The organism is Aquipseudomonas ullengensis (assembly GCF_014174475.1).
Taxonomy (GTDB): Bacteria; Pseudomonadota; Gammaproteobacteria; order Pseudomonadales; family Pseudomonadaceae; genus Aquipseudomonas; species Aquipseudomonas ullengensis.
The window spans coordinates 288,071-344,865 of the sequence record NZ_JACJUD010000006.1; the positions used below are offsets into that span (position 1 = coordinate 288,071).

The following is a 56,795-nucleotide window of genomic DNA, read 5'->3' on the forward strand; positions in this document are numbered from 1 at the left end:
GTAGATGTCGTTGGGCGTGCCGACCTGCAGGATGCGCCCCTTGCTCATCACCGCGATGCGGTCGCTCATGGTCAGCGCTTCTTCCTGGTCGTGGGTGACGAAGATGAAGGTGATGCCGGTCTCGGCCTGCAGGCGCTTGAGTTCGATCTGCATGTCCTTGCGCAGCTTCTGGTCCAGCGCCGACAGCGACTCGTCGAGCAACAGCACCCGTGGTCGACTGGCCAGCGCTCGGGCCAGGGCAATGCGCTGCTGCTGGCCGCCGGAGAGCTGGTCGGCGCGGCGGTTGCCCACGTCAGGTAGCTTCACCAGCTCGAGCATGCGCCGCACCGTTTCGGCGATCTCGGCCTTGGGCTTGCCCTGCATCTCCAGGCCGAAGCCGATGTTCTGCGCCACCGTCATGTGCGGGAACAGCGCATAGCTCTGGAACACCGTGTTGACCGGGCGGCGGAACGGCGGCAGTTCCTGCATCGGCTCGCCATACAGGCGAATCACCCCGGCGCTGGGTTGCTCGAAGCCGGCGATCAGCCGCAGCAGGGTGGTCTTGCCGCAGCCGGAGGGGCCGAGCAGGGTGAAGAACTCGTTGTCGCCGATCTCCAGGGAGATGTCGTCGAGGGCCTTCATCCCTTGGCCCGGTGCGCCGAACTCCATGCTCAGTGCTTCGATCGAAATCGCGCAAGTCATCCGCAAATAACCTCTAACCAATTGTTATTATTGGTTTTTTAGAAGTAGATCGGGGCCTTTAGGCCGCTTTGGACTGATTCTGGCAGTGCCACCGAAGTGGCAGAACGATAGTTCCGGTCAAAAGGGGATAAATGCGGCCAAGTTGCCAGTAGGGCGGGTGAAACCCGCGCAGGCAAACGCGGGTTTCACCCGCCCTACGCACCACCAGGTCAGCAGACGGGCTCGGCCGGGCTTGATTCGGTAAGGGCATTCGCGAGCAGAGCTCGCTCCTACAGAGTATGGAATTCAGCGGCGGAAATTGCTTGGCGCCAAGCCGCTCCAGCGCTGGAAGGCATGACGGAAGCTAGCGGTTTCGCTGTAGCCGAGCTGTTCGGCGATCAGGTAGATCGGCAGGTCGGTGTGTATCAGCAACTGGCGCGCCTTGTCGTAGCGCACCTCGTCCAGCAGCAGCTGAAAGCTGGTGTTGAGTTGCTGCAAATGGCGGCGCAGGGTGCGCGCCGAGCGGTGCAAGCGCGCGGCCACGCGCTCCAGGCTGGTGCAATGGCAGAGGTCGCTGGCCAGTTGCTGGCGGATCAGTTCACACAGGTCCTGGCGGCTGTAGAACTGCGCCTCCAGTTGCAGGCATTGCTGCAGACCCTGCTGGTGGCTGACCGGATCGGCCAGGCGCAGCGGACGGTCGAGCAGCGCCGGGTTGAAGCACAGGGCGTTGCTGCCGGCAGCGAACTCCACCGGGCAGCCGAGTTTTTCCCCGTAACTGGCGGCATGCAACGGGCTGCGATAGCCCAGCAGCAGGCGGCGCGGGCGCACCGCCTCGCCGAGCAGGTCCTGCACCACGGTGAGCAACGAGGCCAGGCACAGCTCGGTGTTGAACACGGTCATTTCCGGGGCGTAGCGGTAGCCGTCGGCGCTCAACCGCACCTCGTCGCCAACGGTCTGCAGGCTGAGCTGGAAGTAGGTGCCCAGCAGTGCCGGATGGGCCACCGCCAGTTGCAGCGCCTCACCCAGGGTGCGACTGGCGAGCATGGTGTAGCCGAGGATGCCGTACGCCGAAACATGCATACCCTTGCCCAGGCTCAGGCCCAACGCGGCATCGCGGCTGTAGCCGTAGGCGTTGGCCAGCACGCGCAGTTCCTGGGCATGGCTGACCAGGCGCGCCGGGCTGGCCAGGTCGGCCTCGTCAATGCCGCTACCCTCCAGCACCTGTGCTGCCGGCACGCCAGTGCGCACCAAGGCTTGCACGGCGAGGGCAACGGTGTGCAGGGTAGTCAGAACACGCTGTTCAGGTAACAGTGACATGCCCACTCGCCCTCCCGGTGGCGATTGGTAACTCGATTAAGCTTCAATTCAGCAGAGCCTGCTGTCATGCCCGCCCCCGACCGAGAAAATTCACGATGCGATTGCTGAGCAAACCCCGGTTCCTGCTGTTGGCGTTCGTGGTTCTGGCGCTTGCCCTGCTGATTACGGCCGGCCAGTACTTTCGCCTGTTCGAACGCGGCCTGTTCATGGTGCAAGAATGGCGCCACACGGCCGAGTGGCGCGACAAGTCGATCTGGCTGCCGGACTACCGCGCCACCCGCCAGGCGATGCCGATCGAGGGGCTGGCAGATGTCTCGGCGCTGACCTTCGACCCGGATCGGCGCAGCCTGTTTACCGTCACCAACAAGAACTCGGAGATTGTCGAGCTAAGCCTCGACGGCAAGATCCTGCGGCGGGTGCCGATGACCGGTTTCGGCGATCCGGAAGCCATCGAGTACATCAGCACCGACGTCTACGTGATCACCGACGAGCGCCAACAGCGCCTGTTCCGCGTGCACCTGAGCGATGACACCGCCTTCGTCGATGCCGCCGACTCCGAGCAGTTGTCCCTGGGCATCGGCCTGAACGGCAACAAGGGTTTCGAGGGCCTGGCTTACGACGCGGCCAACCATCGCCTGTTCGCCGCCAAGGAGCGCGACCCGGTGCGCATCTACGAGATCCATGGTTTCCCGCAGGTAGACGCGGCGCGGCCATTCTCCGTGCATATCGTCGATGACCCGGAGCGCGATGCGCGGCTGTTCGTGCGTGACCTCTCCAGCCTGCAGTACGACGAGCGCACCAATCATCTGCTGGCACTGTCGGACGAGTCGCGCCTGGTGCTGGAGCTGAATGCCGACGGCAAGCCGATCAGCGCGCTGTCGCTGCTCGGTGGCCAGCACGGCCTGAAGAAAGGTGTGCCACAGGCCGAGGGGGTGGCGATGGATGACCAGGGCACGCTCTATCTGGTCAGCGAGCCGAACCTGTTCTACGTGTTCGAGAAACAGGCGCTGGAATAGTCTCGAACTAGGCCGGTGCAACCCGCGTGGCGGGCTACGCGGGTTGCACCCGCCCTACGGCACCTCAGGTGTCGTCTTGCAGAGTCGCCTCAGGCGCACTCTTCTTCACCGACTCGGTGCCGGCCTGGGCACCGGCCTCGCTGGTATACAACTGGCTCTGGCCGATCACCTGGCCGTTGGTGGCCTTGAGCACGAAGTGGAACTTGCCGCTGGCGGCGGCCTTGACCTCGAACGCGCCGTCACGCTGGGAGTTCTTGCGCACCGATTCGACGCCATCCAGGGCCGAAGGCTTGGCCTTGTATTGCTCGCTGCTGAGGATGATCTCGCCGTTGCCGGCATGCAGGTTGAAGTGGAACTGGCCATCGCTGGCGGTTTTCAGGACGAACTTGCTGGCCATGGGCTGACTCCTGTCGTGGGGGAAGTCCGCTAAGCCTAGACGCTGCCTGCCAATCCGTAGCCCGGACTTCAGTCCGGGAAAACCGTCCGGCCCCGCAGGCGCCAGATCCCCGGACTGAAGTCCGGGCTACTGCCTCAGGACGGATTGAGTTGCGCCCGCAGCAGGTCGCGGAAGGTCTGGATCAGCGGCTCGCGCGAGCGGCCACGGCGCTGCACCAGGGAGAACGGCGCCTGGTAGCCGAAGGTGGTTGGCAACAGCACCTTGAGCCGACCCTGCTCGGCCCAGGGCTGCGCGTAATGCTCCGGCAGGTAGCCGATATAAGCGCCGGACAGCACCAGGATCAGCTGCGCCTCCATCGATTCCACCGTCGCCGCGCTGTGCTTGAAACCATGCCGGGCCAGCTCGCTCTGGCTCCAGTAGCCGCGCCCGACCATGCGCTGCTGGGTGATCACCTCGGCGGGGATGCGGCGCTGGTCGAACAACGGATGACGATCACTGCAATACAGCCAGTGCTGCTCACGGTACAGGGCCTGGTAGACCAGGCCGTTCATGCGCGTATAGAAGGCGCCGATGGCCAGGTCCAGGCGGTTTTCCAGCACCGCCAGCTGCAGCTCGGCCGGGCTCATCACCGCCAGGTGCAGGTGCACGGCCGGGTGTTCCTGGCTGTGCGCGCCGATCACCTCCGCCAGCGGCAACGCCGGGTCGCTCACTGTGGAATCCAGCACGCCGACGTTGAGGGTGCCACGCAGCTCGCCCTTGAGCGCCGCCGAATAGCGCTCGAAGCCTTCCAGCTCGGCCAGCAGACGCAGGCACTCCTGGTGGAACAGCTCACCCTTGCTGGTCAGGCTGAAGCCGCCGCGACCGCGATGACACAGGCTCAGGCCCAGCTGGGTTTCCAGATGGCTCATGTAGGTACTGATCGCCGAGGTCGACAGGTTGAGTTCCTGCTGGGCGGCAGCAAACCCCTGGCAGCGCACCACGGTGGCAAAGATGCGCAGCAGCTTGAGATCGGGCAGGGCGAGGGTCATCACGAATTCCTGGCGGTCGGTAAGTCAGCCTGTAGGAGCCAGCTTGCTGGCGATCAGTGGCCGGCACAAAAACATCGCCAGCAAGCTGGCTCCTACAAGAACAGCAGCACAGGCATGGGGTGCGCTGCGTTCAAGCCATCCTACCGAGCCCGGCCATTAGTTTAGAAATTTCTGAACTAATTATTTCGCCTGGACGATTCTTCCCGCTGCGATTCGTCGCAAGAATCCGAGCCAAGCCTGAGCCCGGGGCTCGCTCCCCGTGTGCCCCATTACAACCACAACACCGTGAGGCCACCCGTGGACAAGATCCTCCACCAGCCCCTGGGCGGCAATGAAATGCCCCGTTTCGGCGGCATCGCCACCATGATGCGCCTGCCGCATATCCAATCCGACGAACAACTCAACCAGCTGGACGCCGCGTTCGTTGGCGTGCCGCTGGACATCGGCACCTCGCTGCGCTCCGGCACCCGCTTCGGCCCGCGCGAGATCCGCGCCGAGTCGGTGATGATCCGCCCGTACAACATGGCCACCGGCGCCGCGCCGTTCGATTCGCTGAACGTGGCCGATATCGGCGACGTGGCGATCAACACCTTCAACCTGCTGGACGCCGTGCGCATCATCGAGGAGTCCTACGACAAGATCCTCGACCACGGCATCCTGCCGCTGACCCTGGGCGGCGACCACACCATCACCCTGCCGATCCTGCGGGCGATCAAGAAGAAGCACGGCAAGGTCGGCCTGGTGCATATCGATGCGCATGCCGACGTCAACGACCACATGTTCGGCGAGAAGATTGCCCACGGCACGACCTTCCGCCGCGCTGTCGAGGAAGGCCTGCTCGATTGCGACCGCGTGGTGCAGATCGGCCTGCGCGCCCAGGGCTACACCGCCGAGGACTTCAACTGGAGCCGCAAGCAGGGCTTTCGTGTGGTCCAGGCCGAAGAGTGCTGGCACAAATCCCTCGCCCCGCTGATGGCCGAAGTCCGCGAGAAAGTCGGCGGCGGCCCGGTGTACCTGAGCTTCGACATCGACGGCATCGACCCGGCCTGGGCGCCCGGCACCGGCACCCCGGAAATCGGCGGGCTGACCACCATCCAGGCCATCGAGATCGTCCGTGGCTGCCAGGGCCTGGACATCATCGGCTGCGATTTGGTCGAGGTCTCGCCGCCCTACGACACCACGGGCAACACCTCGCTGCTGGGCGCCAACCTGCTCTACGAAATGCTCTGCATCCTGCCGGGGGTGCAGCGCAAATGACTGCCACCGAACAGGTACTGGCGGCCGCCCGCGAACTGGTGCGGGCCTTCGCCAACAATGACACCGAGGCCTACTTCGCCGCCTTCAGCGAAGATGCCAGTTTCATCTTCCACACCTGCCCGCAGCCGCTGCTGTCACGCGCCGCCTACCAGGCGCTGTGGCAGGAGTGGCAGGCCGACGGCTTCGAGGTGCTGAGCTGCACCTCGAACAACCCGTGGGTCAGCCTGCAGGGCGATACCGCCCTTTTCATCCACGACGTCACCACCCACCTGCAGGTGGGCGGCGAGCGGATCGAAAGCCTGGAGCGCGAGACCATCGTGTTCCGAAAACAACAAGAACAGGGCCGTTGGCTGGCCTGCCATGAGCATTTGTCGGCGATGCCGGAGTAGCTAGCTGCCGCCACACTGATAGTGCCCCCGGGAGAGAATGCATGAACAACAATAAGCAACACGCCATCACACAGATAGAAGCCTTCGGGGTCGAACAGATCCCCGCTGGCGAACGCAGCGCCAAACCGCTCGACCTGTTCCGCCTGATCTTCGGCGGCGCCAACACCTTTTCCACCGCCGTACTGGGCAGCTTCCCGGTGATCTTCGGCCTGTCGTTCGAGGCCGGCGCCTGGGCGATCCTGCTCGGCGTGCTGGTCGGCTCGATCATCCTCGCGCCCATGGGCCTGTTCGGTGCACTCAACGGCACCAACAACGCGGTGTCTTCCGGCGCTCACTTCGGTGTGCACGGGCGGGTGGTCGGCTCGTTCCTCTCGCTACTCACCGCCATCGCGTTCTTCTCGCTGTCGGTGTGGAGTTCGGGCGACGCCCTGGTCGGCGGCGCCAAGCGCCTGGTCGGCCTGCCGGAAACCGATCTCAGCCTGGGCCTGGCCTACGGCCTGTTCGCCGTGCTGGTACTGGTGGTGTGTATCTACGGCTTCCGCTTCATGCTGTGGGTCAACAAGATCGCCGTGTGGGCCGCCAGCCTGCTGTTCCTGCTGGGCGCCGCGGCCTTCTTCGGGCCGTTCGACGCCGCCTTCGCCGGCAGCGTGCAGCTGGGTCAGCCAGGCTTCTGGGCCTCCTTCATCGGCGCCGCCCTGCTGGCGATGAGCAACCCGGTGTCGTTCGGCGCCTTCCTCGGTGACTGGTCGCGCTACATCCCGCGCGAGACCTCGCAGAAGCGCATCATGCTGGCGGTGATCGGCGCCCAGTTGGGCACCCTGATTCCGTTCTTCTTCGGCCTGATCACCGCCACCATCGTCGCCCTGAAGGCACCGGACTACATCGCCAGCTACAACTACGTCGGCGGCCTGCTGGCCGTATCGCCGACCTGGTTCTTCCTGCCGGTGTGCCTGATCGCGGTGATCGGCGGCATGTCCACCGGCACCACCGCGCTGTATGGCACCGGTCTGGACCTGTCCAGCGTGCTGCCGCGCCTGCTCAGCCGGGTGCAGGCCACCCTGCTGATCGGCGTGCTGTCGATCGCCTTCATCTTCATCGGCCGCTTCGCCTTCAACCTGGTGCAGAGCGTGTCGACCTTCGCCGTGCTGATCATCACCTGCACCAGCCCGTGGATGGTGATCATGATCCTCGGCCTGCTGGTGCGCCGCGGCTTCTACCACGCCGATGACCTGCAGGTGTTCACTCGCGGCCAGCGCGGTGGCGCCTACTGGTTCCACAACGGCTGGAACTGGCGCGGCATGGGCGCCTGGATTCCCAGCGCGGTGGTCGGCCTGTGCTTCGTCAACCTGCCGGGGCAGTTCGTCGGCCCGCTCGGCGAGCTGGCGGGCGGCATCGACATCAGCCTGCCGGTCACTCTCGGCCTGGCGGCGGCGCTGTACCTGTTGCTGCTGAGCCTGTTCCCCGAGCCCGCCGAGGTCTATGGCCCCAAGGGTCCACGCTGGATCAAGGCGGGCAAAGCCGGCACGCAGCCGATCGCAGGCGCTGAAACGGCCTGATCGTCGACCGCTAGAAACAGAAAACCCGGCGCATGGCCGGGTTTTCTGTTTCTACGCTGCCCGAACGTCAGTCCGGGCGACGCGCGGGCTCAGACCTTGAGCGTCTTTACACCGTCAGGAGTGCCGAGCAGCAGCAGGTCGGCCGGGCGCGCGGCGAACAGGCCGTTGGTGACCACGCCAACGATGGCGTTGATATCGCGCTCCAGGCCCACCGGGTCAGTGATGCTCATGTTGAACACGTCGAGGATGATGTTGCCGTTGTCGGTCAGCACGCCCTCGCGGTACACCGGGTCGCCGCCCAGCTTGACTAGCTGGCGGGCCACATGGCTGCGGGCCATGGGGATCACTTCCACCGGCAGCGGGAAATTGCCCAGTACCGGCACCAGCTTGCTGGCGTCGGCGATGCAAATGAAGGTCTTGGCCACCGCCGCGACGATCTTCTCGCGGGTCAGCGCAGCACCGCCGCCCTTGATCAGGTTGAGGTGCTCGTCGCTCTCGTCGGCGCCGTCGATGTAGAACTCCAGCTCGCTGACGCTGTTCAGGTCATACACCGGGATGCCGTGGCCCTTGAGCCGCGCCGCCGTGGCTTCGGAGCTGGCCACGGCGCCGTCGAAAGCCATCTTGTGCTGGGCCAAGGCGTCGATGAAGCAATTGGCGGTGGAACCGGTGCCAACGCCGATCACGCTCTTGCTGTCGAGGAACGGGAGGATGTGGTCGACGGCGGCCTGGGCCACTGCCTGCTTGAGCTGATCCTGGGTCATCGCGGGGTTCTGCGCCTGGGGAGTACGGGAAGGGGCGAATTATAGCCTCGTAGCCGGCGCAATCGGCTGCGCTTTATCGCCACGCCCTACTGTAATGGGGTTTTCAGAGCAGACTGTCGGTGGCCGCGGGTTGGAGCGCTGGGGTAGACTCCGAAATCCGTGAAAAGCCCGCCAGTGAAGCCGTGATGCTCGAACAGTACGTAAAGAAGACCCTCACCTCGCGCGTCTACGACGTCGCCGTGGAAACCCCGCTGCAACCCGCCCGCCAGCTCACCGAGCGGCTGGGCAACCAGATTCTGCTCAAGCGCGAAGATCTGCAGCCGGTCTACTCGTTCAAGATTCGCGGCGCCTACAACAAGCTGGCGCAACTCAGCCCGGAAGAACTGGCGCGTGGCGTGGTCACCGCCTCGGCCGGCAACCATGCCCAGGGCCTGGCCCTGGCCGCCAAGCACATGGGCGTGAAAGCCACCATCGTCATGCCGCGCACCACCCCCGAGCTGAAAGTGCAGGGCGTCCGCTCGCGCGGCGGCAAGGTGGTGCTGCACGGTGACGCCTTCCCCGAGGCGCTGGCCTATTCGCTGAAGCTGGTGGAGGAAAAGGGCTACGTCTATATCCACCCCTATGACGACCCGCACGTGATCGCCGGCCAAGGCACCGTGGCCATGGAGATCCTGCGTCAGCAGCCGGGCCAGCTGGACGCCATCTTCGTCCCGGTCGGTGGCGGCGGGCTGATCGCCGGCATCGCTGCCTACGTCAAATACCTGCGCCCGGAGATCAAGATCATCGGTGTCGAGCCGGATGACTCCAACTGCCTGCAGGCCGCCATGGCCGCCGGCGAGCGCGTGGTGCTGCCAACCGTAGGACTGTTCGCCGATGGCGTGGCAGTGGCGCAGATCGGCCAGCACACCTTCGATATCTGCAAGACCTATGTCGATGAAGTGATCACCGTCAGCACCGACGAGATCTGCGCGGCGATCAAGGACATCTACGACGACACCCGCTCGATCACCGAGCCGGCCGGCGCCCTGAGCGTGGCCGGGATCAAGAAATACGTGGCGCGCGAAGGCGTCAGCGGCCAAGTGCTGGTCGGCATCGACTCCGGCGCCAACGTCAACTTCGACCGCCTGCGTCATGTCGCCGAGCGCGCCGAACTGGGCGAGAAGCGCGAGGCGATCATCGCCGTGACCATCCCGGAGAAGCCGGGCAGCTTCAAGGCCTTCTGCGAGGCCATCGGCAAGCGGCAGATCACCGAATTCAACTACCGCTACCACACCGACAAGGAAGCACACATCTTCGTCGGCGTGCAGACGCACCCGGAAAACGACCCGCGCGAAGTCCTGGTCAGCAGCCTGCGCGAGCAGGGCTTCCCGGTGCTCGACCTGACCGACAACGAGCTGGCCAAGCTGCACATCCGCCACACCGTCGGCGGCCACGCGGCAGCGGTGTCCAATGAAGTGGTGCTGCGCTTCGAATTCCCGGAGCGCCCGGGTGCGCTGTTCAACTTCCTCGCCAAGCTCGGCGGGCACTGGAACATCACCATGTTCCACTACCGCAACCACGGCGCTGCCGACGGCCGCGTGCTGGCGGCACTGCAAGTGCCGGAAGATGAACGCCACCTGATTCCGGCAGCCCTGGACGCCATCGGCTATCCGTACTGGGATGAAACCGAGAACCCGGCCTACCAGCTGTTCCTCGGTTAACAATCCGCTTCAAGCGACTCGCACAAGGACTCCGTGATGGAACATTACACCCTGCTCAAGATCGTCCACAGCCTGGCTGCCGTGCTGTTGCTGCTCGGCCTGCTGGCGCATGCCTTCATGCTGTGGAAGGCCCAGCGCAGCGGCAATGCCGCCGTGCTGGCGCGCAAGTTGCGCGTCACCCGCCTGTACAGCCTGCCGGCGCTGGGCCTGGTGGCCCTGAGCCTGCCAATCAGCGGCTGGTGGCTGGTGCACATCGCCGGCTGGCCGCTCGGGCAGCTGTGGCTACTGCTCGGCGCCGGGCTGTTCGCCCTGCTGATGCTGTTCGGCCTACTGCTGCATGGTCGCCTGAGCGCTTGGCAGGCCCTGGGCGACAGCCCGGCACCGGCGAAGCTGCTGCGCTTCACCAGCGCCTATGGCGTGCTGTTGCTGGTCCTGCTGCTGGCGCTGTTCGCCCTGATGGGGGCCAAGCCGGCCTGATTGTGATGGTGCCTTTCTCCAGGGCGCGGCAGCAGGCGGCTCGACCATGAGCCTGTACCTGCTGCTCAAGACCCTGCACATCCTCTCCTCTACCCTGCTGTTCGGCACCGGCCTGGGCTCGGCGTACTACGCCCTGCGCGCCTGGCGCAGTGGTGAAGTGCAGGTGATTGCCACCACCTTCCGCCATCTGGTGACGGCTGACTGGCTGTTTATCGCCACCACCGCGCTGTTCCAGCCACTCAGCGGCCTGGCCTTGGCGAAGATCGCCGGCTGGCCGCTGAATCAGTGGTGGTTGCTGTGGAGCGCGGGGCTGTTCGCCTTCGCCGGGCTGTGCTGGCTGCCGGTGCTGTGGCTGCAGATGCGCGTACGCGACATGGCCACCCAGGCGCTGCGCGATGGCACGCCACTGCCGGAGCGGGCCAACCAGTACATGCGCATCTGGTTCGCCCTCGGCTGGCCGGCCTTTCTGGCTTTTATCGCAATCTTCTGGCTGATGGTGGCCAAGCCGCTGTGATTGCGTAGGGCGGATCACGCTCCATCGATCCACCGAACGGGGCCATTGGTGGATGAACAGAGCGCCATCCACCCTACATTCAGCGCAGCGAAAGCACCGGCCAGCCACGCTCGGTGGCGATGGCGCGCAGGGTATCGTCCGGGTCCACCGCCACCGGGTGGGCGACCTGCTCCAGCAGCGGCAGGTCATTGCGCGAATCACTGTAGAAGTAGCTGTCGTCGAGGCTGTGACCGGTCTGCTGCAGCCACTCGCCGAGGCGCACCACCTTGCCGCCCTGGTAGCACGGCGTGCCGGTGATCTGGCCGGTGTAACGACCGTCCTGCATGCCGCATTCGGTGGCCAACAGGGTTTCGACGCCCAGGCGGGCGGCAATCGGCGCGGTGACGAAGCGGTTGGTGGCCGTGATGATCACCAGCTTATCGCCCGCCTCGCGGTGCTGCTGCAGCAGCGCCTCGCCCTTGGCCAGGATGATCGGCTCGATCACCTCGGCCATGAACTCGCCATGCCACTGCGCCAGTTGCGCCATCGAGGTACGCCCGAGGATCGACTGGCTGAAGTTCTGGTAAGCCACCACGTCCAGCTTGCCGGCGCAGTAGTCGGCATAGAAGGCGTCGTTGCGCGCCTGGTACTCGGCCGCGTCGACCAGGCCACGCTGGCAGAGGAATTCTCCCCAGCTGTGGTCGCTGTCGCCGGCCAGCAGGGTGTTGTCGAGATCGAAAAGAGCAAGGCGCACGGGGTTTTACCTGCATCGAATGGGTCGAAAAGGGCGCCAGAATAGCCGCTTTCCGCGCAACTGCCCATTAGCGGAACCGCGCGTTTGCTGCGCCTGCGGGCTTTGTGGAACAATGCCGAAACATGCGTTTTCGAGGTGTTGTGTTGTGATCGACTCCGATGGCTTCCGCCCCAATGTCGGCATCATCCTGACCAATGATATCGGTCAGGTGCTGTGGGCCCGGCGGATCAACCAGGATGCCTGGCAGTTTCCCCAGGGCGGCATCAATCCCCAGGAATCGCCTGAGCAGGCGCTGTACCGGGAACTGAACGAGGAAGTCGGTCTCGAAGAGCAGGATGTGAAGATTCTCGCCTGCACCCGCGGCTGGTTGCGCTATCGTCTGCCCCAGCGTCTGGTGCGCACGCACAGCCAACCGCTGTGCATCGGGCAGAAACAGAAATGGTTCCTCTTGCGCCTGACCGGTGACGAGAACCGGGTACGCATGGATGTCACCGGCAAGCCCGAGTTCGACGGTTGGCGCTGGGTCAGTTACTGGTACCCACTGGGCCAGGTTGTCACATTCAAGCGCGAGGTCTATCGCCGCGCGCTCAAGGAACTAGCCCCGCGCCTGCTGGCGCGCGACTGACCACGGAGTTCGACCCCGAGCCATGCTCAACACGCTGCGCAAGATCGTCCAGGAAGTAAACGCCGCCAAGGATCTCAAGGCGGCGCTGACGATTATTGTGCAACGGGTCAAGGAATCCATGGGCAGCCAGGTCTGCTCGGTCTACCTGCTCGACCCCGAGAGCAACCGCTTCGTGCTGATGGCCACCGAAGGCCTCAACAAGCGCTCCATCGGCAAGGTCAGCATGGCGCCCAACGAGGGCCTGGTCGGCCTGGTGGGCACCCGCGAAGAACCGCTCAACCTCGAACACGCCTCCGAACACCCCCGCTACCGCTACTTCCCGGAGACCGGCGAAGAGCGCTACGCCTCCTTCCTCGGCGCGCCGATCATCCACCACCGTCGGGTGATGGGCGTGCTGGTCGTCCAGCAGAAGGAACGCCGCCAGTTCGACGAAGGTGAAGAAGCCTTCCTGGTGACCATGAGCGCGCAGCTCGCCGGGGTCATCGCCCACGCCGAAGCCACCGGCTCGATCCGAGGCCTGGGCAAGCAGGGCAAGGGCATTCAGGAAGCCCGCTTCGTCGGCGTACCGGGTGCGCCGGGCGCTGCCGTCGGCCGCGCCGTGGTGGTGCTGCCACCTGCCGATCTGGATGTGGTGCCGGACAAACCGGTGGATGACATCGAGGCCGAGCTGAAGCTGTTCGGCAGGGCCCTGGGCCTGGTGCGCGACGACATGCACGCGCTGTCCGCCAAACTCGCCACCCAGCTGCGCAAGGAAGAACGCGCGCTGTTCGACGTTTACCTGATGATGCTCGACGACGCCGCCCTCGGCCTTGAAGTGCGCACGGTGATCGAGACCGGCCAGTGGGCCCAGGGCGCGCTGCGCCAGGTGGTCAACGAGCACGTCAAACGCTTCGAACTGATGGACGACGCCTACCTGCGCGAACGCGCCGCCGACGTGCGTGACCTCGGCCGCCGCCTGCTCGCCTACCTGCAGGAAGAGCGCAAACAGAATCTGGTGTACCAGGACAACACCATCCTGGTCAGCGAGGAACTGTCACCGGCCATGCTCGGCGAGGTGCCGGAAGGCAAGCTGGTCGGCCTGGTCTCGGTGCAGGGCTCGGGCAACTCACACGTCGCCATCCTTGCCCGCGCCATGGGCATTCCCACGGTCATGGGCGTGGTCGACCTGCCCTACTCCAAGGTCGATGGCATCGAGCTGATCGTCGACGGCTACCACGGCGAAGTCTTCACCAACCCCAGCGAGCTGCTGCGCAAGCAGTACGCCGAAGTGGTCGAGGAAGAACGCCAGCTGTCCCAGGGGCTCGACGCCCTGCGCGAACTGCCCTGCGAAACCCTCGACGGCCAGCGCATGCCGCTGTGGGTCAACACCGGCCTGCTGGCCGACGTGAAGCGCGCCCAGGAGCGCGGTGCCGAGGGCGTAGGCCTGTACCGCACCGAAGTGCCGTTCATGAATGGCGAGCGCTTCCCCAGCGAGAAGGAACAACTGGCCACCTACCGCGAGCAGTTGGCGGCCTTCCACCCGCTGCCGGTGACCATGCGCACCCTGGATATCGGCGGCGACAAGGCACTGAGCTATTTCCCGATCAAGGAAGACAACCCCTTCCTCGGCTGGCGCGGTATCCGCATCACCCTCGACCACCCGGAAATCTTCCTGGTCCAGGTGCGCGCCATGCTCAAGGCCAGCGAAGGCCTGAACAACCTGCGCATCCTCCTGCCGATGATTTCCGGCATGCAGGAGATGGAAGAAGCCCTGCACCTGATCCACCGCGCCTGGGGCGAGGTACGTGACGAAGGCGTGGATATCCCCCTGCCGCCCGTGGGCGTGATGATCGAGATTCCCGCGGCGGTCTATCAGGTGCGCGAACTGGCGCGCCAGGTCGACTTCCTCTCGGTCGGCTCGAACGACCTGACCCAATACCTGCTGGCCGTCGACCGCAACAACCCGCGCGTCGCCGACCTTTACGACTTCCTCCACCCAGCCGTGCTGCACGCGCTGAAACTGGTGGTCGACGGCGCCCATGCCGAAGGCAAACCGGTAAGCATCTGCGGCGAGATGGCTGGCGACCCGGCAGCCGCCGTGCTGCTGTTGGCGATGGGCTTCGACAGCCTGTCGATGAACGCCACCAACCTGCCCAAGGTGAAATGGCTGCTACGCCAGATCAGCCTGACCAAGGCCCGCGACCTGCTCGCCCACCTGATGCAGATCGACAACCCGCAAGTGATCCACAGCACCCTGAACCTGGCCCTGCGCAACCTCGGCCTGGGCCGGGTGATCAATCCGGCGGCGACCATCCAGAGCTGATTGCCGCTCGCCGCACTGCAGCTCCGGCAGCGCGCCAGCGGTGCCTGCGCAACCTTACCCGTCTTCCGTTTTGAGCAATCGGGCGCGATAGGCTTCCGGGGTGATGCCGTACCAGCGGCGAAAGGCCCGGTAAAACGGCGACAGCTCGGCGAAGCCACACGCGCGGGCCACGTCGCGGATCGACTGGCCACCCTGCAGCAGCTCATGGGCGCGGGCCTGCTGCACCACCTCACGCACCTGGCGCAGGTTGCTGCCCTGGGCAGTCAGCCCGCGCTGCAGGGCGCCGGCACTCAAGCCCAATTCATCGGCACAGGCCTGCAACGAGCAATCCGCTTGCCCCAGGCGCAGCCCCAGCAGATAGCGCAGGCGGTTGAGCAGCTCGTTCTCCACCAGCTCGGCCAACTGCTCCTCGGCATGCTGCCAGAGCAGGCGGTGCAAGGTCGGATTGGCGGTGCGCGAAGGGCGCTTGAGCAGCGTGGCGGGGAACAGCAGTGCGTCATGGGCGCAGGCGAATGCCGGCAGTACACCGAGCAGGCGGCGGTGCTCACCCAGGCGCCGCGGTCGGGGATGACGGAATTGCACGGCGGCCAGGTGGAATTCGTCGTCGCTGATAAAACGCAGCAACTTGAGGAACAGCATGGCCAGGCACTCCATCTGCTGGCGCAGCGAGGCGAATCCCTGGTAGTTGAGGTCGATGATCAGGCGCGCCTGCTCGCCGTCGACCTGGAGCTGAGCGTTGAAGCCGCCTGCCAGGATGTGCTGGAAACGCAGGAAACTGCGCAGCGCTTCCTCGAAGTCGCGGCTGGCCAGCATCAGGTAGCCCACCACATCGAGCAGGCGTGGCTTCATCACCTCGCCCAGGTGCAGGCCGATGTCCGGGTCACCGGTCAGGCCGTCCATGGCCGACCAGAACAGCGGCGCCTCGTCATGGCTCAGGCGCCCGTCAATCGGCGGCGCGGGCAGGCGTCGATGCTGGTTGGTGCTGCGGTAGATCTCGGTCGGATCGCGGCCGAGTTCGGTCAGCGCCTCGTACAACAAACGCCGCAGGGTGGCCGAGTGGGTCAGGGGCGCGGCCTGCCAGAATTCGCCGTGGATGCTGGGCATGCAATCTCCTTGGATTGACCGAAGATTTCCAGAGCGCGAGTCAATGGTCAATGCCGATTATTGACCGCCTGCGCAGAATGGCGGCACAAGAACAAGGAGCAACGCCCATGAAACGCAGCCTGACCCTTCTCGCCGTGGCCGTTGCCGCGGTTGCCGCCGGTGCCACCTGGTATGCCCAGAGCAAGAACCCGCTCCGCGATGGCGAGCTGGCCCTGCTCAACCTGCAGGCGCCGGTGAGCGTGCGCTACGACAGCCGCGGCGTGCCGCATATCCAGGCGCAGAACGAGGCCGACATGTACCGTGCCCTGGGCTTCGTGCACGCCCAGGATCGTCTGTTCCAGATGGAGATGCTGCGCCGCCTGGCGCGCGGTGAGCTGGCCGAAGTGCTGGGCGCCAAGCTGGTCGATACCGACCGCCTGTTCCGCACCCTGGGCATCCGCGAGCATGCCGACCGCTACGCCAAGACCTTCGACCGCAACAGCCCGGCGGTGAAAGCCCTGCAGGCCTACCTGGATGGCGTCAACCAGTTCCAGGACAGCCGCCCGGCGCCGGTGGAGTTCGATCTACTGGGCATCCACAAGCGGCCGTTCACCATCGAAGACACCGTCTCGGTGGCCGGCTACATGGCGTACAGCTTCGCCGCCGCCTTCCGCACCGAGCCGGTGCTGACCTATGTGCGTGACGAGCTGGGCAGCAACTACCTCAAGGCCTTCGACCTCGACTGGCACCCCGGCGGCGCCGTCGCCCAAAGCCTCAGCGCCGACGACTGGAAGAACCTCAACAGCCTCGCCCACCTCAGCCAGCAGGCGCTGGTGGAAGCCGGTCTGCCACAGTTCGAGGGCAGCAACGCCTGGGCCGTTTCCGGCAGCCGCACTGCAAGCGGCAAGCCCCTGCTGGCGGGTGACCCGCATATCCGCTTTGCCGCACCGGCGGTGTGGTACGAGGCGCAGTTGAGCTACCCGGGCTTCGAGCTGTACGGCCATCACCAGGCGCTCAATCCCTATGCCTCGCTCGGCCACAACAAGCAGTTCGCCTGGAGCCTGACCATGTTCCAGAACGACGACCTCGACCTGGTCGCCGAGAAGGTCAACCCGGACAACCCCGAGCAAGTCTGGTACCACGGCAAGTGGGTCGACCTGCAAAGCCGCGAAGAGACCATCCAGGTCAAGGGCGCCGAGCCGGTCAAGCTGACCCTGCGCCGCTCGCCCCACGGGCCGATCATCAACAGTGCCCTCGGCGCTACCGCTGGCAAGACACCGATCGCCATGTGGTGGGCCTTCCTGGAAACCGAGAACCCGATCCTCGACGCCTTCTACCAGCTCAACCGCGCCGACAGCCTGGGCAAGGCGCGCGCCGCCGTCGAGAAGATCCACGCCCCCGGCCTCAACGTGATCTGGGCCAATGCCGGCGGCGACATCGGCTGGTGGGCCGCCGCCAAGCTGCCGCAACGCCCACAGGGCAGCAACCCGAATTTCATCCTCGACGGCAGCACCGAGCAGGCCGACAAGCTCGGCTTCCTGCCTTTCAGCGCCAACCCGCAGGAGGAGAACCCCGAGCGCGGCTACATCGTCTCCGCCAACTTCCAGCCGCAGTCGCCCAGCGGCGCGGCGATTCCCGGCTACTACAACCTGGCAGATCGCGGTGCACGGCTGAATGAGCGCCTGGCGCAGCCCGACGTGAAGTGGGATGTGCACAACAGTCAGGCCCTGCAACTGGACGATGGCACCGGCTATGGCCCGCGCCTGCTCAAGCCGATCCTCGATGACCTGCGCGCCGCGGCCGCCGATGAAACCGAGCGCGCCCTGGTCGAGCAATTGGCGAACTGGGACGGTAATCACCCGCTGGAATCCACCGCCGCCACCCTGTTCAACCAACTGACCTACGAGCTGGCCAACCAGGCGATGCACGACGAACTGGGCGATGCCTTCTTCGACAGCCTGCTGCAGACCCGCGTACTCGACAGCGCCCTGCCGCGCCTGACCGCCGATGCGCGCTCGCCGTGGTGGGACAAGCGCGGCAGCGACGCCGTGGAAACCCGCGCCGAAACGGTCAAGGCCGCCTGGCAGGCGAGTCTCGCGCACCTGCGCCAGAGCCTTGGCGCGGACAGCAGCCAATGGGCCTGGGGCAAAGCCCACACGCTCACCCACAGCCACCCGCTGAGCCAGCAGAAGCCGCTCAACCTGCTGTTCGATGTCGGCCCATTCGCCGCACCGGGCGGCCACGAAACGCCGAACAACCTCTCCCATCGCGTCGGCCCGGCGCCCTGGTCGGTAGTCTACGGCCCGTCGACGCGGCGCCTGATCGACCTCGCCGATGGCGCCCACGGCCTGGGTATCAACCCGGTCGGGCAGAGCGGCGTGCCGTTCGACAAGCATTACGCTGACCAGGCCCAGGCCTATATCAGCGGCCAGTACCTGCCGATGCTGTTCGACCAAGCTGAAGTGCAGGCCGACAGCAATGAGACGCTGCTGCTGAACCCAGTGAAATAAGCGGCTCACGTGCTGGCCGCCGGTGGATAAGCTGCGCGTTATCCACCCTACGCCAGCGCAGATAGAGGCTTAGCAAACCCTGAAAAAACAAAGGCCACCCGAAGGTGGCCTTTGTCGTTTCTGCCTGGCGATCAGGCGGCTGCGGTCGGCTTCCAGTTGGAACTGGAGGCTTCCTCGGCCATCGACTCCATCGCTTGCTGAATGGCGCGTTTGCGGCGCTCTTCGGCACGGCGGGTGGTGTACCAGGCAACGAAGGTGAACAGCGACACGGTCAGCAGGATCAGGCTGGCCACGGCGTTGATCTCCGGCTTAACGCCCAGGCGTACAGCGGAGAACACTTCCATCGGCAGGGTGGTCGAACCCGGGCCGGAGACGAAGCTGGCCAGCACCAGGTCGTCCAGCGACAGGGCGAAGGACATCATGCCGCCGGCCGCCAGCGAAGGCGCGATCATCGGAATGGTGATCAGGAAGAACACCTTCCACGGCTTGGCGCCGAGGTCCATGGCCGCCTCTTCGATGGACATGTCCAGCTCACGCAGACGCGCCGATACCACCACCGCCACATAGGCGGAACAGAATGTGGTGTGGGCGATCCAGATGGTCAGGATGCCGCGTTCCTGCGGCCAGCCGATCAGTTGGGCCATGGCCACGAACAGCAGCAGCAGCGACAGACCGGTGATCACTTCCGGCATCACCAGCGGCGCGGTGACCAGGCCACCGAACAGGGTGCGACCCTTGAAGCGCGAGATACGGGTCAGCACGAAGGCCGCCAGGGTACCCAGCGCCACCGCGGCAATCGCCGTGTAGCAGGCGATTTCCAGGGAGCGCACCACCGAGCCCATCAGTTGGTTGTTGTCGAGCAGGCCGACATACCACTTCACCGACCAGCCGCCCCACACCGTTACCAGCTTGGAGGCGTTGAACGAGTAGATGACCAGAATCAGCATCGGCGCGTAAATGAAGGTCAGGCCGAGCCACAGCATCATCGTGGAGAAACTGAAGCGCTTGTTCATACCTTGCCCTCCAGCTCTTTGGCCTGGTTCTTGTTGAACAGGATGATCGGCACCATCAGGATCGCCAGCATCACCACCGCCAGGGCGGACGCCACCGGCCAGTCACGGTTGTTGAAGAACTCTTGCCACAGCACCTTGCCGATCATCAGCGTCTCGGGGCCGCCGAGCAGTTCCGGGATGACGAACTCGCCCACCGCCGGAATGAACACCAGCATGGCGCCGGCAATGATGCCGTTCTTCGACAGCGGTACGGTGATCTTCCAGAAGTTGTTGAAGTTGCTCGAACCGAGGTCCGAAGCCGCTTCCAGCAGGCTCATGTCGTGCTTGACCAGGTTGGCGTAGAGCGGCAGCACCATGAACGGCAGGTACGAGTAAACGATACCGATGTACACCGCCAGGTTGGTGTTGAGGATCTGCAGCGGCTCGTTGAGCACGCCCAGCCACATCAGGAAGGAGTTGAGCAGGCCGTTGTTGCTGAGGATGCCCATCCAGGCATAGACGCGGATCAGGATCGCGGTCCAGGTCGGCATCATGATCAGCAGCAGCAGGGTGGTCTGCGCTTCCTTGCTGGCGCGGGCGATGGCGTAGGCCATTGGATAGCCGATCAGCAGGCACATCAGGGTGCTGATGAAGGCCATCTTCAGCGAGCCCAAGTAGGCCGCCAGGTACAGCTCATCTTCGGTGAGGAAGACGTAGTTGCCCAGGTTGAGCACGATCGACAGCTGGTTTTCCGCCCAGGTGTAGATTTCCGTGTACGGCGGGATGGCCACGTCTGCTTCGGCGAAGCTGATCTTCAGAACGATGAAGAACGGCAGCAGGAAGAACAGGAACAGCCAAACGAAGGGGATGCCAATGACGGCGTGCCGCCCCCTCGGCAAGTATCTTTTCAGTTTGTGGATTTTCATGCTTGCAGTACCACGCCGCTGTCATCTTCCCAGTACACGACAACCGAATCGTCCCAGGTCGGACGCTTGCCGCGGCGCTCGGCGTTGGCGATGAAGCACTGCACGACCTGGCCGGAAGTCAGTTTGACGTAGTACACCGAATGGCCGCCGAGGTAGGCGATGTCGTGTACGTGGCCTTTGCTCCAGTTGTAGTTGGCGTGCTCGTGGTCGGCTGGCAGCTCGGTGGCCATCAGCAGCTTTTCCGGACGCAGGGCATAGCTGACCGACTTGTTCTCGGCGCGGGTGCTGACGCCGTGGCCGATGTAGATCGGCTTGTCCAGCTGCGGGCAGTCGATCACCGCGTGGTCGGTTTCGTCAGTGGTGATCTGCCCATCGAACAGGTTGACGTTGCCGATGAATTCACAGACCAGGCGGCTCGCCGGGGTCTCGTAGATGTCCACCGGGCTACCGGTCTGGGCGATCCAGCCGAGGTGCATGATGGAAATGCGCTGGGCCATGGTCATGGCCTCTTCCTGGTCGTGGGTCACCATGACGCAGGTCACGCCGACGCGCTCGATGATCTCGACAAGCTCAAGCTGCATCTGCGAACGCAGCTTCTTGTCCAAAGCACCCATCGGCTCATCAAGCAGCAGCAGCTTCGGGCTCTTGGCCAGCGAACGGGCCAGGGCCACGCGCTGACGCTGGCCACCGGACAGCTGATGCGGCTTGCGCTTGGCGTACTGGGTCATGTGCACCAGCTTGAGCATCTCGGCCACGCGGGCTTCGATCTCGGCCTTGGGCATCTTGTCCTGTTGCAGGCCGAAGGCGATGTTCTGCGCCACGGTCATGTGCGGGAACAGCGCGTAGGACTGGAACATCATGTTGATCGGCCGCTCGTAGGGCGGCATGTCGGTGATGTCCACGCCATCGAGCAGGATGCGCCCTTCGGTGGGGCGCTCGAAGCCGGCGAGCATGCGCAGCAGGGTCGACTTGCCCGAGCCGGAGCCACCGAGCAGGGCGAAGATTTCACCCTTGTTGATGGTCAGCGAAACGTCGTCGACGGCGATGGTCTCATCGAACTTCTTGGTGACGCGATCGATTTTGACCAGCACTTCTTTCGGCTGCTGGTTGCCCTCTAGGGCTTTCTTGTAGGCGCTGGAGGCGACTGCCATTTCCAAAACTCCCGGAAAATTGGGTCACAAGACCCGAACATTAAAACGGCTGCGCCGGGCGCAGCGATCCCGTGCCAGTGGCCGGCCAGCGACTCGCGTCGCGTAATGGCAGGACCGACCAGGCACAGTGGTAGGTGTGTCGCTTACTTGCCCGACTTGATCTTGCTCCAGGAGCGAGTCATCTGACGCATGATCTTCGGCGGCAACTCGGTCGAGACGTAAAGTTTGTCCAATACCGCCTGCGATGGGTAGACCGACGGATCGTTACGCACTTCCTGGTCCATCAGCTCGCTCGCCTTGGGGTTGGGGTTGGCGTAACCGACGTAGTCGCTGACCTTGGCAATCACGGCCGGCTCGAGCAGGTAGTTGATGAAGGCGTGAGCTTCCTTGACGTTCTTCGCGTCAGCCGGGATGGCCAGCATGTCGAACCACAGGTTGGCGCCTTCCTTGGGAATGCTGTAGGCGATCTCGATGCCCTTGCCGGCTTCTTCGGCACGTGCAGCGGCCTGGAATACGTCGCCCGAGTAGCCGAAGGCCACGCAGACATCGCCGTTGGCCAGGTCGGCTACGTACTTCGAGGAGTGAAAGTAGGTGACGTAAGGACGCATGGCCAGCAGCTTGGCTTCGGCCTTGGTGTAGTCATCCGGGTTGGTGCTGCGCGGGTCGAGGCCCATGTAGTTGAGCACTGCCGGGAACATCTCGTCTGGCGAGTCCATGAAGGCCACGCCGCAGCTGGTGAGTTTCTTCAGGTTTTCCGGCTCGAAGAGCACGGCCCAGGAGTCGATCTTGTCGATACCGAGCACGGCTTTGACCTTCTCGACGTTGTAGCCGATGCCGTTGGTGCCCCACAGGTAGGGGACGGAATACTGGTTGCCCGGGTCGTTGACGTCGAGCTGCTTGAGCAGCGCCGGGTCGAGGTTCTGCCAGTTGGGCAGCAGCGAACGGTCAAGCTTCTGGAAAGCGCCCGCCTTGATCTGCTTGCCGAGGAAATGGTTGGACGGCACCACGATGTCGTAGCCGCTGCGGCCTGCCAGCAGCTTGCCTTCGAGAGTTTCGTTGGAGTCGAAGACGTCGTACCCCGGCTCGATGCCCGTGGCCTTCTTGAAATCGGCCAGGGTGGTTTCACCGATGTAGTCGGTCCAGTTGTAGATATGCACGATCGGCTCGGCCTGGGCCGCGCAGACCACGCCCAGGGTTGCCGCAAGGCTGATCAGGGTTTTGCGGAAGGGAATTCGCACACGTTGATCCTCTTTCTTGTTGATCTTGCAAGCCGCACCGCGGCCAAGGTTTGTGGGAAAAGTAGCTGTCGGTCCTGCGGCCAACCTAACCGTCGTCCAGCCGCCCGCGCACGGAGCTGTGTGGGGCTCGTGTGTAACGGCAGACAGAGTGGCTGTGGCGCATGGAACCTCCTGCGGGGCTCCGGCGGGAGCACCCGCCGGAGGGTGTCGCTGTTGTTATTTACCGGACTTGATAGTCGTCCAGCTGCGGGTCATGGTGCGCTGCACCTTGGCCGGCAGATCCGGGAAGGCATACAGCTTGGCCATGGTCGCTTCGCTCGGGTAGATGCCCGGGTCGTTGCGGATCGCCTCGTCAACCAGCGAGGTAGCCGCCGCGTTGCCGTTGGGGAACTGCACGAAGTTGGTGATCTCGGCCATCACTTCCGGCTTCATCAGGAAGTTCATGAAGGCGTAGGCGGCTTCGGTGTTTTCGGCGTCCTTCGGCATGGCGATCATGTCGAAGAAGGTACCGGCACCCTCTTTCGGAATGTTGTAGGCAACGGTCACGCCACCTTTGGCTTCTTCGGCGCGGGACTTGGCCTGGTACACGTCACCCGAGTAGCCAACTGCTACGCAGATGTTGCCGTTGGCCAGGTCGCCGATGTACTTGGAGCTGTGGAAGTAGGTCACGTACGGACGGATCTTGAGGAACAGCGCCTCGGCTTCCTTGAGCTCTTTCGGGTCCTGGCTGACCGGGCTGTAGCCCAGGTAGTGCAGGGCGATCGGCAGAATCTCGGTCGGCGAGTCGAGGAACGACACACCGCAAGCCTTCAGCTTCTCGATGTTTTCCGGCTTGAACAGCAGGTCCCAGGAGTCGACCGGCGCGTCGGCGCCCAGTACGGCCTTGACCTTCTCCGGGTTGAAACCGATGCCGATCGAGCCCCACATGTAGGGGAACGCGTACTGGTTACCCGGGTCGCTGACTTCCAGGGTCTTCATCAGGTCGGTGTTGAGGTTCTTCCAGTTCGGCAGCTTGGACTTGTCCAGCGGCTGGTAAACACCAGCCTTGATCTGCTTGGCCAGGAAGTTGTTCGACGGCACCACGATGTCGTAACCGGATTTGCCGGCCAGGAGCTTGGCTTCGAGGGTCTCGTTGGAGTCGAAGACGTCATAGACGACCTTGATGCCGGTTTCCTTGGTGAACTTCTCGACCGTTTCCGGCGCGATGTAGTCCGACCAGTTGTATACGTGCAGCACCTTGCTGTCGGCCTGCGCCATGCCGGCTACGGCACCCGCCAGGGTCATGGCAAGCAGTGTTTTACCGAAGGTCTTGATCATGCGGGTAAGCTCCATTTGTCATTTGAAGTATCCGGGGCTGCGCCACCTAAGCGACGCACCCTCCGGTGAGCCTGGCCAACGCACTGCGCAGTCTGGCAAGGTCTGGCTAATCGCTCAAGCCTCAGCCCAGTACCGCGCGTGCGGTCAGATCTAGGCACTTGCGCGCCTTCTCCACCAGTTCATCAATCTCGGCTTTGCTGATCACCAGCGGTGGCGCGATGATCATGGTGTCGCCAACGGCGCGCATGATCAGTCCATTGTCGAAGCAGTGGCTGCGGCAGGTCATGCCGACGCCCAGCTCGCTCGGAAAACGCTCGCGGGTTTGCTTGTCCTTCGCCAGTTCGATGGCGCCGAGCATGCCCACACCGCGGACTTCGCCCACCAGCGGATGATCCGCCAGCTCACGTAGACGCTTCTGCAAATACGGTGCCGTTTCTGCTTTGACCCGCTCGATGATCTTTTCATCGCGCAGGATGCGCAGGTTTTCCAGGCCGACGGCTGCTGCAACCGGGTGCCCGGAGTAGGTGAAGCCGTGGTTGAAATCACCGCCTTCGTTGATGACCTGGAACACCTTGTCGCTGACAATCAGGCCACCCATCGGCACATAACCGGAGGTCAGGCCCTTGGCGATGGTCATCAGGTCCGGCTTGTTACCCAGGTAATCGCTACCAAACCACTCGCCAGTGCGGCCGAAGCCACAGATCACTTCGTCAGCCACGAACAGGATGTCGTACTTGGCGAGGATCTCGCGGATACGCGGCCAGTAGGTGTCCGGCGGGATGATCACACCGCCGGCGCCCTGGATCGGCTCGGCGATAAAGGCCGCGACGTTCTCTTCGCCGACTTCGAGGATCTTCTTCTCCAGCTGGTCTGCGGCCCACACGCCGAAGGCCTCTGGCGTCATGTCGCCACCTTCACCGAACCAGTACGGTTGCGGGATGTGCACGATGCCCGGAATCGGCAGGTCGCCCTGCTCGTGCATGTACTTCATGCCACCCAGGCTGGCACCGGCCACGGTGGAACCGTGGTAGCCGTTGTGCCGGCTGATGATGACTTTCTTGCTTGGTTTGCCCTTCAGCGCCCAGTAATGGCGAACCATGCGCAGCATGGTGTCGTTGCCTTCCGAACCGGAGCCGGTGAAGAACACGTGATTCATGCCTTGCGGCGCGACGTCGGCAATCGCCTTCGCCAGTTCCAGCACCGGCGGATGCGCGGTCTGGAAGAAGGTGTTGTAGAACGGCAGTTCACGCATCTGTTTGCTCGCCGCCTGGACCAGTTCCTCGCGACCGTAGCCAATCGCTACGCACCACAGGCCGGCCATGCCGTCGAGAATCTTGTTGCCTTCACTGTCCCACAGGTAAACACCGTCCGCCTTGGTGACAATGCGCGGCCCCTTCTCGTGCAGCTGCTGGTAGTCGCTGAACGGCGCGAGATGGTGGTCGCGGCTCATGGCCTGCCATTCGCGGGTTTTCGGGTTGTTTACTTGGTTAGTCATACATCACCTCTGTATTACGCATTAGGTCGGGGGCCGGGCGGCAAAGCCCGGCCCCTTTCCCATCAGACGGAGAGCAGCAGGAACTCGCGTTCCCAGGAGCTGATCACCCGCTTAAAGTTTTCATGCTCGGCACGTTTCACCGCGACATAGCCGCGGACGAATTTCGCACCCAGGTACTTCTCGGCGTCCTTGCAGGCTTCCATCCGCTCCAGGGCGCTTTCGATGGTGACCGGCAGGGCCAGGTTGCGGCGCTCGTAGCCACGTCCTTTGACCGGCGCGCTCGGCTTGATGCCTTCGACCATGCCGATGTAGCCACACAGCAAGGAAGCAGCCAGCACCAGGTACGGGTTGGCGTCGGCACCGGCCAGGCGGTTTTCCACGCGGCGGTTCTGCGGCCCGGCTTCCGGTACACGCAGACCCACGGTGCGGTTTTCTTCGCCCCACTCGACGTTCACCGGTGCCGAGGTATCCGGCAGGAAGCGACGGAACGAGTTGACGTTCGGCGCGAACAGCGGCAACACCTCGGGAATGTATTTCTGCAGGCCACCGATGTGGTGCAGGAACAATTCACTCATGGTCCCGTCTTCGTTGGAGAAGATGTTCTTACCCGTCTTCGCGTCCACCACACTCTGGTGGATGTGCATGGCGCTGCCCGGCTGATCGGTGATCGGCTTGGCCATGAAGGTGGCCGCCACGTCATGCTTCAGCGCGGCCTCGCGCATGGTGCGCTTGAACACGGTGATCTGGTCGGCCAGGTGCAGGGCATCGCCGTGACGGAAGTTGATTTCCATCTGCGCCGGGCCGTCTTCGTGGATCAGCGTGTCGAGGTCCAGGGTCTGCAGCTCGCACCAGTCGTAGACGTCTTCGAACAGCGGATCGAATTCGTTGGCCGCGTCGATCGAGAACGACTGGCGACCCACTTCCGGGCGACCGGAGCGGCCCATCGGCGCCACCAGCGGGAAGTCCGGGTCGCTGTTGCGCTTGGTCAGGTAGAACTCCATCTCCGGCGCGACGATCGGCTTCCAGCCCTTGTCGGCGTAGAGCTTGAGGATGTTCTTGAGGATGTTGCGCGGCGACAGCTCGATCGGGTTGCCCTGCTTGTCGAAGGTGTCGTGAATCACCATCGCAGTGGGCTCGATGGCCCAGGGCACCAGGAAGACGGCGTTCTCGTCGGGACGGCAGAACATATCGATGTCCGCCTCGTCGAGGAGCTCGTAATAGATGTCGTCCTCGACGTAGTCGCCGGTCACGGTCTGCAGCAGCACACTCTCGGGGAGGCGCATGCCTTTTTCGTCGAGGAACTTGTTGGTCGGCGAGATCTTACCGCGGGCAATGCCGGTAAGGTCGCTGATCATGCATTCAACTTCGGTGATTTTGCGTTCTTTCAGCCAGCTGGTGAGCTGGTCGAGCTTGCTAGTCATAAAGACCTCAGGGTTGGTAGAGCGGCTTCTGCGGACCGGTAAAGCCTAGCGAAACCTCCCAGTTCCGCCTGCCGGTTGCCTCACCTACTCAGCGTTGCCTCACCCTCTTCCTGCAAGCCTCACCAAAGGCCTGGAAGATGGCGAGATAATTCGGGTTGGAGCGCACCTGCCACTCCGGGTGCCATTGCACCCCGAGCGCGAAGCTAGGCGCACCTTCGACAGAGAAGGCTTCAACCAACCCGTCAGGCGCCAGTGCTTCTACGCGAAGGCCCGGCGCCAGACGCTGAACGCCCTGGCCATGAATGGAATTGACTTTAATCTCGTCCGGCATGCCGAGGCCGTCGAGCACCCCGCCCGCTTGCACACGCACGGTGTGGCGGGGGGCATATTGCACCTCGACCGGCTCATCGCCAGGCTCGCGGTGGTCCATCATGCCCGGGACTTCCTGCACCTTCTGATGCAGGCTGCCACCAAAGGCTACGTTCATTTCCTGGAAGCCGCGGCAGATGCCAAGCACCGGGATACCGGCCTCGACGGCTTTGCGAATCAGCGGCAAAGTGGTCTGGTCGCGCGCAGGGTCGTGCGCCGTGCCGGCGTCGCTGGCAGGGCCACTATAATGATGAGGTTCGACATTGGAGGGAGAGCCGGTGAACAACAGTCCATCGAGACTCGCCAACAGGCTGGGCTGATCGATCAGGTCGGCCAGCGCCGGAATCACCAGTGGCAAGCCACCTGCTCCGACGACGACAGCACGCAGATACTTGTCGCCCGCGATATGCCAGGAATGCAGACCGATCTGCTTGGTGCAGGCGGTAACGCCGATTAACGGCAGGCGCGACATGGAACACCTGTTTTATTGCTGTTATGAGGTTGAGGCCGAGATTAGCCTTGTTCATTTTTTTACACAATAGGGCTGTAAAAAATTGAACACAGACCACTGAGCATCAGGCGGGGCGAGGCTGACCAGCCGGTCCAATTGCCCTGAAATGCCCCAAAACTGGCCATTGAGCCCCACTTTAGGGCAAAATGAGCGGCTATTGACAGCAATGGGTGTTTGAGATTGACTCACAGTCGTGCGATTGCATGATTGAAATTTTTAACAAAAAAGGTGTTGCATCATGTCGGTACCCCCGCGTGCCGTTCAGCTCAACGAAGCGAACGCGTTCCTTAAGGAACATCCTGAGGTCCTGTTCGTCGACCTTCTTATTGCAGACATGAACGGCGTGGTGCGCGGCAAGCGCATCGACCGCAACAGCCTGCATAAAGTGTACGAAAAGGGCATCAACCTGCCCGCTTCTCTATTTGCCCTCGATATCAACGGTTCCACTGTCGAAAGCTCCGGCCTTGGCCTGGACATCGGCGACGCTGACCGCATCTGTTTCCCGATTCCCAATACCCTGTGCAACGAGCCCTGGCAGAAGCGCCCTACCGCGCAACTGCTGATGACCATGCACGAACTCGATGGCCGCCCGTTCTTCGCCGACCCGCGTGAAGTGCTGCGCCAGGTAGTGGCCAAGTTCGACGAAATGAACCTGACCATCTGCGCCGCCTTCGAGCTGGAGTTCTACCTGATCGACCAGGAGAACGTGAACGGCCGCCCGCAGCCGCCGCGCTCGCCACTGTCCGGTAAACGCCCGATTTCTACCCAGGTGTACCTGATCGACGACCTCGACGAATACGTCGACTGCCTGCAGGACATGCTGGAAGCGGCCAAGGAACAAGACATCCCGGCCGATGCCATCGTCAAGGAAAGCGCCCCGGCGCAGTTCGAAGTCAACCTGCACCACACCAACGACGCGATCAAGGCCTGCGACTACGCCCTGCTGCTCAAGCGCCTGATCAAGAACATCGCCTACGACCATGAGATGGACACCACCTTCATGGCCAAGCCCTACCCGGGCCAGGCAGGTAACGGTCTGCACGTGCACATTTCGCTGCTCGACAAGACCACCGGCAAGAACATCTTCACCACCGATGATCCCCTGGAGAACGCCGCTCTGCGTCACGCGATCGGCGGTGTCCTGGAGACCATGCCCGCATCGATGGCTTTCCTCTGCCCCAACGTCAACTCGTACCGCCGCTTCGGCGCACAGTTCTATGTGCCCAACGCGCCGAGCTGGGGTATCGACAACCGTACCGTGGCCGTCCGCGTCCCCAACGGCAGCCCGGACTCGGTGCGCATCGAGCACCGCGTGGCCGGTGCCGATGCCAATCCGTACCTGATGATGTCCGCCATTCTGGCCGGCATTCACCATGGCCTGACCAACAAGGTCGAGCCGGGCGAGCCGATCGAAGGCAACTCGTACGAGCAGCTGGAACAGAGCCTGCCGAACAACCTGCGCGACGCCCTGCGCGAGCTGGACGACAGCGAAGTGCTGAACAAGTACATCAGCCCCGACTACATCGACATCTTCGTCGCCTGTAAGGAAGCTGAGCTGGAAGAGTTCGAGACCACCATCTCCGACCTCGAATACAACTGGTACTTGCATACCGTATAAGCGCCATCCCAACGCCGGCTATTCAGCCGGCGTTGTTTTATCTACTGCCAGCGTTTTATTGCCGACTGCGTTGCTCTAACAGCGCAGTTAGCGAGCCGTGCCTGCACGGCAACATCACACCAAGGAGGTCGTCATGTTTCGCTGTCTTGCTCCACTGTTGCTGGTACTCGCCCCGGGCCTCGCTGCGGCGGCGGATACCATTCGCGTCTACAACTGGAATGACTACATCGCCCCGCAGGTGCTGGCCGACTTCACCAAGGCCACCGGCATCGAGGTCGATTACCACACCTACAGCTCCGCCGAAGAGCTGGACAAGGCACTGAAGAGCGGCGAGAACATCGATATCGCGGTGCCCTCGCACAACGACCTGCCACGGCTGATCAGGGAAGGCGCCCTGCAGCCACTGGACTTCGCCCGCCTGCCCAACCGCTCGCACCTGGACAAGCAGTTGCTGAGCAAGCTGGCCGCCGTCGACCCGCAGAACCGCCACGCCGTGCCCTATCTGTGGGGCGCCGTCGGCCTGGCGATCAACACCCCGAAAGCCGAAGCCGCCATGGGCGCGCCGCTCAGCGACAGCTGGAGCCTGCTGTTCGATCCGGCGCAGAGCGCCAAGCTGGCCGGCTGCGGGATCAGCGTACTGGACGCCCCCGACGAGCTGATTTCGGTGCTGATGAATTACCAGGGCAACAGCTACGCCCACAGTTCACCAGGGCGCATCCGCCGCGCCGGCAAGGTGCTCGATGCGCTGCGCCCGAACCTGCGCTACGTCGACAGCGAGCGCTACATCGAGGATCTCAACAAGGGCGACCTGTGCGTCGCCGTGGCCTGGGTCGGTGATGCCCTGGCTGCCGCGCAAGCCGGCCAGCCGGTGCGTTTCGTGGTGCCGCAGGAAGGCTCGGTGCTGTTCATCGACAACCTGGTGATCCCCAGCAGCGCACGCCGCGCCGACCTCGCCCACCGCTTCATCGACTTCCTGATGCAGCCCAAGGTGGCCGCGCAGATCACCACCGAAACCCTCTACCCCAACGGCAATGCCGACGCCCGCGAATTCCTCGCCCCCGAGCTGCGCGAGCAGCCTGGCCTGTACCCGGATCGCGATACCAAGCGCCGCCTGGCCGCCCTCGACACCCTGCCGGACAAGCTGACCAGCACCCGCGATGCGGTCTGGGAGGAATTCCGCGACGGCAAGCCGGCGGGCCAGCAACTGGTCAAGAACGCGCCCTGAGAGCCTGTTTACGATTTTTTGAGTAGCAGTCTCTGGGAACACCGTCATTCCCGCGCAGGCGGGAATCCAGAAAACCGGCAACACCTGGGCTCCCGCCTTCGCGGGAGCGACGGAAAATGGATACCACGCGATTTTGCCCAGGCTCCGCTCCCCGAGCACACACCGCACGCTACTGCCCAACACACCTTGCCTCCCCTGCCCGTCTGGCGTCCAATAGCGCCAGCCACGGACAGGAGATCGGCATGACGCGCACCGCCCCATCACGAAAACCCCGCGCCAGCAGCCAAGCACGCATCACGGTGATCCTCGATGCCGCGCGCGAGCTGCTCAGCGAACAGGGTTTCAGCGGCCTGTCGATCTACAGCGTGGCCGAGCGCGCCGCCATCCCGCCGTCTTCCGTCTATCACTTCTTCGCCAGCGTGCCGGCCCTGCTCGAAGCGCTGACCGCAGACATCCATGCCGCCTTCCGCGCCTGCCTGCAGCAGCCGGTGGCTCACGACAAACTGCACGACTGGCGCGACCTCTCGCGCATCATCGAAGAGCGCATGCTGGCGATCTACGCCAGTGACAATGCCGCGCGCCAGTTGATCCTGGCCCAGCACGGGCTGTCGGAAGTGGTTCAGGCCGACCGCCAGCACGACCTCGAACTGGGGCGCCTGATGCAGGCCCTGTTCGAACGCCACTTCCCCCTGCCGCAGCTGCCGGACGATGTCGATGTGTTCGCCCTGGCCATGGAGCTGGGTGATCGCGTCTACGCCCGCTCGGTGCAGCTGCACGGCGAAATCACCCCGCGCATGGCCGAAGAAGGCATGCGCGTCTTCGATGCCTACGTGGGCCTCTACCTGCCAGTCGGCCTGCCCAAGCGGCCTCAACCCGCGAACTAACCCAAAGACTTATCCGGATATTTATTCGATATAGATCGAATAAATTCCTTAAATTCAGACTTATTACCTTCCAAAGCCGATTTTTATCGGATATAAATTGGACATCCGCCGCCGAACTACTGTTCGAGCCACGGCATCGTCATGGGTCTCTGCTAGTGTCAGAAGGCCCTCTCACATGCTCCTGCGAGGTGTTCCATGTCGCGTATCGTTACTATCGCCGCCACCCAGATGGCCTGTTCCTGGGACAGTGCCGCGAATATCGCCACTGCCGAGAAACTGGTGCGCGAAGCCGCTGCCAAGGGCGCGCAGATCATCCTGATCCAGGAGCTGTTCGAGACCCCGTACTTCTGCCAGAAGCCCAACCCCGACTACCTGCAGCTGGCCACTCCGACCGAGGAAAATCCGGCCATCCTGCACTTCCAAAAAATCGCCAAGGAACTGCAAGTGGTGCTGCCGATCAGCTTCTTCGAGCAGGCCGGGCGCGCGCGCTTCAACAGCATCGCGATCATCGACGCCGACGGCAAAAACCTCGGCGTGTACCGCAAGAGCCACATCCCGGACGGCCCTGGCTACCATGAGAAGTACTACTTCAACCCGGGCGACACCGGCTTCAAGGTGTGGAACACCCGCTACGCCAAGATCGGCGTGGGCATCTGCTGGGACCAGTGGTTCCCCGAGTGCGCGCGCAGCATGGCCCTGCTCGGTGCGGAAATCCTCTTCTACCCGACCGCCATCGGCACCGAGCCGCATGACCCGACCATCAGCTCGCGCGACCACTGGCAGCGCGTGCAGCAAGGTCACGCTGGCGCCAACCTGATGCCGCTGGTAGCGTCCAACCGTATCGGTCGCGAAGACCAGGACGGCTACCACATCAACTTCTACGGCTCCTCGTTCATCGCCAACCAGTTCGGCGAGAAAGTCGAAGAGCTGGGTGAAACCGAGGAAGGCGTGCTGGTGCACAGCTTCGACCTCGACCAGCTGGAACACATCCGTAGCGCCTGGGGCAGCTTCCGCGACCGCCGCCCGAACCTGTACAGCCCGTTGAAAACCCTCGACGGCACCCTGGAATCCTGACGCACCTGTAGGAGCCAGCTTGCTGGTGATCGCTCCACTCAGGACGCGTGATCGCCAGCAAGCTGGCTCCTACACAAGCCGCACATTAGATAGGTAAACCCGATGACCACACTGACCAGCACTCCACGCGCCGATGGCTTCCGCATGCCGGCCGAGTGGGCACCCCATAGCCAGACCTGGATGGTCTGGCCGGAGCGCCCGGACAACTGGCGCCTCGGTGGCAAGCCGGCACAGGCCGCCTTCAGCGCCGTGGCCCGCGCCATCGCCGAATTCGAGCCGGTGACCATTTGCGTCTCTGCCGGCCAGTATGAAAATGCCCGCGCGCGCCTCGAGCACAGCAACATCCGCCTGGTCGAGATCAGCACCGACGACGCCTGGGTGCGCGACACCGGCCCGACCTTCGTCACCAACAACGCCGGTGACGTACGCGGCGTGGACTGGGCCTTCAATGCCTGGGGCGGCTTCGATGGCGGCCTCTACTCACCGTGGAACCGCGACGACCAGGTGGCCAGCAAGATCCTCGAGATCGAGCGCTGCGACCGCTACCGCACCGAGGACTTCGTGCTCGAAGGCGGTTCGATCCACGTCGACGGCGAAGGCACCCTGATCACCACCGAGGAATGCCTGCTCAACCGCAACCGCAACCCGCACCTGACCCGCGAGCAGATCGAGAGCGTGCTGAACGAACACCTGGCCATCGACACGGTGATCTGGCTGCCGGACGGCCTGTTCAACGACGAGACCGACGGCCACGTCGACAACTTCTGCTGCTACGTGCGCCCCGGCGAAGTGCTGCTGGCCTGGACCGACGATGTCAACGACCCCAACTACCCACGTTGCCAGGCCGCCATGCGCGTACTGGAAAGCGCGCGGGACGCCAAGGGTCGTCAGCTCGTCGTGCACAAGATGCCGATTCCCGGGCCGATCCACGCCACCGCGGCTGAGTGCGCGGACGTCGACCTGGTTGCCGGCAGCCAGGAGCGCAGCCCCGAGGTGCGCCTGGCCGGTTCCTACGTCAACTTCCTGATCGTCAACGGCGGCATCGTCGCGCCGAGCTTCGACGACGCCAAGGACGAGGAAGCCCGCGCCATCCTCCAGCGCGTGTTCCCCGAGCACCGCGTGGTGATGGTCCCCGGCCGCGAGATCCTGCTCGGCGGCGGCAATATTCACTGCATCACCCAGCAGCAGCCGGCTCCGCAACGGGGCTGATCGCTGTAACGAAAAAGCCCGCCAATTGGCGAAAAAACGCCGCGATTCCCCAAAGGAATCGCGGCGTTTTGCTGGGGTAGGAGTGAGCTCTGCTCGCGAATCCTGGCCGGGTGAGAGCTTCGCGAGCAGAGCTCGCCAATCGGCGTAATGCTGTTCACTTGAGCAGCGGTCTGGCCTGCTTCCAACGCACCTCAACCACGGGCGATCTTCCCGATCTGCACATCCTGCTCCCTCTCCCCTCCGGGGAGAGGGTTGGGGTGAGGGGCGACGTCTCGCTCCATGCAGCCCTTCACCAACCTGAAGCACCGCCCCCTCACCCTGCCCTCTCCCCAAGAGGGAGAGGGTTCTGCCCGCGCGTTGCTCAGTCCTGCATGGCTTCGGTGAACTGGCCAATGGCATCCACCACGCGCTGCGCCTCACTGCGGATTTCCTGCATCACTGCACCCGCGCGGTTGACCAGCTCCACGCCCTGCTCGGCTTTGGTCTTGCTGCCATCCATGCCGCTGACCGCCTGCTGGGCCAGTTCGTGGTTGAGGCGCACCACGTCGTTGATCTCCACCGTGGCCTGGCTGGTGCGGGCGGCGAGGTTGCGCACCTCATCGGCAACCACGGCAAAACCGCGACCCTGCTCACCAGCGCGCGCCGCTTCGATGGCGGCGTTGAGCGCCAGCAGGTTGGTCTGCTCGGCAATCCCGCGAATCACCTGGACGATGCTGCTGATGCGTTCGGACTGCTCGCTGAGCGCGCCGACCTTGTCGGCCACCTGGCCCAACTCGCTGGCGATGCCGCGCACCACCTGCACCGCCTCATCGACCGTACCAGCGCCCCTGACCGCGCTGGAGTCGGTTTCCCGCGCACTGGCGAAGGCCAGTTGTGCAGCGGCGGCTTCCGCATCGCGGTGTTCGACCTGGGAGGTGATGTCACTGGCGAACTTGACCACGCCATACAGCACACCGCTGGCGTCATACAGCGGGTTGTACGTGGCGCGCAGCCACACCACCTGGCCGGACTTGGCGATGCGCTTGAAGCGGTCGGAGATGAACTCGCCCTGGTTGAGGCGCTGCCAAAAGCGCCGGTAAGCCTCGCTGCTGGCTTCCTCGCGGTCGCAGAACAGACTGTGGTGCTTGCCGCGAACTTCCTCCAGGCGATAACCCATGGTCTGCAGGAAGTTGTCGTTGGCGGTGACCACCTCGCCCTTGGGATTGAACTCGATCACCGCCATGGAGCGGTTGATCGCGTTGAGCAAACTCTCGTGCTGATGCTCGGCATGCACTTGGGCGGTGATGTCGGTGGCCACCTTGATCACCTTGGCAACCCGCCCGCTGGTATCACGCACCGGCAGGTAGCTGGCCTCCAGCCAGATCTCGCGGCCGCCCTTGGCCACGCGCATGAAGCGGTCGCTGAAGCTCTCGCCACTGGCCAGGCGTTGCCAGAACTGGCCGTAGGCCGGGCTGGCCAGCAGTTCCTTGGAGCAGAACAGGCGATGGTGCTGGCCGCGCAACTCATCCAATCGATAGCCCACGGTCGCCAGGAACGGTTCATTGGCGTCGAGAATCTCGCCCTGCGGGGTGAACTCGATCAGCGCCATGGTTTGTCGGATGGCGCCCAGCGTTTGCTGGTTAGAGGCCAGCTGGGCCTGACACTGCTGCAACTCGCTGCGAAGACCGGAACCGAACATAAGCACCTCTGATCCATGAGAAAACAGGTTGAGCATAGGCGGGAAAATATTGCGCGATATGTCCAAGCCTATCGGCGGCTAAAAAAGTCCCTTTAACCACCTCGGGCGATATTTTTCAGTCGAATACTCCACCCCCTAGAAACGAAAAAGCCCGCCAAATGGCGGGCTTTTTCACAACGCAGGGACTCAGGCGTTGGCGGGGCGCAGCGAATAGCTTTTCAGCTGTTCGGCAAACTCGCGCAGCGACTGGATGCCGCTGGCTTCGGCCTCGTGCACCCACTGCTTGATGGCTTCGAGCATGTCGTGGCCATTGCTGCTGGTCTTGACCCAGATCTGCTGCAGGGCGATGCGCTTCTCGTAGATCACCTTGAGCGCCTGGCTCTGCTCGAGCATGGCGGCGATACGCGCATGGTGCGTTTCGTCGAGCAGGCTGGTTTCGCGCGACAACAGACGCTTGGCGCGGCGGAACTGATGGCGGACCGACTCGTCGGCCTTGGCCAGTTCCTGTTTGACCAGCGGTGCGATGACCAGCTTGCGGTACTGCGCCATGATCTGGAAACGGTTGTTGAGGATGGCCATGGCGGTGTCCATGTCCAGGTGGCCCTTGCCTTCCACGCGGTGGGCAATCGGCGCCACGCGCTGCACCTTGGCCATACGCAGGAAGCTGAACAGTTGGATCCAGGCCCAGCCCATGTCGAATTCCCACTTCTTCACCGACAGCTTGGCGCTGTTGGGGTAGGTGTGGTGGTTGTTGTGCAGCTCTTCACCGCCAATCAGGATGCCCCACGGCACCAGGTTGGTGGCGGCGTCGCGGCATTCGAAGTTGCGGTAACCGACGGCATGGCCGAGGCCGTTGATCACGCCCGCCGCCCATACCGGAATCCACATCATCTGGATCGCCCAGACGGTCATGCCGAGCACGCCGAACAGGGCCAGGTCGATCACTGCCATGGCAATGATGCCGCCCATGGGAAAACGGCTGTAGACGTTGCGTTCAACCCAGTCTTCCGGGCAGTTCTTGCCGTAGATGCGCAGGGTGTCCTGGTTCTTGGCTTCCTGCTGGTAGAGCTCGGCGCCGGTACGCAGCACGGTGCCCAGACCTTTGATCACCGGACTGTGCGGGTCATCGACGGTTTCGCATTTGGCGTGATGCTTGCGGTGGATGGCGGTCCACTCGCGGGTGTTCTGGCCGGTGGTCATCCACAGCCAGAAACGGAAGAAGTGCTTGAGTGCCGGATGCAGCTCCAGCGAGCGGTGCGCCGAGTAACGGTGCAGATAGACGGTGACGCTGACGATGGTGATATGGGTAATCACCAGGGTCACGGCGATGAGTTGCCAGACCGACAGATCGAGTAAGCCGTTGTACCACATGGATGGTGTTGCCTCGCAGGGATGTAGACGCCGGCCCGAACCACGGACCCATGGGCATTATCCTTATGCGCCCGGATAAAACCAGCACAGTGTTGGGTTGAGCTTACACTTGTACTGCCTTACCTATAATGCGGATTCATCCATTCCTCCGCCATAGCCGGCCAGCGGGAAATCGACGCGAACGCCGCAATGGCGTGTTTCTGCGTGTTACCGACAACCTGTCCAATACCTGCAGCACGCCAGCCCGAGCCTGGCCCGACTGGACAACTGCGGCACCGATTTTTACGGTCTTTTCGAGCCTGCAATGGCGCCCGACGCCTCGGAGCGTAGGCTGGGTTAGCCGCCGACAGGGTGTTCAACCCTGGCGACTGGATGGGCTGCGGCGTAACCCAGCAGCGGGGCCACGGGATTTGTGTATACCGCGCTGGGTTACGCCGCGCCGAGTTTGCGCGACCAGCACGGGCAACGGCACACGCGGCTAACCCAGCCTACAGCTCTGAACAGCTGCGGCACTGCCATGGCTCAGAGCTTGGCTATCGACACTTCGGTGGATTTGACGAAGGCAATCACTTCGCTGCCCACGCCCAGTTCCAGCTCGCGCACGGAACGGGTGGTGATTACCGAGGTAACGATGCCGGAGGCGGTTTGCACGTCGATTTCCGACAGCACGTCGCCCAGGACAATTTCCTTGATGGTGCCTTTGAACTGGTTGCGGACGTTGATCGCTTTGATAGTCATGGTGCTGCTCCTTGAGGCTAGGGATGAAGTCTTGGGGTTACAGCGCCCAGCGCAGTTGCGTGGGCAGGGGTGAAACGGGTTCCGGCTGGGGCGGCAGTTCGGGCAGCGCCAGCACACGGTTGAGCACTTCCGCTTCCAGCGCCGCCAGGCGTGCCGAGCCACGGTTGCGCGGGCGGGGCAGCTCGACGGCGAGGTCGAGGCCGATCTGCCCGTCTTCGATGAGAATCACCCGATCGGCGATGGCCACGGCCTCGCTGACGTCGTGGGTGACCAGCAGCACGGTGAAGCCATGCTGCTGCCACAGGCGTTCGATCAGTTGCTGCATCTCGATACGGGTCAGCGCATCCAGCGCACCGAGCGGCTCGTCGAGCAGCAGCAGGCGCGGCTGGTGGATCAGGGCACGGGCCAGGGCCACGCGCTGCTTCTGTCCACCGGACAGCGCCGCCGGCCACTCGTTGGCACGGTCGGCCAGGCCTACCGCTTCCAGTGCGTTGTGGGCACGGGCACGCCAGTCACCGCTGAGGCCCAGGCCGACGTTGTCGATTACCCGCTTCCATGGCAGTAGTCGTGCGTCCTGGAACATCAACCGAGTGTCTTCACGAGCTGCCGCCAGTGGGCCATTACCGGCCAACAGCTGGCCGCCGCTAGGCGCATCGAGGCCTGCCAGCAGACGCAGCAGGGTGCTTTTGCCGCAACCGCTGCGACCGACCACGGCAACGAACTGCCCAGCCGGAATGTGCAGGTCTATATCCGTCAGCACCTGACGCTCGCCGAACGACTTGCTGATGTCCTTGATGGCCAGGGGGATGCCCTGGCGAATGCTATGCAGGGCGGTCATTGCGCACCTGCCTTGGCCTGATAGGCCGGATGCCAGCGCAGCCACACACGCTCCAGGCCACGGGCGGCAACATCCGCCAGCTTGCCGAGTACCGCGTAGAGCAGGATGGCCAGCACCACCACGTCGGTCTGCAGGAACTCACGGGCGTTCATCGCCAGATAACCAATGCCGCTGCTGGCGGAAATGGTTTCCGCGACGATCAGCGTCAGCCACATGAAGCCGAGGGCGAAACGCACGCCGACCAGGATCGAAGGCAACGCGCCGGGCAGGATCACCTGCCAGAACAGGCCGAAGCCGGACAAGCCATAGCTGCGCGCCATCTCCACCAGCGCCGGGTCGACGTTGCGGATGCCGTGGTAGGTGTTCAGGTAGATCGGGAACAGGGTGCCGAGGGCGACCAGGAAGATCTTCGCGCTCTCGTCGATGCCGAACCACAGGATCACCAGCGGGATCAGCGCCAGGTGCGGCACGTTGCGGATCATCTGCACCGAGCTGTCGAGCAGGCGCTCGCCCCATTTCGACAGGCCGGTGATGAAGCCCAGGGCCAGACCGATGCCGCCGCCAATGGCGAAGCCGATACCGGCACGCCAGCCGCTGATGGCCAGATGCGTCCAGATCTCGCCGCTTTTCAGCAGCGCCCAGCCGGCCTCGATTACCGCGCTCGGCGCCGGCAGGATGCGGGTGGACAGCAAGCCGGCGACCACGGCGATCTGCCAGACCGCCAGCAGCGCCACCGGCAGGGCCCACGGCGCCAGGCGGTGGGCAATTTTTTCTAGCGTTTGCGTCGTCATGCTCAACGCTCCCTTGTTCAAATCGTTGCGATGGCGCGGGGCGATGACGCGACCCCTCACCCTAGCCCTCTCCCCAAAGGGGAGAGGGGATGTTTCTGTGCCGCCGGCAACGCCGAGCCCGACCACCGCACCCGCCACTCCCTCTCCCCCTTGGGGAGAGGGCCGGGGTGAGGGGTCAGCCTCTCAGGCCACGCTGACTCAGCTGGCCGACGCCGCCTTGGGCAGGATGTCGTTGGCCACCATCTCGCCGAACGGGCTGACGAAGCCGCGCCCTTCAGCAACCTGCGGACGGTTGACGTCCAGATGCGGGAACAGCAGCTCGGCGACCCGGTACGACTCTTCCAGGTGCGGGTAGCCGGAGAAGATGAAGGTGTCGATGCCGAGGTCGGCGTATTCCTTGACCCGCGCGGCCACGGTCGGGCCATCGCCGACCAGCGCAGTGCCGGCACCGCCACGCACCAGGCCGACGCCGGCCCAGAGGTTGGGCGACACTTCCAGGTTGCCCTTGCTGCCGCCATGCAGGGCGGCCATGCGTTGTTGGCCAACCGAGTCGAAGCGCGCCAGGGAAGCCTGGGCACGGGCGATGGTTTCATCGTCGACGTGGGCGATCAGGCGATCAGCCGCTTGCCAGGCTTCTTCATTGGTTTCGCGCACGATCACGTGCAGGCGGATACCGAAGCGCACTTCGCGGCCCTGGGCAGCGGCTTTCTCGCGCACCTGGGCGATCTTCTCGGCCACAGCGGCGGGCGGCTCGCCCCAGGTCAGGTACAGCTCGACCTGCTCGGCGGCGAGGTCCTGTGCGGCATCGGAGGAACCACCGAAATACAGCGGCGGACGCGGCTGCTGGATCGGCGGGTAGAGCAATTTGGCGCCCTTCACCTGGATGTGCTTGCCGTCGTAGTCGACGGTTTCGCCTTCTAGCACGCGGCGCCAGATGCGGGTGAATTCCACCGACGCTTCGTAGCGCTCTGCGTGGGACAGGTTGAGACCGTCGCCGGCCAGTTCATCTGGATCGCCACCGGTCACCAGGTTGAACAGCGCGCGGCCATTGGACAGGCGGTCCAGCGTCGCGGCCTGACGCGCGGCGACCGTCGGGGAAATGATCCCGGGGCGCAGGGCGACAAGGAATTTCAGACGTTGCGTCACCGGGATCAGCGAGGCGGCCACCAGCCAGGAGTCCTCGCAGGAACGCCCGGTAGGGATCAGTACGCCGCCGAAACCGAGGCGGTCGGCCGCCTGCGCGATCTGCTGCAGGTAGCCGTGGTCAACGGCGCGCGCGCCTTCGCTGGTGCCGAGGTACTTGCCATCGCCGTGGGTAGGCAGGAACCAGAAAATGTTCAGACTCATGGAGTGGTCTCCTTGGTTTTTACTCCCCTCTCCCATTGGGAGAGGGGCTGGGGGTGATGGGTGAGAGCGCAGCGGATATGCCTGCACCCTCATCCGGCGCTACGCGCCACCTTCTCCCGGAGGGAGAAGGGTTCAAGTCACTGCTGGGCCAGCTTGGCCGGCGGCGTCCAGATCACGTCCTTGATGCTGAGCTGCTTGGGGATCAGCTTGAGGCTGGTGAAGGTGTCGGCGATCTTCTGCTGGGCAGCGATCACGTCCGGGGTGATGAACTGCGCGCCGTAGCCCTGGCGCTCGACGGCCTGGCGGGTGATCTCCGGCGACAGGCCGATCAGCGGTGCGACCTGGGCGGTAGCTTCGTTGAGGTTGCCTTTCACCCACTCACCCACACCGCGGATTTCCTCGACCAGCACGCCAATCACCTGCGGGTGCTTCTCGGCATAAGGACGGGTCGCCAGGTAGAACTGGTGGTTGTCGACCAGGCCACTGCCGTCACGCAGGCTGCGTGCTTGCAGCTGGTGTTCGGCGGCGGACTGGAAGGGGTCCCAGATGACCCAGGCGTCGACGCTGCCACGCTCGAAGGCGGCGCGGGCATCAGCCGGCGGCAGGTACACGGGCTGGATGTCGCTGTATTTCAGGCCGGCGTCTTCCAGGGCACGCACCAGCAGGTAGTGCACGTTGGAACCCTTGTTCAGGGCGACTTTCTTGCCCTTGAGCTCGGCGACCGATTTGATCGAGGAATCCTTCGGCACCAGGATCGCCTCACCGGTCGGTGCTGGCGGCTCGTGGGCCACGTAGAGCAGGTCGGCACCGGCGGCCTGGGCGAACACTGGCGGGGTTTCGCCGGTCACGCCGAAGTCCACCGAGCCGACGTTCAGCCCTTCGAGCAGCTGCGGGCCGCCGGGGAATTCGGTCCATTTCACCTCGACGCCCTGCTCGGCCAGGCGCTTTTCCAGCGTGCCCTTGGCCTTGAGCAGCACCAGGGTGCCGTATTTCTGGTAACCGATACGCAGGGTTTCGGCTTGGGCTTGAGTGATGGCGCCAAAGCTGATGGCCGCTGCAAGCAGGGCGACCAGGCTCCGACGCAAAGTAATAGTGCGCATGGCGCTCTCCTTTGCAGTGGGTGTCTTGGTTGGCTACCTGCTTGCCCGTTGGCGGGCGAGTAAGGCGGGGGGTTACGTGTTCCTGTAGAAGCCTGCTTGCTGGCGATCAGCGAATTCCATGGCAGTTGCTCTGCTCCCGGTCGCCCTGGATCGCCAGCAAGCTGGCTCCTACAACAATCAACAATGCGTCTTCAAATACTCCAGCGGGCATTCACCAGCCGGTCGTTCAACAGGTTCGGGTCAATCGGCTGTGGGCGACGGGCCAGGGCGGCGAGCAGTTGCTCCACCGACTCGTCCAAACGCTCGGCCAGCTCGCTGTCCAGCTGCGCCGGACGGTCGCCTTCCGCGTAAGCGATCTGCTTGTCCACGGCGAACACCCCGGCCAGCATTTCCTGGGCCTTCAGCGCCGCCAGTACCGGCTTCAGCGCGTAATCCACGGCCAGCAAATGCGCCGGGCTACCACCGCTAGCCAACGGCAGGATCGCCTTGTGCGCCAGGGCGCGTTCCGGCAGCAGATCAAGCAGCACTTTCAGCGCGCCGGTGATCGAAGCCTTGTACACCGGCGTCGCCACCACCAGGCCGTCGGCACTGGCTACCACCGCTTGCAACTGCTGCACTGCCGCGCTCTCGAAGCGGGCGAACAGCAAGTCTTCAGCGGGGAAGTCGCGCACCCGCAGCAGGGTCACTTCGACCCGGTGCTCGCGCAGGCGCTGGCTGACATGCTCCAGGAGCACTTCAGTGCGCGAACGCGCCGAGGGGCTACCGGAAAGCAGGACTACATGCATGACGATCCCTTACTTGTTCGGCTGCGCAGTCAGGCGCAGGTACGGCTTGACCGCGCGATAACCCTGCGGGAAACGCTGCTTGATCTCGTCTTCGTCCTTCAGCGACGGCACGATTACCACGTCATCACCGTCCTGCCAGTTGGCGGGGGTGGCGACCTTGTGGTTGTCGGTCAACTGCAGGGAATCGATCACCCGCAGGATCTCGTTGAAGTTGCGCCCGGTGCTCGCCGGGTAGGTGATGATCAGGCGCACCTTCTTGTTCGGGTCGATGATGAACAGCGAGCGCACGGTCAGGGTGTCGTTGGCGTTCGGGTGGATCAGGTCGTAGAGGCCGGACACCTTGCGGTCGGCGTCGGCGATGATCGGGAAGTTGACGCGGGTGTTCTGGGTTTCGTTGATGTCGTCGATCCAGCGCAGGTGCGAGTCCACCGGGTCCACGGACAGGGCGATGGCCTTGACGCCGCGCTTGGCGAAGTCATCCTTGAGCTTGGCGGTCAAGCCCAGCTCGGTGGTGCACACCGGGGTGAAGTCGGCCGGGTGGGAGAACAGCACGGCCCAGCTATTGTTCAGCCATTCATGAAAGCGGATACGGCCTTCACTGGAGTCCTGCTCGAAGTCGGGGGCGATGTCGCCAAGGCGGATGCTCATGCTGCTGCTCCTTCAGAAGAGATTCGTTGCGTGGCGCTCACTATGCTCAGGATCGAAAAGGATTAAAAAGAATAAATAATGATTTATTTATAACTTTTAGAACCAAGCAGATACCCTCACGGCCCGCAAGCCACCCCAGCTGTGAGTACATAAACGCATAAGCACTTAACCAATTATTCTTTCAAAGAATAAAAGCTCGCTCTTATAGTCACGCCACACCTCATTCAAAGGACGCGTAATGAAACGACTACTGCCCTTCTCGCTGCTGGCCGCCGGCCTGCTTTTCGGTGCCAGTGCCCAGGCGGCGACCCTGCTCAACGTCTCCTATGACGTGATGCGCGACTTCTACAAGGACTACAACGCCGCCTTCCAGAAACACTGGCAGGCCGAGGGCGGCAAGCCGCTGGTGCTGCAGATGTCCCATGGCGGCTCGAGCAAACAGGCACGCGCGGTGATCGACGGGCTGCCCGCCGACGTGATCACCATGAACATGGCCACCGACATCAACGCCCTCGCCGACAATGGCGGCCTGGTACCGAAGGACTGGGCCACCCGCCTGCCAAATAGCAGCGCCCCGTTTACCTCGGCCACCGTGTTCATCGTGCGCAAGGGCAACCCCAAGGGCCTGAAAGACTGGCCCGACCTGCTCAAGGACGGCGTGCAGGTGGTGGTGCCCAACCCGAAGACCTCGGGTAACGGGCGCTACACCTACCTGTCGGCCTGGGGCTACGTGCTGGAGAAAGGCGGCGACGAAAAAGCCGCCAAGGACTTCGTCGGCAAACTGTTCAAGCAGGCTCCGGTACTCGACACCGGTGGCCGTGCCGCCACCACCACCTTCATCCAGAACCAGATCGGCGACGTGCTGGTGACCTTCGAGAACGAAGCCGAGATGATCGCCCGCGAGTTCGGCCGTGGCAGCTTCGAAGTGGTCTACCCGAGCGTCTCCGCCGAGGCCGAGCCGCCGGTGGCAGTGGTCGACAAGGTGGTCGACAAGAAAGGCACCCGCAAGGAGGCCGAGGCCTACCTGAAGTACCTGTGGTCCGACGAAGCCCAGCGCATCGCCGCCAACAACTACCTGCGCCCACGCAACCCGGCGATCCTCGCCGAGTTCGCCGACCGCTTCCCGAAAGTGACCTTCCTCAACGTGGTGAAGACCTTCGGCGACTGGCCGGTGATCCAGAGCACTCACTTCAAGGACGGCGGCGTGTTCGACCAGATCTACGTCGCGCAGTAAGACGCGCCTGAAATGAAAAAGCCCGGCCATGTGCCGGGCTTTTTTGTGGCTGCGATACGAGGTCATCCAGTTGATCGTACCGCTCTCTACCGAGTGCCTCGATACTTCTGGTTTCGCCCCTCCGGGCGAGTCACTTTCTCTTTGCTCGCGCGAAAGAGAAAGTAACCAAAGAGAAAGCGCGCCCGACATCCGGGTTTCGCTACGCGAAACTTCCCTCCCTCCGGTGCCGCTCCGGGGGCCGGCGTACAAGGGCCATCCCTGGCCCTTTACGCCTCTCGCCGCATCCATGCGGCTCGTCCCCCTGCGCAGCACCTACGCTCGGCCTCCTGACGGGATCTGGGCACCGAGTCGCCTGAAGGTTTTGTTCTGTTTGCGCGATACATCAGGCCACGCAAATTCCCCTTCAGCAGGGTGAGCGCAATCGTCGTGGAAGGGGTTGAGCGGCATGGATGCCGCGAGAGCCGCGATGGGCCAGGGATGGCCCTTCGCGGCGGGCCCCTGGAGCGATGATGGAGTGAACGAACCCGGAGCGAAGCGTAGGGCCGAATGCAGGGGTGGCCTTCTCTTTGGTTACTTTCTCTTGGCCAGACAAGAGAAAGTGACTCGCCCGGCAGGGCGAAACCAGAAGCCTCAAAGCACTCTGTAAGCAGCCAGACACCGGAGCAACAGGCTGCCCGCGCACATAAAAAAACCGGGCCTTACGGCCCGGAAACAGCTTCCACCTTGAGGTTCGTTTACAGCGCCAGCTCGGTCAGGGCCGTGCCGCGCAGGTAGGCCAGCTCCGCTGCGCGGCGGTCGCGCGGGCGGGAAAGAGGGACGGCCAGTTCGCGCTGGATGCGACTGGGGTTGCCGCCGAGGATCAGCACGCGGTCGCTCAGGTAGAACGCCTCATCCAGATCATGGGTGACCAGCAGCAGCGCGATGCCGTAGTGCTGCGCCAGGTTGGCCACCAGGTCCTGCAGTTTCATGCGGGTGAAGGCATCCACCGCGCTGAAGGGTTCGTCGAGCAGCAGCACCTGCGGGCGGTTGTACAGGCCGCGGGCGATGGCCACGCGCTGGGCCATGCCGCCGGAGAGTTGCTTGGGCAGCTTGTCGCCCTGTCCGGCCAGGCCGACATCGCGCAGCAGTTGTTCGATCCAGTCCGCATCGGCGCGGCGCTCGTCGGCAAAGCCGATGTTCTGCGCGACGTTGAGCCAGGGCAGCAGGCGCGGCTCCTGAAACACCACGCCAATACCGCTGCCATTGCCGAAGCCGAGCAGCGGGTTGTGCGCCACGCCGCCGCTGAAATCCTCGTCCAGCCCAGCGGCGATGCGCAGCAATGTGCTCTTGCCGCAACCACTGGGGCCGAGCAGGCTGACGATCTCGCCGGGCGCCAGCTTGAGACTGACATCGTCGAGCACCCGCACGCCGGCGAAGGCCTTGCGGATGGCGTGCAGTTCCAGCAATGCGCTCATCTCAACCCTCCTCGCCGGTGTAGCTGTCGCGCCAGTGCAGCGCGCGATCTTCCAAATACTTGAGCAGGCTGTCACTGAGCTTGCCGAGCACCGCCAGCAGCAGGATGGCGGCGATCACCAGGTCCGGACGCGAGGTTTCCCGGCCGTCGCTGAGCAGGTAACCGAGGCCACGGGTGGCGGCGATCAGTTCGGCGGCGACGAGAAACATCCAGCTCAGGCTGAGCGCGCCACGCAGGCCGGTGAACAAATTGGGCAGCGCTGCCGGCAGGAGAATCCGCCGGGTCAGGGCGAAGGCCGACAGGTGATGCAGACGACCGACTTCCACCAGCTTGCGGTCGACGTTGCGGATCCCGGCGATCAACGCCAGGTACACAGGAAAGAAGGCACCCAGGGCGATCAGCACCACCTTGGGGGTTTCATCGATACCCAGCCAGAGCAGCAGCAGGGGTACCCAGGCCAGGCTGGGGATCGCCCGCAGCGCCTGGAAACTCGGTTCCAGGTAAGCCTCGGCACGCCGGCTGAGGCCGACCCAGGCACCGACCAGCAAGGCCAGGCCGGCACCCAGCACGAAGCCGGCAGCGACCCGCGCCAGGCTCACGCCGATATGCCGCCACAGCTCACCGCTGGCGGCCAGGTAGTACAGGGTTTCGCCAACCTGGCTGGGCGCCGGCAGCTGGTGCGCGGCAATCCAGCCGGCGCGCACTGCCACTTCCAGCAGGGCCAGCAACAGCACTGGCAACAGCAGCCCACGCCAGTGCGCTAGGCGTGGTCGGGGCAGGCGCGGCAGGTGCGCCGCGATGCGCTCGACCAGCAGGTTGGCAACCGTCATTGCTTACTGCCCCGCGACCTTGGCCAGCGGCTGACGGCCGATGACGTTGGCCGCCAGTTGCGGTGCGATCAGTTGATCGACCGTAGCGGTAACGTCGGTACCGGGACGCACCAGCTCTTCCGCCAGCAGGATCGGCGCAGCGGCCTTGAGCGCGGCAATGTGCTCGGCACCCGGCAGCGAGTTGCTGAAGTCGGTGCGCGACAGTTGCAGCTTGGCCACTTCCAGCGGCAGCTTGGCTTCACGGGCCAGCAGCGCGGCGGTTTCCTGCGGGTGGGCGACGGCCCAGTGACGCGCCTTCTCGTAGGCACCGATGACCTGCTCGATCAGCTTGGGCTGCTGCTTGAGGAAGTCGTCGCTGACGTTGAGCACGCCGTAGCTGTTGAACTCGACATTCCGGTAGAGCAGACGCGAGCCGGCTTGCAGCTGGCTGGCGGCGAGGTGCGGATCGAGACCGGACCAGGCGTCGACATCGCCGCGTTCCAGGGCCACGCGGCCATCCGGATGCTGCAGGTGGACGATCTCCACGTCGTTCTTGTCCAGACCGACGCTTTGCAGGCTGCGCAGCAGGAACAGGTAAGGATCGGTGCCTTTGGTGGCGGCGACCTTCTTGCCCTTGAGGTCGGCGAGGGTCTTGATCGGCGAGTCCTTGGCCACGGCCAGGGCGGTCCACTCGGGACGGCTGGCGATGTACACGGTCTTCACCGGGCTGCCGTTGGCACGGCTGAGCACGGCGGCGAGGCCGGCGGTGGAAGCGAAATCGATGCTGCCACCGTTGAGGTATTCGAGGGAGCGGTTGCTGCCTTGGCTGAACACCCACTTGACCGAGATTCCCTGGGCAGCGAGCTGCTTCTCGAGAATCCCCTGGTCTTTCAGCACCAGGCTGGTGGGGGCGTAGTAGGCGTAGTCCAGACGGACTTCTTTCGGGGTTTCGGCATACACACCGGTAGGCAGCGCCGCCACAAACAGGGCGGTCAGCCCCCGGCGCAGATTGAACAGACTCATGGTCGTCTCCTTGCGTTGGGGTTGGCGCCTTCCGGCCCGTTGGCGGGCTAGTCAGGAACGAGGCGAGAGGGCAAAGGCCCCTCGCCTGATCGGGTTACAGAATCGGCAGGGTGTAGCTGACGATCAGGCGGTTCTCGTCCTGGTCGTTCGCGGTGGTGTTGCCACGCAGCGAAGCATTACGCCAGGAAACACCGAGGCCTTTGAGAGCGCCATCTTGCAGGGTGTAGTCGAGGCGGAAGTCACGTTCCCATTCCTTGCGGTCACCACCGACCGCGTCGACGTTGTCGCCCGACAGGTAGGTGACGATGGCTTTCAGGCCCGGTGCGCCAACCTTGGTGAAGTCGTAGCCGTACTCGGCCAGCCAGGTGCGCTCACCTGCCGAGAGGAACTTGCCGATCTGGCGGTCGGTGATCAGGTAGGCGGTGGAGCCGTCACCCTGGTTGAGGAACGGGAAGGCGCTGTCGCCGGAAACCTGCTGGTAACCCGCGCTCAGGGCGTGGGAACCCAGGGTGTAGGTGAACAGGGCGCTCCAGGTGTCGTTGTCGACTTCGACGCCGGTCACCTTGTTCGCGGCGTTGATCTCGCCCTGGCTCAGGAAGCCTTCGTCGCGACCGGCAACGCTGCCGTTCTTGCCGTCGGAGCCGCTGTGGAAGTAACGCAGGTCGGACTTCAATGCGCCTGGGCCGACGGCCAGGTTGTGGGTCAGGCCAAGGAAGTGCTGCTGATAGAAGTTATCCAGCTCACCGTAGTAGTACTGCGCCAGCAGATCCTTGCTGATCTTGTAGTCGGCACCGCCGTAGTAGAACTTGTTGCTGTCGACCGAGCTGGTGCCGGCAATGCGCAGGCCGACGTCGTCGGTGGAGGAGCGGGTCTTGGTGTGTTCCAGCTGGCCTGCAGTCAGGGTCAGGTTGTCGATTTCGCTGGACGTGACCTGACCACCTTCGAACAGTTGCGGCAGCAGACGGCCGTCGTTGAAGGTGACCACCGGCAGCTTCGGCTGCAGGGTGCCGATGCGGCCTTCGGTCTTGGACAGGCGTACTTTGCCGGTCACGCCGGCCTTGCTGTAGTCGTCCACGGCAGTGCCGTCGCTGTCCAGCGGGAACAGCTGGCCTGGCTTGCGGCTGTCCGTGCTATCACCGTCGCCGCCGGCATCCAGCTTGACGCCGAGCAGGCCGACCGCATCGAGGCCAAAGCCCACGGTGCCTGCGGTGTAGCCAGAGGTGTAGTTGAAGATGAAACCCTGACCCCACTCGTTGGCCTCACTACTGTTGTTCGCGGTGTCCTTGGTATTGAGGTCGTAGTAGAAGTTGCGCAGACCGAGGGTGGCCTTGCTGTCTTCGATGAAGCCGGCGGCGCCAGCCTGTTGGGCGAGTACGCCGAAGGCCACGGCAAGGGCCAGGGATGACTTGTTCATTTCGCTGCTCCAGATGTGTTCTAGGTCTCTAGGGTCTGGGGCTCACGCCGACGTTCTATGCGCCGTGCAGGGATGCCTGTTTCGTGATGAAACAGGCTCCGGGAGGGGAGCCCCATTGGATCGGGCTCGATGCGGTGATCCGCTGTCGGCTTGGGGTGCAATCTAGGGGAATTTATTAATCCCTAAAAAGAATTATTTATCACTTTATTAGAATCAAAAAGAATAATAAAAATCCCAGGCCTCTCCATAAGCTAATTCCTGAAAAGTATTGGATAGCTCGTTTTTAGATCGGATAGCTTTGCCACACCGGACCACCGGACTGCCTTCTCCCACGAAGAATTCCCGTGTTCCGCTGCCACCTCCGTGGGTCGGGACGCCCACCCTAAAAGAGGTCTGCCATGTCCCTTCCCTTTTCCCGCCGCGCCCTGATCGGCTTCGGCCTGGCCCTGGGGCTGAGCATCGCCCTGCCGGTCCAGGCACAAACCCAGCTGCGCATCGGCTACCAGAAATCCTCCACCCTGATCAGCCTGCTGAAGACTCAGGGCACCCTGGAGAAAGCCCTGGCCGCGCAGGACATCCACATCAGCTGGCACGAGTTCGCCAGCGGCCAGCCGCTGCTGGAAGCGTTGAACGTCGGCAACGTCGACCTCTCTGCCGATGTCGCCGACACCGTGCCGGTGTTCGCCCAGGCCGCCGGCGCGCAGCTCGCCTACTTCGCCCAGGAAGCGCCCTCGCCCGGCGCCCAGGCGATCATCGTGCGCGACGACTCGCCGCTGCACAGCCTCAGTGAGCTCAAAGGCAAGAAGATTGCGGTGACCAAGGCCGCCGGCAGCCACTACCTGCTGATTGCCGCACTGGCCAAGGCCGGGCTGAAATTCAGCGATATCCAGCCGGCCTACCTGACCCCGGCCGACGGCCGCGCCGCCTTCGAGAACCGCAAGGTGGATGCCTGGGTGACCTGGGAACCCTTCCTCAGCAGCGCCCAGCGCCAGTTGCCGACCCGCACCCTGGCCGATGGCCGCGAGCTGGCCAGCTACCAGCGCTACTACCTGACCAGCACGCGCTTCGCCAAGGAACACCCGCAGGTGCTGCAGGCGGTCTACACCGAGCTGGTCAAGGCCGGTGACTGGCTGCGCGCCAACCCGCGCCAGGCCGCAGAAATCCTCGGCCCGCAGTGGGGCAACCTGGACCCGTCGATCGTCGAGCAGGCCAACGCGCGCCGCAGCTATCAGGTGCGCGCCGTGCAGGCCAGCAGCCTGGTCGAGCAACAGAAGATCGCCGATGCCTTCTTCGCCGCCGGCCTGCTGCCCAAGGCGGTCGACGCCAGCGCCGTGGCCATCTGGAAGCCGGAGGCCGGCGATGTCCGCTGAAGCCCATCACCTGCACCGCAATGCCGAACCGCTGCTGGACGCGCGGCTGTTTCCCGCCGACTTCGGCAACCTCACGGTCAAGGTCGAGCGCCTGGCCAAGCGCCTCGCCGCCACGGCCATCGAACGCGACAAGCGGGGTGGCCATGCGCGCGCCGAACGCGAGCTGATTCGCGACAGCGGCCTGCTCAGCCTGGCCATTCCCCAGCGTTTCGATGGCCAGGAACGCACCTGGCCGGAGATCTACCGGATCATCCGCCACCTGGCCGCCGCCGACAGTTCGCTGGCCCACCTGCTGGCTTTCAACCACCTGCAGGTCGCTACCATCCTTCTCTATGGCAGTGCCGAGCAGCAGCGTCACTGGCTGCAGCGCTCGGTGCAGGAACGCTGGTTCTGGGGTAACGCCACCAACGGCCGCGACCTGGGCCTGAAGCTCAGCGCCCGCGAGGAGCACCACGAGCTCAACGGACGCAAATCCTTCTGCTCCGGCGCCCTCGGTGCCGACGCCCTGGTGGTCAGCGCACCGCGCAGCCACAGCGCGGCCGACCGGGTGTTCCTGGTTCTGCCGGCGCAGCGCGAAGGCCTGGCGGTGAACGATGACTGGGACGCCTTCGGCCAGCGCCAGACCGACAGCGGCACGGTGCAGTTCGAGAACGTCTTCGTCGACCGCGACGAACTGCTCCTGTCCGGCGGCCAGAGCCCGCGCAGCAGCCTGCGCGTGTGCCTGTCGCAACTGATCCTGACCCAGCTCTACCTCGGCAACATCCAGGGCGCGCTGGACGGCGCCCTGCGCTACACCCGCGAACAGGCCCGGCCGTGGATCGGTGCCAACGTCGCCACTTCCGGCGAAGACCCGTTCATACAGAAACGCTACGGCGAGCTGTGGCTGCAATACCGCAGCGCCCTGCTGCTGGCCGAGCATGCTGCCGAGCGCCTGCAGCAGGCCTGGGAAAAACCGGCCCTGGGCGCCGCCGAACGCGGTGACGTGGCGCTATTGATCGCCGAGGCCCGAGTGACCTCGGCGCGCGCCGCGCTGGACATCACCGCCCAGGTGTTCGAGGCCCTCGGCGCCCGTTCCACCGCTTCGCACTACGGCTTCGACCGCTTCTGGCGCAACGTGCGCGTGCACACCCTGCACGACCCGCTGGACTACAAGGTGCGCGACATCGGCAACTGGGTGATCAACGGCGTGCCGCCGACGCCATCGCTGTATTCCTGAACGATGATTGGTACGCACTAAGGCTCTTTCAGGCATGACCGTTGGAAAGAACAGGAGCTGGCATAAGCCCTTTTGATAGCTGACTAACTTGCTGGCGGAAGTTTTCTGTTTCGCCCTCCTGGGCGAGTCACTTGACTCGCTTCGCTCACCCTTCGGGCCAGCCTACGGCTGTTACTCCGCTTCGCTCCGTATCTCTTTGCGCGCAGAGAACGTAACCAAAGAGAAAGCGCGCCCGACATCCGGGTTTCGCTGCGCGAAACTTCCCTCCCTCCGGTGCCGCTCCGGGGGCCGGCGTACAAGGGCCGCCCCTGGCCCTTTAAGCCTCTCGGCTTTGGCATCCTGCTTCGCTCTACCTCCTGCATCCATGCAGTCGTCGCCGCATCCATGCGGCTCACTCCCCTACACGACACCTACGCTCGGCCTCCTGACGGGGACTCGGGCTCCAAGTTGCCTGGTAGTTCCTAGAGCACTTCGCGGGCTTTGTAGGAGCGAGCTCTGCTCGCGAATCAGGCCCGCAAAAAGCTTCGCGAGCAGAGCTCGCTCCTACAAATGATCGTTATCACGCGGAGCGTGGGAACCATCAGTCCATTAGTCGATGCGCTCTCCTCACACGATCTATCAGGCAACACCAAACGCCCCATCAGAAGGCCGAAACGTAGCGAAGCGGAGTAACAGCCGCAGGCTGGCCCGAAGGGCGAGCGCAGCGAGTAACGGAATCATTGCGTAAGGGGTCGAGCGACATGGATGTCGCGACGACTGCATGGATGCAGGAGGTAGAGCGACGCAGGATGCCAAAGCCGAGAGCCGCGATGGGCCAGGGATGGCCCTTCGCGGCGGGCCCCTGGAGCAATGATGGAGTGAGGGAAACGAAGCGTAGCGAAGTAACAGCCGCAGGCTGGCCCGAAGGGTGAGCGGAGCGAATCAGTCTGGCGTAGCCAGACCCGGATGCAGGGGCACAGACCTTTTGGTTCCTTTTGGGGCGTTTGCCAAAAGGAACTCGCCCGGGAGGGCGAAACAGAAGCTATCAACCACCTCGGTAATCAGCCCGGCTCAGGCCAGCGCTCGTAGGGCGGGTGAAACCCGCGATGACACCGACGCGGGTTTCACCCGCCCTACAATTGTGCCTCAGGATGCCAGACGCTGGCGCAACTGCTCGCGCTGCTGCGCGCTGAGCAACAGCAGCTGGCGTTCGATCAGCGCCAGCTGTGCAGCGGCACTGGGCAAGTTGAGGTGTTCCGGCAGGATCTCCTCGCCGCTGCTGACCAGCAGGGCAAAGTGGATGACGTTCTCCAGCTCGCGGGTGTTGCCCGGCCAGGCGTACAGCTCCAGCACCTGCTGCGCGTCGTCGCTGATCTGCGGAATCTCCAGGCCAAGGCGCTGGGTGTAGAGACCGAGGAAATACTCGGCCAGCGGCAGGATATCGCCCGGCCGATCCCGTAACGCCGGCAGGTCGAGCCGGCCCTCGTTGAGGTACAGGTACAGCCGCTCGTTGAACTTGCCGGCAGCCACCGCCTGGGCCAGGTCGATGCTGGTGGCGGCGACCAGGCGCACATCCACCGGTGTTGGCTGGTGCGCGCCGAGGCGCAGCACCTCGCGGTTCTCCAGGGCGGCCAGCAACTTGCCCTGCAGGCTCAGCGGCAGGTCGCCGATCTCGTCCAGATACAGGGTGCCGCCGTTGGCCGAGCCGAACCAGCCGGCGCGGCTGCTGGCAGCACCGGCATAGGCACCGGCGGCATGGCCGAACAATTCGGCTTCGCCCCAGGTGGGACTGATCGCCCCGCAGTTGACCGCGACGAACAGGCCGCCGCGCTCGCTCTCGCGGTGTACATGGCGGGCCAGCAATTCCTTGCCGGTGCCGATCTCACCGAAAATCAGCAGCGCCTGGCCGGCGGGGGCCAGTTCCTGTACCTGCTGGCGCAACTGGCGCGAGCGCGCGTCGACGAATACCAGCGCCTTGGCACGAATGCTCAGCGGGCTCTTGTCGGCTTCGGGGAATGTCAGCAACGGCTGACCAGGCTGTGGGGGATGGCTCACTTCGGTTCTCCTGGCCAGGCCGGCAACGGGCCCGGCACTGACTTCGGGTAATCGGCGCGGCCTGACGGCGGCGCGGCGTGCACTGAGCCACCAGGCTCATGGCGGCTCAGGCGCAGAACAGCTTCACGCGCTGCGGCGTTGCAACTGCTCCATCTGCTGCTGCAGGCGGTAGAGGTAGGCGAAACCCTGCTCCCAGCGCTGGTGACCGGACTTCACATTGATGTGCCCAGCACCCGGCAGAATGGCCGGCTGCGAGCCCCAGTCACGGGCCAGCTCAAGGGCCCGTACGGCGCTGGCGGCTTGGTCGTTGTCGGAGCCCACCAGCACGCTGGGGAATGGCAGCAGCTCGCGGGAAATCGGCGCGAAACCCTGCAGCGCCTCGGGGCAGCCAGGCCGCTCGACGTCCGCCGGAGCCACCAGCAGCGCGCCACGCACCTTGCGCAACGAAGCCAAGGGCGCCTGCGCGGCCCAGCGCGCCACGGTCACGCAACCGAGACTGTGGGCAATCAGCACCACCGGGCTCTGCGCGGCGGCGACCGCGCGCTCCAGGGCGTCGACCCAGCTGTGCGGGTCCGGCTGCTGCCAGTCAGCCTGTTCGACCCGACTGGTGTTCGGCAGGCTGCGCTGCCAGTGGCTTTGCCAGTGCTCATCCGGTGAGCCCTGCCAGCCCGGCAGGATCAGATAACTAAGGGATTGGCTGCGCATCGCTGGCCTCCTTGAACGACGTGTGGCGGTCAGTCTAGGCGGCAGCGATATAGCTGTTAAGGAATAAGAAATTATTTATTTATTCGATACAGTTCTATTTTGCACATCTACCGCCTCGATCCTGCGCGTGACGACTCTCGGCGACGTCTGCTCTGCACCAGCATTTGCCGATCGTCGCAGGCCCTGACTAGAGTCAAAGCCTGAGCGCCGCCGACGCGAGATAGAGCGCCGACAGATGGAACTGCTGCGCGAAGCCCTCCAGCAGGCGCAGTGCCCACAGCGACACGGGCCTGAACGATCACGCCGAAACCTTGCCTCACCTCTTTCCCCAAGGAGTCTCACCATGAAAAAACTGCCCCTCTGCCTTTCCCTGCTGGCCCTCACTGCCGCCCCGGCTTTTGCCGCCGAACCGTCGCCAGCGTGCCAGGCCAAGCAGGCCGATATCCAGGCACAGATCACCGCCGCCACCGCCCGCGGCAATAGCCAGGAAGTGGCCGGGCTGCAGAGGGCGATGCAGGCGAACCAGGCCAACTGCAGTGATGCCTCGCTGGCTGCGGAGCGTGAGGCGAAGATCAAGGAGGCTCGCGAAGAAGTCGCGGAGCGCGAGAGCGACTTGCGTGAAGCCGAACAGGACGGCGATGCACAGAAGATCGCCAAGCGCCGGGCCAAGCTGGAAGAGGCACGCAGCGAGCTGCTCGAAGCGGAGCAGCCGTTGGCGCAGTGAACCGCGCCACACCCGTCGCATGAGGGTGGCAACTGATCGCCAGTGAAGGTGCGAGCGAATCGGCCGCCATTAGCCACGCTTCGCGCGCGCCTACAGGCTCATCGGCCAATGTCCGATCCAGAGGCAAACAAGGCATAATTGCCACCTTCCTGCCCGCCTTGCCCCGCACCGAGGACTCCACGCCCTGGTGCAGCGGCGCCGTTTTCCGGATACCCCATGAACACCAACACCCTCCTCTCCCTGCCGTTGCTGGCCCTGGCTCTCGGCGGCTTCGTTGTCGGCAGCAGCGAATTCATCATCATGGGCCTGCTGCCCGAAGTCGCCGCCGACCTGAATGTCAGCCTGGCCGCCGCCGGGCTGCTGGTCAGCGCCTACGCCATGGGTGTGGTGATCGGCGCACCGCTGTTAGGCCCGCTGCTCGCCCGCCTGCCGCGCAAGCAGGCCCTGCTGTGGCTGATGGGCACCTACGCGCTGGGCAACCTCGGCTGCGCCCTGGCCCCGGATTACTACTGGTTGATCGCCATGCGCATGCTCACCGCGTTCAGCCACGCCGGTTTCTTCGGCTGCGCCACCCTGATGGCCGCCGAGCTGGCACCGCTGCATCGACGCGCCTCGGCCATGGCCCTGGTACTCAGCGGCCTGACCATCGCCAACGTGCTCGGCGTACCGCTGGGTGCCTGGCTCGGCCAGGCCAGCAGCTGGCGGGTGACCTTCGCCGTGGTCGCGGTGATCGGCCTGCTCGCCTTGCTCGCGCAAGCCCTGTGGCTGCCGCGCATGCCGGCACCGCCGGCCAACAGCCAGGGCGCCTGGGACGGCATTCTGCGCAAGCCGGTGCTGCATGCCCTGCTGGTGTGCAGCCTGACCTCGGTGGCGCTGTTCAGCGTGTTCACCTACATCGCCCCGCTGCTGCGCGACTACAGCGGCTTCAGCGCCTCGCAGAGCAACGGCGCGCTGCTGCTGTTCGGCCTCGGCCTGACCCTCGGCAACCTGCTCGGCGGGCGCCTGGCCGACAAGGGCCTGCCGCACGCCATCCCGCTGGCCCTGGGCAGTGGCCTGCTGTGCATGCTGGTCTACTACGCGTTCGGCAGCTCCCAGTTGCTGACCCTGGCGCTGCTGTTCGTCTGGGGCGTGGCCAGCTTCGCCGTGTCCTCGCCGCTGCAACTGCTGCTGGTGGAACAGGCCGGCGACTCCGCCAGCCTGGCCGCCACCCTCAGCCATGCCGCGTTCAACCTCGGCAACGCCAGCGGCGCCCTGCTCGGCGGCCTGTGGCTAAGCGCCAACTACGGCCTGCCGCAGTTGCCACTGTTCGGCGCCGCGCTGCTGGCCGTGGCCGCACTGGTGGCTTGGCCGCTACCGCGGTTGCGTATGGCGCGCAAGCGTTTCGAGGGACAGTGAGGGACAGAGGTAATAACAGGCTCTAAAAGCCTATTTATATAGAGAGCGCTGAGTACTTCCCAGAGCAGCCAATTACAACGAAATTCATCGTTGATTACATTAGCATTACTCGATGTTGGCTTTCAGCCGGGACTAACCATACAGCAGTTGAAATCTCGGGACAGTTCAAATTTTCTTTACAAGGAATAATCAAAAGCTCAATAACTATATCTACCCACCAGCCTACTTAATTAGTGCTGATATAGTTTCATTCAACCTGATTAAGAGACGACCCCACTGGGCACTTTTAGGGAGCCAACACCCGAACACAGCAACTAGTAAAGTCTCTTGCTGTATCAACCACCTGGGCTGCGCTACAAACCAATAG

General features: G+C 64.0%; 51 protein-coding genes (2 of these 51 running past the window's edge). 20 read left to right on the forward strand and 31 right to left on the reverse strand.

Annotation, left to right across the window (positions count from 1 at the left end; translation table 11 throughout):
• Together H3H51_RS18115 and H3H51_RS18120 are read right to left on the reverse strand one after the other, a co-directional pair.
• Positions 1-681: the 5' portion of an ABC transporter ATP-binding protein gene (locus tag H3H51_RS18115; protein WP_183090469.1), read on the reverse strand. 369 nt of this gene lie to the left of the window's left edge; the window shows 681 of its 1,050 coding nt (coding positions 1-681); the start codon lies at positions 679-681; its stop codon lies off the left edge, out of view.
• 285 nt (positions 682-966) lie between these two features.
• Positions 967-1,977 carry an AraC family transcriptional regulator gene (locus tag H3H51_RS18120; RefSeq protein ID WP_220791065.1) on the reverse strand — a complete coding sequence of 337 codons (1,011 nt, stop codon included), beginning with the start codon at positions 1,975-1,977 and terminating at the stop codon, positions 967-969.
• A gap of 95 nt (positions 1,978-2,072) precedes the next feature.
• Between H3H51_RS18120 and H3H51_RS18125 the strand changes: the two genes are divergently transcribed.
• A complete protein-coding gene (locus H3H51_RS18125) occupies positions 2,073-2,993 on the forward strand; it encodes an SdiA-regulated domain-containing protein (protein ID WP_183090471.1) in 921 nt (306 codons plus the stop codon).
• 64 nt (positions 2,994-3,057) lie between these two features.
• On the opposite strand, the gene H3H51_RS18130 is transcribed toward H3H51_RS18125, so the two are convergent.
• Complete coding sequence (locus H3H51_RS18130; RefSeq protein WP_183090472.1) at positions 3,058-3,390, reverse strand: YegP family protein; 333 nt, start codon at positions 3,388-3,390, stop codon at positions 3,058-3,060.
• A 134-nt stretch (positions 3,391-3,524) separates the two neighbouring features.
• Positions 3,525-4,418 (reverse strand): LysR family transcriptional regulator, encoded by an 894-nt coding sequence (locus H3H51_RS18135; RefSeq protein ID WP_183090473.1) that lies wholly within the window; start codon positions 4,416-4,418, stop codon positions 3,525-3,527.
• A 297-nt stretch (positions 4,419-4,715) separates the two neighbouring features.
• Between H3H51_RS18135 and speB the strand changes: the two genes are divergently transcribed.
• From speB to H3H51_RS18150, 3 genes are read left to right on the forward strand one after another with little or no spacing between them, the layout of a single operon-like run.
• Positions 4,716-5,675, forward strand: a complete 960-nt coding sequence (gene speB, locus H3H51_RS18140) for an agmatinase (RefSeq protein ID WP_183090474.1) — start codon at positions 4,716-4,718, stop codon at positions 5,673-5,675.
• Complete coding sequence (locus H3H51_RS18145) at positions 5,672-6,064, forward strand: YybH family protein (protein WP_183090475.1); 393 nt, start codon at positions 5,672-5,674, stop codon at positions 6,062-6,064. Before speB ends, H3H51_RS18145 begins: the two co-directional genes overlap by 4 nt.
• A gap of 41 nt (positions 6,065-6,105) precedes the next feature.
• Positions 6,106-7,620, forward strand: coding sequence for a purine-cytosine permease family protein (locus tag H3H51_RS18150; protein WP_183090476.1), 1,515 nt, complete (start codon positions 6,106-6,108; stop codon positions 7,618-7,620).
• Positions 7,621-7,709: 89 nt separating this feature from the next.
• Here H3H51_RS18150 and rpiA read toward each other — a convergent pair whose 3' ends face one another.
• Positions 7,710-8,381 carry a ribose-5-phosphate isomerase RpiA gene (gene rpiA / locus H3H51_RS18155; RefSeq protein ID WP_183090477.1) on the reverse strand — a complete coding sequence of 224 codons (672 nt, stop codon included), beginning with the start codon at positions 8,379-8,381 and terminating at the stop codon, positions 7,710-7,712.
• A 155-nt stretch (positions 8,382-8,536) separates the two neighbouring features.
• Here rpiA and ilvA point away from each other — a divergent pair, with 155 nt between their 5' ends.
• Genes ilvA through H3H51_RS18170 form a run of 3 tightly spaced genes read left to right on the forward strand, consistent with a single transcriptional unit; the run spans position 8,537 to position 11,072 of the window.
• The gene (gene ilvA / locus H3H51_RS18160) at positions 8,537-10,081 is read left to right on the forward strand and encodes a threonine ammonia-lyase, biosynthetic (protein WP_328803683.1); all 1,545 of its coding nucleotides are present in this window, start codon (positions 8,537-8,539) and stop codon (positions 10,079-10,081) included.
• 36 nt (positions 10,082-10,117) lie between these two features.
• Positions 10,118-10,558 (forward strand): DUF2269 family protein, encoded by a 441-nt coding sequence (locus H3H51_RS18165; RefSeq protein ID WP_183090479.1) that lies wholly within the window; start codon positions 10,118-10,120, stop codon positions 10,556-10,558.
• A 46-nt stretch (positions 10,559-10,604) separates the two neighbouring features.
• Positions 10,605-11,072 (forward strand): DUF2269 family protein, encoded by a 468-nt coding sequence (locus H3H51_RS18170; RefSeq protein ID WP_183090480.1) that lies wholly within the window; start codon positions 10,605-10,607, stop codon positions 11,070-11,072.
• A gap of 79 nt (positions 11,073-11,151) precedes the next feature.
• Here H3H51_RS18170 and H3H51_RS18175 read toward each other — a convergent pair whose 3' ends face one another.
• Positions 11,152-11,805 (reverse strand): histidinol-phosphatase, encoded by a 654-nt coding sequence (locus H3H51_RS18175; RefSeq protein WP_183090481.1) that lies wholly within the window; start codon positions 11,803-11,805, stop codon positions 11,152-11,154.
• Between the two features lie 145 nt (positions 11,806-11,950).
• On the opposite strand from H3H51_RS18175, the gene H3H51_RS18180 reads away from it, so the two are divergent.
• Both H3H51_RS18180 and ptsP read left to right on the forward strand, forming a co-directional pair.
• Complete coding sequence (locus H3H51_RS18180) at positions 11,951-12,430, forward strand: RNA pyrophosphohydrolase (RefSeq protein WP_183090482.1); 480 nt, start codon at positions 11,951-11,953, stop codon at positions 12,428-12,430.
• Positions 12,431-12,452: 22 nt separating this feature from the next.
• Complete coding sequence (gene ptsP, locus H3H51_RS18185) at positions 12,453-14,732, forward strand: phosphoenolpyruvate--protein phosphotransferase (protein ID WP_183090483.1); 2,280 nt, start codon at positions 12,453-12,455, stop codon at positions 14,730-14,732.
• A gap of 54 nt (positions 14,733-14,786) precedes the next feature.
• On the opposite strand, the gene H3H51_RS18190 is transcribed toward ptsP, so the two are convergent.
• A complete protein-coding gene (locus H3H51_RS18190) occupies positions 14,787-15,836 on the reverse strand; it encodes an AraC family transcriptional regulator (protein ID WP_183090484.1) in 1,050 nt (349 codons plus the stop codon).
• Between the two features lie 107 nt (positions 15,837-15,943).
• Here H3H51_RS18190 and H3H51_RS18195 point away from each other — a divergent pair, with 107 nt between their 5' ends.
• Positions 15,944-18,325 (forward strand): penicillin acylase family protein, encoded by a 2,382-nt coding sequence (locus tag H3H51_RS18195; protein ID WP_183090485.1) that lies wholly within the window; start codon positions 15,944-15,946, stop codon positions 18,323-18,325.
• A gap of 131 nt (positions 18,326-18,456) precedes the next feature.
• Here H3H51_RS18195 and H3H51_RS18200 read toward each other — a convergent pair whose 3' ends face one another.
• The 8 genes from H3H51_RS18200 to H3H51_RS18235 all read right to left on the reverse strand — a co-directional run bounded on the left by H3H51_RS18200 (position 18,457) and on the right by H3H51_RS18235 (position 27,706).
• Positions 18,457-19,338, reverse strand: a complete 882-nt coding sequence (locus H3H51_RS18200) for an ABC transporter permease subunit (protein WP_183090486.1) — start codon at positions 19,336-19,338, stop codon at positions 18,457-18,459.
• Positions 19,335-20,243 carry an ABC transporter permease subunit gene (locus H3H51_RS18205; RefSeq protein WP_407926517.1) on the reverse strand — a complete coding sequence of 303 codons (909 nt, stop codon included), beginning with the start codon at positions 20,241-20,243 and terminating at the stop codon, positions 19,335-19,337. Before H3H51_RS18205 ends, H3H51_RS18200 begins: the two co-directional genes overlap by 4 nt.
• Positions 20,240-21,394 carry a polyamine ABC transporter ATP-binding protein gene (gene potA, locus H3H51_RS18210; protein ID WP_183090487.1) on the reverse strand — a complete coding sequence of 385 codons (1,155 nt, stop codon included), beginning with the start codon at positions 21,392-21,394 and terminating at the stop codon, positions 20,240-20,242. Before potA ends, H3H51_RS18205 begins: the two co-directional genes overlap by 4 nt.
• Before the next feature lie 143 nt (positions 21,395-21,537).
• Entirely contained in the window at positions 21,538-22,632 is a 1,095-nt protein-coding gene (locus H3H51_RS18215; RefSeq protein ID WP_183090488.1) for a polyamine ABC transporter substrate-binding protein, read from the reverse strand.
• 216 nt (positions 22,633-22,848) lie between these two features.
• Positions 22,849-23,949 (reverse strand): polyamine ABC transporter substrate-binding protein, encoded by a 1,101-nt coding sequence (locus H3H51_RS18220; RefSeq protein ID WP_183090489.1) that lies wholly within the window; start codon positions 23,947-23,949, stop codon positions 22,849-22,851.
• A 121-nt stretch (positions 23,950-24,070) separates the two neighbouring features.
• Entirely contained in the window at positions 24,071-25,444 is a 1,374-nt protein-coding gene (locus tag H3H51_RS18225; RefSeq protein WP_183090490.1) for an aspartate aminotransferase family protein, read from the reverse strand.
• A 62-nt stretch (positions 25,445-25,506) separates the two neighbouring features.
• Complete coding sequence (locus H3H51_RS18230; RefSeq protein WP_183090491.1) at positions 25,507-26,865, reverse strand: glutamine synthetase family protein; 1,359 nt, start codon at positions 26,863-26,865, stop codon at positions 25,507-25,509.
• Between the two features lie 88 nt (positions 26,866-26,953).
• Entirely contained in the window at positions 26,954-27,706 is a 753-nt protein-coding gene (locus H3H51_RS18235; RefSeq protein WP_183090492.1) for a gamma-glutamyl-gamma-aminobutyrate hydrolase family protein, read from the reverse strand.
• Positions 27,707-27,983: 277 nt separating this feature from the next.
• Here H3H51_RS18235 and H3H51_RS18240 point away from each other — a divergent pair, with 277 nt between their 5' ends.
• The 5 genes from H3H51_RS18240 to aguA all read left to right on the forward strand — a co-directional run bounded on the left by H3H51_RS18240 (position 27,984) and on the right by aguA (position 33,755).
• Positions 27,984-29,363 (forward strand): glutamine synthetase family protein, encoded by a 1,380-nt coding sequence (locus H3H51_RS18240; RefSeq protein WP_183090493.1) that lies wholly within the window; start codon positions 27,984-27,986, stop codon positions 29,361-29,363.
• A 133-nt stretch (positions 29,364-29,496) separates the two neighbouring features.
• Positions 29,497-30,588 (forward strand): polyamine ABC transporter substrate-binding protein, encoded by a 1,092-nt coding sequence (locus tag H3H51_RS18245; protein WP_183090494.1) that lies wholly within the window; start codon positions 29,497-29,499, stop codon positions 30,586-30,588.
• A 242-nt stretch (positions 30,589-30,830) separates the two neighbouring features.
• The gene (locus tag H3H51_RS18250) at positions 30,831-31,472 is read left to right on the forward strand and encodes a TetR/AcrR family transcriptional regulator (RefSeq protein WP_183090495.1); all 642 of its coding nucleotides are present in this window, start codon (positions 30,831-30,833) and stop codon (positions 31,470-31,472) included.
• Between the two features lie 195 nt (positions 31,473-31,667).
• Positions 31,668-32,546 carry an N-carbamoylputrescine amidase gene (gene aguB / locus H3H51_RS18255; protein ID WP_183090496.1) on the forward strand — a complete coding sequence of 293 codons (879 nt, stop codon included), beginning with the start codon at positions 31,668-31,670 and terminating at the stop codon, positions 32,544-32,546.
• 102 nt (positions 32,547-32,648) lie between these two features.
• A complete protein-coding gene (aguA, locus tag H3H51_RS18260) occupies positions 32,649-33,755 on the forward strand; it encodes an agmatine deiminase (RefSeq protein ID WP_183090497.1) in 1,107 nt (368 codons plus the stop codon).
• A gap of 361 nt (positions 33,756-34,116) precedes the next feature.
• Here the strand turns inward: aguA and H3H51_RS21335 are convergent, their stop codons facing one another.
• The 9 genes from H3H51_RS21335 to H3H51_RS18305 all read right to left on the reverse strand — a co-directional run bounded on the left by H3H51_RS21335 (position 34,117) and on the right by H3H51_RS18305 (position 43,051).
• On the reverse strand, positions 34,117-35,433 hold the full coding sequence (locus tag H3H51_RS21335) for a methyl-accepting chemotaxis protein (protein ID WP_183090498.1): 1,317 nt from the start codon (positions 35,431-35,433) through the stop codon (positions 34,117-34,119).
• Positions 35,434-35,619: 186 nt separating this feature from the next.
• Positions 35,620-36,804, reverse strand: a complete 1,185-nt coding sequence (desA, locus tag H3H51_RS18270; protein ID WP_183090499.1) for a delta-9 fatty acid desaturase DesA — start codon at positions 36,802-36,804, stop codon at positions 35,620-35,622.
• Positions 36,805-37,326: 522 nt separating this feature from the next.
• Positions 37,327-37,542: a TOBE domain-containing protein gene (locus H3H51_RS18275; protein ID WP_183090500.1), complete on the reverse strand. Its 216-nt coding sequence runs from the start codon at positions 37,540-37,542 to the stop codon at positions 37,327-37,329.
• 37 nt (positions 37,543-37,579) lie between these two features.
• Positions 37,580-38,380: an aliphatic sulfonates ABC transporter ATP-binding protein gene (gene ssuB / locus H3H51_RS18280; RefSeq protein ID WP_183090501.1), complete on the reverse strand. Its 801-nt coding sequence runs from the start codon at positions 38,378-38,380 to the stop codon at positions 37,580-37,582.
• Entirely contained in the window at positions 38,377-39,171 is a 795-nt protein-coding gene (gene ssuC, locus H3H51_RS18285) for an aliphatic sulfonate ABC transporter permease SsuC (protein ID WP_183090502.1), read from the reverse strand. The genes ssuB and ssuC overlap by 4 nt, the downstream gene beginning before the upstream one ends.
• A 198-nt stretch (positions 39,172-39,369) precedes the next feature.
• Positions 39,370-40,518 (reverse strand): FMNH2-dependent alkanesulfonate monooxygenase, encoded by a 1,149-nt coding sequence (gene ssuD / locus H3H51_RS18290; protein WP_183090503.1) that lies wholly within the window; start codon positions 40,516-40,518, stop codon positions 39,370-39,372.
• 137 nt (positions 40,519-40,655) lie between these two features.
• Positions 40,656-41,618, reverse strand: coding sequence for a sulfonate ABC transporter substrate-binding protein (locus tag H3H51_RS18295; protein ID WP_183090504.1), 963 nt, complete (start codon positions 41,616-41,618; stop codon positions 40,656-40,658).
• 191 nt (positions 41,619-41,809) lie between these two features.
• Complete coding sequence (ssuE, locus tag H3H51_RS18300; RefSeq protein WP_183090505.1) at positions 41,810-42,403, reverse strand: NADPH-dependent FMN reductase; 594 nt, start codon at positions 42,401-42,403, stop codon at positions 41,810-41,812.
• A gap of 9 nt (positions 42,404-42,412) precedes the next feature.
• A complete protein-coding gene (locus tag H3H51_RS18305; protein WP_183090506.1) occupies positions 42,413-43,051 on the reverse strand; it encodes a peroxiredoxin in 639 nt (212 codons plus the stop codon).
• A gap of 238 nt (positions 43,052-43,289) precedes the next feature.
• On the opposite strand from H3H51_RS18305, the gene H3H51_RS18310 reads away from it, so the two are divergent.
• Positions 43,290-44,285, forward strand: coding sequence for a sulfate ABC transporter substrate-binding protein (locus tag H3H51_RS18310; protein ID WP_183090507.1), 996 nt, complete (start codon positions 43,290-43,292; stop codon positions 44,283-44,285).
• A 734-nt stretch (positions 44,286-45,019) separates the two neighbouring features.
• On the opposite strand, the gene H3H51_RS18315 is transcribed toward H3H51_RS18310, so the two are convergent.
• The 4 genes from H3H51_RS18315 to H3H51_RS18330 form a co-directional block, all read right to left on the reverse strand.
• On the reverse strand, positions 45,020-45,739 hold the full coding sequence (locus tag H3H51_RS18315) for an ABC transporter ATP-binding protein (protein WP_183090508.1): 720 nt from the start codon (positions 45,737-45,739) through the stop codon (positions 45,020-45,022).
• Position 45,740: 1 nt separating this feature from the next.
• Positions 45,741-46,568 (reverse strand): ABC transporter permease, encoded by an 828-nt coding sequence (locus H3H51_RS18320; RefSeq protein ID WP_183090509.1) that lies wholly within the window; start codon positions 46,566-46,568, stop codon positions 45,741-45,743.
• Between the two features lie 3 nt (positions 46,569-46,571).
• The gene (locus H3H51_RS18325; protein WP_183090510.1) at positions 46,572-47,570 is read right to left on the reverse strand and encodes an aliphatic sulfonate ABC transporter substrate-binding protein; all 999 of its coding nucleotides are present in this window, start codon (positions 47,568-47,570) and stop codon (positions 46,572-46,574) included.
• A gap of 94 nt (positions 47,571-47,664) precedes the next feature.
• Positions 47,665-48,984, reverse strand: coding sequence for an OprD family porin (locus H3H51_RS18330; protein WP_183090511.1), 1,320 nt, complete (start codon positions 48,982-48,984; stop codon positions 47,665-47,667).
• A 398-nt stretch (positions 48,985-49,382) separates the two neighbouring features.
• On the opposite strand from H3H51_RS18330, the gene H3H51_RS18335 reads away from it, so the two are divergent.
• Together H3H51_RS18335 and H3H51_RS18340 are read left to right on the forward strand one after the other, a co-directional pair.
• On the forward strand, positions 49,383-50,354 hold the full coding sequence (locus H3H51_RS18335; protein WP_183090512.1) for an aliphatic sulfonate ABC transporter substrate-binding protein: 972 nt from the start codon (positions 49,383-49,385) through the stop codon (positions 50,352-50,354).
• Positions 50,344-51,570: an acyl-CoA dehydrogenase family protein gene (locus H3H51_RS18340; protein ID WP_183090513.1), complete on the forward strand. Its 1,227-nt coding sequence runs from the start codon at positions 50,344-50,346 to the stop codon at positions 51,568-51,570. Before H3H51_RS18335 ends, H3H51_RS18340 begins: the two co-directional genes overlap by 11 nt.
• A 1,125-nt stretch (positions 51,571-52,695) precedes the next feature.
• Here the strand turns inward: H3H51_RS18340 and H3H51_RS18345 are convergent.
• Positions 52,696-53,604, reverse strand: a complete 909-nt coding sequence (locus tag H3H51_RS18345; RefSeq protein ID WP_183090514.1) for a sigma 54-interacting transcriptional regulator — start codon at positions 53,602-53,604, stop codon at positions 52,696-52,698.
• A gap of 123 nt (positions 53,605-53,727) precedes the next feature.
• Complete coding sequence (locus tag H3H51_RS18350) at positions 53,728-54,309, reverse strand: RBBP9/YdeN family alpha/beta hydrolase (RefSeq protein WP_183090515.1); 582 nt, start codon at positions 54,307-54,309, stop codon at positions 53,728-53,730.
• Positions 54,310-54,652: 343 nt separating this feature from the next.
• On the opposite strand from H3H51_RS18350, the gene H3H51_RS18355 reads away from it, so the two are divergent.
• Together H3H51_RS18355 and H3H51_RS18360 are read left to right on the forward strand one after the other, a co-directional pair.
• Positions 54,653-55,033: a DUF1090 domain-containing protein gene (locus tag H3H51_RS18355; protein WP_183090516.1), complete on the forward strand. Its 381-nt coding sequence runs from the start codon at positions 54,653-54,655 to the stop codon at positions 55,031-55,033.
• A 216-nt stretch (positions 55,034-55,249) separates the two neighbouring features.
• Entirely contained in the window at positions 55,250-56,428 is a 1,179-nt protein-coding gene (locus H3H51_RS18360; protein WP_183090517.1) for an MFS transporter, read from the forward strand.
• A 353-nt stretch (positions 56,429-56,781) separates the two neighbouring features.
• On the opposite strand, the gene H3H51_RS18365 is transcribed toward H3H51_RS18360, so the two are convergent.
• Positions 56,782-56,795 carry the 3' portion of a hypothetical protein gene (locus H3H51_RS18365; RefSeq protein WP_183090518.1) on the reverse strand. It continues 1,342 nt past the right edge of the window, so only the last 14 of its 1,356 coding nucleotides appear in the window; its start codon lies beyond the right edge, outside the window; its stop codon occupies positions 56,782-56,784.

Coding starts and splice junctions, on each gene's coding strand:
- H3H51_RS18205 (WP_407926517.1), bottom strand. CDS start 20,243: ATGAAAATCCACAAACTGAAAAGATACTTGCCGAGGGGGCGGCACGCC.
- H3H51_RS18310 (WP_183090507.1), top strand. CDS start 43,290: ATGAAACGACTACTGCCCTTCTCGCTGCTGGCCGCCGGCCTGCTTTTC.
- H3H51_RS18130 (WP_183090472.1), bottom strand. CDS start 3,390: ATGGCCAGCAAGTTCGTCCTGAAAACCGCCAGCGATGGCCAGTTCCAC.
- aguA (WP_183090497.1), top strand. CDS start 32,649: ATGACCACACTGACCAGCACTCCACGCGCCGATGGCTTCCGCATGCCG.
- H3H51_RS18150 (WP_183090476.1), top strand. CDS start 6,106: ATGAACAACAATAAGCAACACGCCATCACACAGATAGAAGCCTTCGGG.
- H3H51_RS18235 (WP_183090492.1), bottom strand. CDS start 27,706: ATGTCGCGCCTGCCGTTAATCGGCGTTACCGCCTGCACCAAGCAGATC.
- H3H51_RS18170 (WP_183090480.1), top strand. CDS start 10,605: ATGAGCCTGTACCTGCTGCTCAAGACCCTGCACATCCTCTCCTCTACC.
- H3H51_RS18350 (WP_183090515.1), bottom strand. CDS start 54,309: ATGCGCAGCCAATCCCTTAGTTATCTGATCCTGCCGGGCTGGCAGGGC.
- ptsP (WP_183090483.1), top strand. CDS start 12,453: ATGCTCAACACGCTGCGCAAGATCGTCCAGGAAGTAAACGCCGCCAAG.
- H3H51_RS18200 (WP_183090486.1), bottom strand. CDS start 19,338: ATGAACAAGCGCTTCAGTTTCTCCACGATGATGCTGTGGCTCGGCCTG.
- rpiA (WP_183090477.1), bottom strand. CDS start 8,381: ATGACCCAGGATCAGCTCAAGCAGGCAGTGGCCCAGGCCGCCGTCGAC.
- H3H51_RS18195 (WP_183090485.1), top strand. CDS start 15,944: ATGAAACGCAGCCTGACCCTTCTCGCCGTGGCCGTTGCCGCGGTTGCC.
- ssuC (WP_183090502.1), bottom strand. CDS start 39,171: ATGACGACGCAAACGCTAGAAAAAATTGCCCACCGCCTGGCGCCGTGG.
- H3H51_RS18245 (WP_183090494.1), top strand. CDS start 29,497: ATGTTTCGCTGTCTTGCTCCACTGTTGCTGGTACTCGCCCCGGGCCTC.
- H3H51_RS18315 (WP_183090508.1), bottom strand. CDS start 45,739: ATGAGCGCATTGCTGGAACTGCACGCCATCCGCAAGGCCTTCGCCGGC.
- H3H51_RS18335 (WP_183090512.1), top strand. CDS start 49,383: ATGTCCCTTCCCTTTTCCCGCCGCGCCCTGATCGGCTTCGGCCTGGCC.
- H3H51_RS18225 (WP_183090490.1), bottom strand. CDS start 25,444: ATGACTAACCAAGTAAACAACCCGAAAACCCGCGAATGGCAGGCCATG.
- H3H51_RS18240 (WP_183090493.1), top strand. CDS start 27,984: ATGTCGGTACCCCCGCGTGCCGTTCAGCTCAACGAAGCGAACGCGTTC.
- H3H51_RS18250 (WP_183090495.1), top strand. CDS start 30,831: ATGACGCGCACCGCCCCATCACGAAAACCCCGCGCCAGCAGCCAAGCA.
- H3H51_RS18120 (WP_220791065.1), bottom strand. CDS start 1,977: ATGTCACTGTTACCTGAACAGCGTGTTCTGACTACCCTGCACACCGTT.
- H3H51_RS18190 (WP_183090484.1), bottom strand. CDS start 15,836: ATGCCCAGCATCCACGGCGAATTCTGGCAGGCCGCGCCCCTGACCCAC.
- H3H51_RS18220 (WP_183090489.1), bottom strand. CDS start 23,949: ATGATCAAGACCTTCGGTAAAACACTGCTTGCCATGACCCTGGCGGGT.
- H3H51_RS18325 (WP_183090510.1), bottom strand. CDS start 47,570: ATGAGTCTGTTCAATCTGCGCCGGGGGCTGACCGCCCTGTTTGTGGCG.
- H3H51_RS18165 (WP_183090479.1), top strand. CDS start 10,118: ATGGAACATTACACCCTGCTCAAGATCGTCCACAGCCTGGCTGCCGTG.
- H3H51_RS18295 (WP_183090504.1), bottom strand. CDS start 41,618: ATGCGCACTATTACTTTGCGTCGGAGCCTGGTCGCCCTGCTTGCAGCG.
- H3H51_RS18135 (WP_183090473.1), bottom strand. CDS start 4,418: ATGACCCTCGCCCTGCCCGATCTCAAGCTGCTGCGCATCTTTGCCACC.
- H3H51_RS18320 (WP_183090509.1), bottom strand. CDS start 46,568: ATGACGGTTGCCAACCTGCTGGTCGAGCGCATCGCGGCGCACCTGCCG.
- H3H51_RS18330 (WP_183090511.1), bottom strand. CDS start 48,984: ATGAACAAGTCATCCCTGGCCCTTGCCGTGGCCTTCGGCGTACTCGCC.
- H3H51_RS18360 (WP_183090517.1), top strand. CDS start 55,250: ATGAACACCAACACCCTCCTCTCCCTGCCGTTGCTGGCCCTGGCTCTC.
- ssuD (WP_183090503.1), bottom strand. CDS start 40,518: ATGAGTCTGAACATTTTCTGGTTCCTGCCTACCCACGGCGATGGCAAG.
- desA (WP_183090499.1), bottom strand. CDS start 36,804: ATGTGGTACAACGGCTTACTCGATCTGTCGGTCTGGCAACTCATCGCC.
- H3H51_RS18230 (WP_183090491.1), bottom strand. CDS start 26,865: ATGACTAGCAAGCTCGACCAGCTCACCAGCTGGCTGAAAGAACGCAAA.
- potA (WP_183090487.1), bottom strand. CDS start 21,394: ATGGCAGTCGCCTCCAGCGCCTACAAGAAAGCCCTAGAGGGCAACCAG.
- H3H51_RS18145 (WP_183090475.1), top strand. CDS start 5,672: ATGACTGCCACCGAACAGGTACTGGCGGCCGCCCGCGAACTGGTGCGG.
- H3H51_RS21335 (WP_183090498.1), bottom strand. CDS start 35,433: ATGTTCGGTTCCGGTCTTCGCAGCGAGTTGCAGCAGTGTCAGGCCCAG.
- H3H51_RS18355 (WP_183090516.1), top strand. CDS start 54,653: ATGAAAAAACTGCCCCTCTGCCTTTCCCTGCTGGCCCTCACTGCCGCC.
- H3H51_RS18305 (WP_183090506.1), bottom strand. CDS start 43,051: ATGAGCATCCGCCTTGGCGACATCGCCCCCGACTTCGAGCAGGACTCC.
- ssuE (WP_183090505.1), bottom strand. CDS start 42,403: ATGCATGTAGTCCTGCTTTCCGGTAGCCCCTCGGCGCGTTCGCGCACT.
- ssuB (WP_183090501.1), bottom strand. CDS start 38,380: ATGACCGCCCTGCATAGCATTCGCCAGGGCATCCCCCTGGCCATCAAG.
- aguB (WP_183090496.1), top strand. CDS start 31,668: ATGTCGCGTATCGTTACTATCGCCGCCACCCAGATGGCCTGTTCCTGG.
- H3H51_RS18125 (WP_183090471.1), top strand. CDS start 2,073: ATGCGATTGCTGAGCAAACCCCGGTTCCTGCTGTTGGCGTTCGTGGTT.
- H3H51_RS18275 (WP_183090500.1), bottom strand. CDS start 37,542: ATGACTATCAAAGCGATCAACGTCCGCAACCAGTTCAAAGGCACCATC.
- H3H51_RS18340 (WP_183090513.1), top strand. CDS start 50,344: ATGTCCGCTGAAGCCCATCACCTGCACCGCAATGCCGAACCGCTGCTG.